The 57,265-nt window shown below is 67.3% G+C and carries 52 protein-coding genes and 1 tRNA gene (2 of these 53 running past the window's edge); 20 read left to right on the forward strand and 33 right to left on the reverse strand.

The genetic code is table 11. From position 1 onward, the window contains the following. Positions 1-701: the 3' portion of an SDR family NAD(P)-dependent oxidoreductase gene (locus A5752_RS17270; protein ID WP_067088094.1), read on the forward strand. 40 nt of this gene lie to the left of the window's left edge; 701 of the gene's 741 nt are visible here — the last part of the coding sequence; its start codon lies off the left edge, out of view; the stop codon is at positions 699-701. A 2-nt stretch (positions 702-703) separates the two neighbouring features. Here the strand turns inward: A5752_RS17270 and A5752_RS17275 are convergent, their stop codons facing one another. The 4 genes from A5752_RS17275 to A5752_RS17290 all read right to left on the reverse strand — a co-directional run bounded on the left by A5752_RS17275 (position 704) and on the right by A5752_RS17290 (position 5,821). Next, entirely contained in the window at positions 704-2,347 is a 1,644-nt protein-coding gene (locus tag A5752_RS17275) for a DUF7800 domain-containing protein (RefSeq protein ID WP_067087929.1), read from the reverse strand. Positions 2,348-2,415: 68 nt separating this feature from the next. Continuing rightward, the gene (locus A5752_RS17280) at positions 2,416-4,107 is read right to left on the reverse strand and encodes a hypothetical protein (protein ID WP_067087930.1); all 1,692 of its coding nucleotides are present in this window, start codon (positions 4,105-4,107) and stop codon (positions 2,416-2,418) included. Positions 4,108-4,324: 217 nt separating this feature from the next. Next, positions 4,325-4,513 carry a hypothetical protein gene (locus A5752_RS17285; protein ID WP_067087932.1) on the reverse strand — a complete coding sequence of 63 codons (189 nt, stop codon included), beginning with the start codon at positions 4,511-4,513 and terminating at the stop codon, positions 4,325-4,327. Positions 4,514-4,540: 27 nt separating this feature from the next. Then, entirely contained in the window at positions 4,541-5,821 is a 1,281-nt protein-coding gene (locus A5752_RS17290) for an acyl-CoA dehydrogenase family protein (RefSeq protein ID WP_067087934.1), read from the reverse strand. A 132-nt stretch (positions 5,822-5,953) separates the two neighbouring features. On the opposite strand from A5752_RS17290, the gene A5752_RS17295 reads away from it, so the two are divergent. From A5752_RS17295 to A5752_RS17305, 3 genes are all read left to right on the forward strand, one after another. Then, positions 5,954-6,253, forward strand: a complete 300-nt coding sequence (locus A5752_RS17295; protein WP_067087936.1) for a DUF732 domain-containing protein — start codon at positions 5,954-5,956, stop codon at positions 6,251-6,253. A gap of 50 nt (positions 6,254-6,303) precedes the next feature. Next, complete coding sequence (locus A5752_RS28235; protein ID WP_067087937.1) at positions 6,304-7,929, forward strand: N-acetylmuramoyl-L-alanine amidase-like domain-containing protein; 1,626 nt, start codon at positions 6,304-6,306, stop codon at positions 7,927-7,929. A 369-nt stretch (positions 7,930-8,298) separates the two neighbouring features. Then, a complete protein-coding gene (locus tag A5752_RS17305) occupies positions 8,299-9,261 on the forward strand; it encodes an AMIN-like domain-containing (lipo)protein (protein ID WP_067087940.1) in 963 nt (320 codons plus the stop codon). A 152-nt stretch (positions 9,262-9,413) separates the two neighbouring features. On the opposite strand, the gene A5752_RS17310 is transcribed toward A5752_RS17305, so the two are convergent. Continuing rightward, positions 9,414-10,712, reverse strand: a complete 1,299-nt coding sequence (locus tag A5752_RS17310) for a cytochrome P450 (RefSeq protein ID WP_067088096.1) — start codon at positions 10,710-10,712, stop codon at positions 9,414-9,416. Between the two features lie 222 nt (positions 10,713-10,934). On the opposite strand from A5752_RS17310, the gene A5752_RS17315 reads away from it, so the two are divergent. Beyond that, entirely contained in the window at positions 10,935-11,162 is a 228-nt protein-coding gene (locus A5752_RS17315; protein ID WP_156613947.1) for a hypothetical protein, read from the forward strand. A 100-nt stretch (positions 11,163-11,262) separates the two neighbouring features. Here A5752_RS17315 and A5752_RS17320 read toward each other — a convergent pair. The 4 genes from A5752_RS17320 to A5752_RS17335 form a co-directional block, all read right to left on the reverse strand. Then, a tRNA-Ile gene (locus tag A5752_RS17320) sits at positions 11,263-11,336 on the reverse strand. Positions 11,337-11,383: 47 nt separating this feature from the next. Further along, positions 11,384-12,190, reverse strand: coding sequence for a carboxymuconolactone decarboxylase family protein (locus A5752_RS17325; protein WP_067088098.1), 807 nt, complete (start codon positions 12,188-12,190; stop codon positions 11,384-11,386). A 52-nt stretch (positions 12,191-12,242) separates the two neighbouring features. Next, positions 12,243-13,616, reverse strand: a complete 1,374-nt coding sequence (locus A5752_RS17330; protein ID WP_067087949.1) for a metallopeptidase TldD-related protein — start codon at positions 13,614-13,616, stop codon at positions 12,243-12,245. After that, on the reverse strand, positions 13,613-15,133 hold the full coding sequence (locus tag A5752_RS17335; RefSeq protein WP_067087951.1) for a TldD/PmbA family protein: 1,521 nt from the start codon (positions 15,131-15,133) through the stop codon (positions 13,613-13,615). The genes A5752_RS17330 and A5752_RS17335 overlap by 4 nt, the downstream gene beginning before the upstream one ends. A gap of 38 nt (positions 15,134-15,171) precedes the next feature. Between A5752_RS17335 and A5752_RS17340 the strand changes: the two genes are divergently transcribed. The 3 genes from A5752_RS17340 to A5752_RS17350 are packed head-to-tail and all read left to right on the forward strand — an operon-like array spanning position 15,172 to position 18,186. Further along, positions 15,172-16,050, forward strand: a complete 879-nt coding sequence (locus tag A5752_RS17340; RefSeq protein ID WP_156613949.1) for a carbohydrate ABC transporter permease — start codon at positions 15,172-15,174, stop codon at positions 16,048-16,050. Then, positions 16,037-16,864, forward strand: coding sequence for a carbohydrate ABC transporter permease (locus A5752_RS17345; RefSeq protein WP_067087956.1), 828 nt, complete (start codon positions 16,037-16,039; stop codon positions 16,862-16,864). The genes A5752_RS17340 and A5752_RS17345 overlap by 14 nt, the downstream gene beginning before the upstream one ends. After that, positions 16,864-18,186 (forward strand): ABC transporter substrate-binding protein, encoded by a 1,323-nt coding sequence (locus tag A5752_RS17350; RefSeq protein WP_067088100.1) that lies wholly within the window; start codon positions 16,864-16,866, stop codon positions 18,184-18,186. Before A5752_RS17345 ends, A5752_RS17350 begins: the two co-directional genes overlap by 1 nt. Here A5752_RS17350 and A5752_RS17355 read toward each other — a convergent pair whose 3' ends face one another. Next, the gene (locus A5752_RS17355; RefSeq protein WP_067087958.1) at positions 18,187-19,032 is read right to left on the reverse strand and encodes a CbiQ family ECF transporter T component; all 846 of its coding nucleotides are present in this window, start codon (positions 19,030-19,032) and stop codon (positions 18,187-18,189) included. Then, the gene (locus A5752_RS17360; protein WP_067087960.1) at positions 19,029-21,068 is read right to left on the reverse strand and encodes an ABC transporter ATP-binding protein; all 2,040 of its coding nucleotides are present in this window, start codon (positions 21,066-21,068) and stop codon (positions 19,029-19,031) included. The genes A5752_RS17355 and A5752_RS17360 overlap by 4 nt, the downstream gene beginning before the upstream one ends. A gap of 94 nt (positions 21,069-21,162) precedes the next feature. Between A5752_RS17360 and A5752_RS17365 the strand changes: the two genes are divergently transcribed. Both A5752_RS17365 and A5752_RS17370 read left to right on the forward strand, forming a co-directional pair. Beyond that, positions 21,163-21,603: a MarR family winged helix-turn-helix transcriptional regulator gene (locus tag A5752_RS17365; RefSeq protein WP_067087962.1), complete on the forward strand. Its 441-nt coding sequence runs from the start codon at positions 21,163-21,165 to the stop codon at positions 21,601-21,603. Positions 21,604-21,626: 23 nt separating this feature from the next. Next, positions 21,627-22,832, forward strand: a complete 1,206-nt coding sequence (locus tag A5752_RS17370) for an MFS transporter (RefSeq protein WP_067087964.1) — start codon at positions 21,627-21,629, stop codon at positions 22,830-22,832. Here A5752_RS17370 and A5752_RS17375 read toward each other — a convergent pair whose 3' ends face one another. Beyond that, on the reverse strand, positions 22,833-23,999 hold the full coding sequence (locus A5752_RS17375; RefSeq protein ID WP_067087966.1) for an amidohydrolase family protein: 1,167 nt from the start codon (positions 23,997-23,999) through the stop codon (positions 22,833-22,835). Positions 24,000-24,034: 35 nt separating this feature from the next. Between A5752_RS17375 and A5752_RS17380 the strand changes: the two genes are divergently transcribed. Then, complete coding sequence (locus tag A5752_RS17380) at positions 24,035-24,337, forward strand: acyl-CoA synthetase (protein ID WP_067087968.1); 303 nt, start codon at positions 24,035-24,037, stop codon at positions 24,335-24,337. 31 nt (positions 24,338-24,368) lie between these two features. Here the strand turns inward: A5752_RS17380 and A5752_RS17385 are convergent, their stop codons facing one another. The 5 genes from A5752_RS17385 to A5752_RS17405 are packed head-to-tail and all read right to left on the reverse strand — an operon-like array spanning position 24,369 to position 30,026. Beyond that, on the reverse strand, positions 24,369-25,394 hold the full coding sequence (locus tag A5752_RS17385; RefSeq protein WP_156613953.1) for a spirocyclase AveC family protein: 1,026 nt from the start codon (positions 25,392-25,394) through the stop codon (positions 24,369-24,371). Continuing rightward, a complete protein-coding gene (locus A5752_RS17390) occupies positions 25,391-26,395 on the reverse strand; it encodes an LLM class flavin-dependent oxidoreductase (protein WP_067088104.1) in 1,005 nt (334 codons plus the stop codon). The genes A5752_RS17385 and A5752_RS17390 overlap by 4 nt, the downstream gene beginning before the upstream one ends. A 12-nt stretch (positions 26,396-26,407) precedes the next feature. Beyond that, entirely contained in the window at positions 26,408-27,262 is an 855-nt protein-coding gene (locus tag A5752_RS17395; RefSeq protein ID WP_067087970.1) for a mycofactocin-coupled SDR family oxidoreductase, read from the reverse strand. 23 nt (positions 27,263-27,285) lie between these two features. Beyond that, a complete protein-coding gene (locus A5752_RS17400) occupies positions 27,286-28,878 on the reverse strand; it encodes a class I adenylate-forming enzyme family protein (RefSeq protein ID WP_082963933.1) in 1,593 nt (530 codons plus the stop codon). Beyond that, positions 28,857-30,026: a thiolase family protein gene (locus A5752_RS17405; protein WP_067087972.1), complete on the reverse strand. Its 1,170-nt coding sequence runs from the start codon at positions 30,024-30,026 to the stop codon at positions 28,857-28,859. Before A5752_RS17405 ends, A5752_RS17400 begins: the two co-directional genes overlap by 22 nt. Positions 30,027-30,072: 46 nt before the next feature. On the opposite strand from A5752_RS17405, the gene A5752_RS17410 reads away from it, so the two are divergent. Continuing rightward, entirely contained in the window at positions 30,073-30,504 is a 432-nt protein-coding gene (locus A5752_RS17410) for a Zn-ribbon domain-containing OB-fold protein (protein ID WP_067087974.1), read from the forward strand. On the opposite strand, the gene A5752_RS17415 is transcribed toward A5752_RS17410, so the two are convergent. From A5752_RS17415 to A5752_RS17435, 5 genes are read right to left on the reverse strand one after another with little or no spacing between them, the layout of a single operon-like run. Next, positions 30,497-32,662, reverse strand: a complete 2,166-nt coding sequence (locus A5752_RS17415; protein WP_067087976.1) for an acyl-CoA dehydrogenase family protein — start codon at positions 32,660-32,662, stop codon at positions 30,497-30,499. The genes A5752_RS17410 and A5752_RS17415 overlap by 8 nt on opposite strands. Next, a complete protein-coding gene (locus A5752_RS17420; RefSeq protein ID WP_067088108.1) occupies positions 32,626-34,059 on the reverse strand; it encodes a phosphotransferase family protein in 1,434 nt (477 codons plus the stop codon). Before A5752_RS17420 ends, A5752_RS17415 begins: the two co-directional genes overlap by 37 nt. Continuing rightward, positions 34,056-34,907: an enoyl-CoA hydratase-related protein gene (locus tag A5752_RS17425; protein WP_067087978.1), complete on the reverse strand. Its 852-nt coding sequence runs from the start codon at positions 34,905-34,907 to the stop codon at positions 34,056-34,058. The genes A5752_RS17420 and A5752_RS17425 overlap by 4 nt, the downstream gene beginning before the upstream one ends. Next, positions 34,904-36,172 (reverse strand): FAS1-like dehydratase domain-containing protein, encoded by a 1,269-nt coding sequence (locus A5752_RS17430; RefSeq protein WP_067087981.1) that lies wholly within the window; start codon positions 36,170-36,172, stop codon positions 34,904-34,906. The genes A5752_RS17425 and A5752_RS17430 overlap by 4 nt, the downstream gene beginning before the upstream one ends. 2 nt (positions 36,173-36,174) lie before the next feature. After that, entirely contained in the window at positions 36,175-37,446 is a 1,272-nt protein-coding gene (locus A5752_RS17435; protein WP_082963945.1) for a cytochrome P450 family protein, read from the reverse strand. 118 nt (positions 37,447-37,564) lie between these two features. On the opposite strand from A5752_RS17435, the gene A5752_RS17440 reads away from it, so the two are divergent. The 6 genes from A5752_RS17440 (at position 37,565) to A5752_RS17465 (ending at position 44,863) form a co-directional block, all read left to right on the forward strand. Beyond that, positions 37,565-38,398, forward strand: coding sequence for an enoyl-CoA hydratase/isomerase family protein (locus A5752_RS17440; protein WP_082963934.1), 834 nt, complete (start codon positions 37,565-37,567; stop codon positions 38,396-38,398). 4 nt (positions 38,399-38,402) lie between these two features. Further along, positions 38,403-39,833 carry a FadR/GntR family transcriptional regulator gene (locus A5752_RS17445; RefSeq protein ID WP_067087983.1) on the forward strand — a complete coding sequence of 477 codons (1,431 nt, stop codon included), beginning with the start codon at positions 38,403-38,405 and terminating at the stop codon, positions 39,831-39,833. 81 nt (positions 39,834-39,914) lie between these two features. Then, a complete protein-coding gene (locus A5752_RS17450; protein ID WP_067087985.1) occupies positions 39,915-41,489 on the forward strand; it encodes an AMP-binding protein in 1,575 nt (524 codons plus the stop codon). A gap of 30 nt (positions 41,490-41,519) precedes the next feature. Further along, entirely contained in the window at positions 41,520-42,377 is an 858-nt protein-coding gene (locus tag A5752_RS17455) for an acyl-CoA thioesterase (RefSeq protein ID WP_067087987.1), read from the forward strand. A gap of 166 nt (positions 42,378-42,543) precedes the next feature. After that, complete coding sequence (locus tag A5752_RS17460; protein ID WP_156613956.1) at positions 42,544-43,608, forward strand: DUF7064 domain-containing protein; 1,065 nt, start codon at positions 42,544-42,546, stop codon at positions 43,606-43,608. Positions 43,609-43,654: 46 nt separating this feature from the next. Further along, complete coding sequence (locus A5752_RS17465) at positions 43,655-44,863, forward strand: CaiB/BaiF CoA transferase family protein (protein WP_067087991.1); 1,209 nt, start codon at positions 43,655-43,657, stop codon at positions 44,861-44,863. A gap of 4 nt (positions 44,864-44,867) precedes the next feature. Here A5752_RS17465 and A5752_RS17470 read toward each other — a convergent pair whose 3' ends face one another. Continuing rightward, complete coding sequence (locus A5752_RS17470) at positions 44,868-45,662, reverse strand: FadR/GntR family transcriptional regulator (RefSeq protein WP_067087993.1); 795 nt, start codon at positions 45,660-45,662, stop codon at positions 44,868-44,870. Positions 45,663-45,744: 82 nt separating this feature from the next. Here A5752_RS17470 and A5752_RS17475 point away from each other — a divergent pair, with 82 nt between their 5' ends. Beyond that, on the forward strand, positions 45,745-47,220 hold the full coding sequence (locus A5752_RS17475; protein ID WP_067087995.1) for an aldehyde dehydrogenase family protein: 1,476 nt from the start codon (positions 45,745-45,747) through the stop codon (positions 47,218-47,220). Positions 47,221-47,229: 9 nt separating this feature from the next. Beyond that, positions 47,230-47,667: a DUF2599 domain-containing protein gene (locus A5752_RS17480; protein WP_082963935.1), complete on the forward strand. Its 438-nt coding sequence runs from the start codon at positions 47,230-47,232 to the stop codon at positions 47,665-47,667. On the opposite strand, the gene A5752_RS17485 is transcribed toward A5752_RS17480, so the two are convergent. The 10 genes in view from A5752_RS17485 to A5752_RS17530 are tightly spaced (at most 45 nt apart) and all read right to left on the reverse strand, a layout consistent with a single transcriptional unit that may run on beyond the window. Continuing rightward, on the reverse strand, positions 47,657-48,394 hold the full coding sequence (locus A5752_RS17485) for a hypothetical protein (RefSeq protein ID WP_067087997.1): 738 nt from the start codon (positions 48,392-48,394) through the stop codon (positions 47,657-47,659). The genes A5752_RS17480 and A5752_RS17485 overlap by 11 nt on opposite strands. Then, complete coding sequence (locus A5752_RS17490; RefSeq protein WP_067087999.1) at positions 48,391-49,044, reverse strand: Rv1363c family protein; 654 nt, start codon at positions 49,042-49,044, stop codon at positions 48,391-48,393. The genes A5752_RS17485 and A5752_RS17490 overlap by 4 nt, the downstream gene beginning before the upstream one ends. Positions 49,045-49,089: 45 nt before the next feature. Continuing rightward, positions 49,090-50,340 (reverse strand): MlaD family protein, encoded by a 1,251-nt coding sequence (locus tag A5752_RS17495; RefSeq protein WP_067088001.1) that lies wholly within the window; start codon positions 50,338-50,340, stop codon positions 49,090-49,092. Beyond that, a complete protein-coding gene (locus A5752_RS17500) occupies positions 50,337-51,602 on the reverse strand; it encodes an MCE family protein (protein WP_231983440.1) in 1,266 nt (421 codons plus the stop codon). Before A5752_RS17500 ends, A5752_RS17495 begins: the two co-directional genes overlap by 4 nt. 32 nt (positions 51,603-51,634) lie before the next feature. Further along, entirely contained in the window at positions 51,635-52,735 is a 1,101-nt protein-coding gene (locus A5752_RS17505; protein WP_067088005.1) for an MCE family protein, read from the reverse strand. Further along, positions 52,732-53,787, reverse strand: coding sequence for an MCE family protein (locus A5752_RS17510; RefSeq protein WP_067088116.1), 1,056 nt, complete (start codon positions 53,785-53,787; stop codon positions 52,732-52,734). The genes A5752_RS17505 and A5752_RS17510 overlap by 4 nt, the downstream gene beginning before the upstream one ends. A 5-nt stretch (positions 53,788-53,792) precedes the next feature. Beyond that, the gene (locus A5752_RS17515; RefSeq protein WP_156613958.1) at positions 53,793-54,866 is read right to left on the reverse strand and encodes an MlaD family protein; all 1,074 of its coding nucleotides are present in this window, start codon (positions 54,864-54,866) and stop codon (positions 53,793-53,795) included. Further along, the gene (locus A5752_RS17520) at positions 54,863-56,242 is read right to left on the reverse strand and encodes an MlaD family protein (RefSeq protein ID WP_067088007.1); all 1,380 of its coding nucleotides are present in this window, start codon (positions 56,240-56,242) and stop codon (positions 54,863-54,865) included. The genes A5752_RS17515 and A5752_RS17520 overlap by 4 nt, the downstream gene beginning before the upstream one ends. 2 nt (positions 56,243-56,244) lie before the next feature. Next, positions 56,245-57,099 carry an ABC transporter permease gene (locus tag A5752_RS17525; RefSeq protein ID WP_067088009.1) on the reverse strand — a complete coding sequence of 285 codons (855 nt, stop codon included), beginning with the start codon at positions 57,097-57,099 and terminating at the stop codon, positions 56,245-56,247. Continuing rightward, on the reverse strand, positions 57,099-57,265 hold the final stretch of the coding sequence (locus tag A5752_RS17530) for an MlaE family ABC transporter permease (RefSeq protein ID WP_067088011.1). Its footprint extends 685 nt past the window's final position; the window shows 167 of its 852 coding nt (coding positions 686-852); its start codon lies off the right edge, out of view — the gene reads right to left on this strand; its stop codon occupies positions 57,099-57,101. The genes A5752_RS17525 and A5752_RS17530 overlap by 1 nt, the downstream gene beginning before the upstream one ends.

Below are 57,265 nucleotides of genomic sequence, written 5' to 3' on the forward strand. Positions count from 1 at the left end.
CCTCGGCGGGACTGGGCGCCGCGGTCGCGCAACTGTTCGCGGAACGGGGTGCCACGGTGTTCGGTATCGCGCGGGACGCCGAACGCATGGCGACGGTGTTCGAGACGGTGCCCGGCGGCCGCTTCGCGTCGGTGGACGTGACGTCGGTGGCGGCGTGTCGCGAGGCCGTCACGCAGTGCGTCGAGGCATTCGGTCGTCTCGACGTCCTCGTGAATGTGGCGGGCTTTCACCAGATGCGGCACACCACCGAGGTGACCGACGACGACTGGGAGCGCGACCTCGCCGTGAACCTGCACGGCCCGTTCTACCTGTGCCGCGCGGCGATTCCGCATCTTCTCGAGAGCGGCGGCAACATCGTCAACGTCTCGTCGATCGCGGGTGTGGAGGGCGAGGTGTACTCGGCCGGATACTGCGCCGCCAAACACGGACTCGTCGGGCTGACCCGGGCGCTGGCCGTCGAGTACACCAAGGAGAAGGTGCGGGTGAACGCGGTGTGCCCCGGCGGCATGCCGACCGCGCAGACCACCGAGTTCTCCGCGCCCGAGAACGCCGACTGGGATCTGATCATGCGGATCGCCTCGCCGCGCGGCTTCATGGACACCGTCGACGTCGCCAAGACCATCGCGTTCCTCGCCAGCGACGACGCGGCGGCGATACACGGTGCGGTGTACCGCGTCGACAACGGCAAGGGTGCGGGCTAGGGCTAGAGCAGTTTGTGCTCGATCACGGTCGTCAGCTGCGGCTTGCGCCAGCCGCCGGTGACCTTCTCGATCCGCACGCCCATCTCGCCGCCGGCGATCTCCAGGGTGCCGATCTGGTTGCGGAAGTGCGGGAGTGAGACGGGTCGCCAACGCAGTCGCGGCTTGGGCACCTTGGTGGTTTTCACCAGCGCCTTGCCGACGGCTTCGACGAAACCGGTGTGGCCGAGCCGCAGGATGACCCGTTCAACGGCGGAGGGTTCCTTGCGCAGCCCCGAGCAGACGACCTGCCACACCTTGGTGCCCAGCCGGGTCGCTTCGTCGGGCATCTCGACCTCCGACACCCAGCAGTGGTGCACGTCGCCGCCGAACAACACCATCGAGTCGGGTGCCGGTCCGCGCTTTCCGCTCGCCACGTCGATCGCGAGATCCTCGAAGCGCCGGTAGCTTTCCTGGAAGCACGCCCAGTGGTCGAGGTTGGCGGTGATGCGGACCTTCTCCCCCAGCCCGGTGAACCATCGCCCCCACGCGCCGTCGCCAACGGCCTCCGACCACGCTTCGATGTGGTGCATCCCGTAGGGCAACAGGATCGGCAGCGAGCTGGCGAACAACAGGTGCTGATAGTTGCCGTCGGCGTTGGCGGTGATCCAGTCCCATTCCTCGTCGGTGGTGATGCGGCGCCGTCCCGGCGCGAGCTGGCGACCGGTGCGGGCGTCGACGACGATCAGCCGCGCCGAGCCGAGATCGCGACACATGCTGAAATGCGATGCGCCATCGTCCTTCTCGGCCATCTGCGCGAGTTCGCGAATCGGTTCGGCGCCCTGCCGCGTCTCGATGACGCGCTGGAACGTCTGGTCCTTGGCCAGCTCGTCGGGTGACATGTTGCCGAGGTGTTGGTAGATCCAGTAGGACATCAGCCCGCCGATGATCCGCGTCTGATACCAGTCGGTCTTGCGCTTCTCGTCGAGCCAGGCCTGCGAGGTGTTCCACTTGTCGTTGATCTCGTGGTCGTCGAACATCATCGACGTCGGAACGGTCGAGAGCATCCACCGTACGACCGGATCGCACCAGGCGTCCCAGTAGCCGATGCAGTACTCCTCGAAATCCTCGAGCACCTCGACGGGACCGTTGGCGTGCACCTCGCGGTCGGCGACCAGATCCTTGATGGTGTCGTTCACCTGATCGGCGTAGAGCTGGTCGCCCATCATCAGCATGGCGTCGGGCCACAGCGCCGACGGCTGACGCAGCATCCGCATCCCGTAGGTGCGCAGCACGTCGATGCCCTTGCCCTTGGGGTGCCACCAGTGCTGGTAGGTGTAGGGCGGATGGTGTGGGGCCGACGCCCGGCAGGACCCGAACAACAGCCGCAGTGAGCCGTCGCGGGGCATCAGCCGGATTCTGGGCGCAGGGAACTCGTAGTTCCTTGGCGGCCAGGCCTTCTCGCCGTCCAGGTGCACCTGGTACGGGTGCTCCCGGTCGGGGTCGAGGTCGGTCACGCAGACGATCGCGAAGTGGTGGCCTTCGACCTCGAAGGTCTCGGCGCGGTGGCCGAGAACCTCGACCTCGCACGCCTTGTCCGTCTCGACCCAGATCGTCGCGTCGGTCTTGCCGACGTGGCGGAGCAGCGGACCCACACGAACCTGGGGCATCGCCCCATCATGCACCTTTATTGACGGCGGTGTGACGGCGGCGGCTTTCCCGGTGCGCCGGCGGCCCCTCAGTGTTCGGGCCGCCGACGTCCGAGGAAGAACGCCAGGCCGATCGCGCCGAACCCGAGGGTGCCGATCACACCCGCCGAGACCATCAGGAAGATGTCCCTGCCGGTGAGCCCGCCGGTCGACGACTCGTCCGACGCCAGCCGCAGCCGGTAGTCACCGGGCAGCGGGGCCTCGGCCGGTTCGCTCAGGCCCGGGAACTGCTGGGTCTTGCGGATCTCGAATTGGCGTTCGCCGCTTGCGGTTTGGGTCCACTCGCCCCAGGCCGGGGTGGCGCCGTCGAGCAGTACCTTGCGTCCGCCGTAGACGCGGTCCTCGCCGACGTCGACGATCTGGCGCACCCGGAACGGCTCGTAGCGAGCGTTCGAGTAGTTCACCAACACCGGCACGTTGTCGTAGCGCAGCACCGGCGGCGGAGGGGGCGGCAACGGCAGGCCGGCCCCCGGGAAGTAACCGCCACCGAGGAAGGTGCCGACCGCGATGTTGGACACCGCCTGCGCGACGTTGGCGGCCGCGACGACCGGGCTCAGCACCGCCGCGGTGAAGCTGTAGGCGGCGAACTGGGCCGCCTCGAGCACCAGCCGCGACAGCGGCGGGATGTAGGCGATGCGCGGGCGCATGTCGTAGACGTAAACGATGCGCACCGGTGCCCGGAACGGGTTCATCAGCACGGGGCGGTAGTAGTCGTCGTACTCGATCCACTCCGGTCGCCACTGGCGCACGTTGCTGATCAACTCGAAGTCACGGTCGCGCTTGGCCGAGAGCTCGACCTTGGCGCTGGCGCTGGCCTCGGCGCCGTTGAGGCCGAGGGTCATGTCGACCGACTGCTTGAACGCGGCCACGTCCTGCTCGGGTGCGGGCGCGGGCTCCGGTTCGAAGACGGGCTTGGCATTGCGTGCGAGCTGAACGTCCTCGGCGGGTGCCTCCAGGGTCTCCGGCGCCAGGGTCTCGATTTCCTTCGAGGCGTTCTGGATCGACACGGTCGGGGTCTCGGACTCGTCGCCGCCCTTCTCGGTGGCCGACGTCTCGGCCTCGGTCTTGTCCGCCTTGTCGCTCGGCGTCGGCGTCGCGGTGTCGGAGGCCGGCGCGAGCGCAGCCGACGAGCTGGCCGTCTTGGACGGATCAGCCGGCTCGCTGGTGTCCGGCTTGGTCGACGGAGCGGCAGCGCTGGTACTCGGCGCGGCCGACCGCGCGGCGGTCGACGGCTCTGCGGTCGGGGTCGCCGGCTCTTCGGCAGCGGCGGACGGCTCGGCCGTCTGAACCGCGGTGCTGGTCTTCGGCGGCGCCACGGTCTGCGGCTCGGGCGCGACGGGCTCGGGCTCGGACGCGGGCTCCGGCTCGGGAGCAACGGGCTCCGGCTCGGCGACCGGCGCCTGCTGCTGAGGCGCCTGCTGCTGCGGAGCCTGCTGCTGCGGTGCCTGCTGCTGGGGAGCTTGCGTCTGCGGCGCCTCCTGGGTCGCCGGGCCTTGCGGCTCCCGCGCCGAGGTCGGCCGCTCGGCAGGTGCCTCCCGCTCTGGGGCGCTGACCTTCGGTTCCGGCGCGACCGTCGTCACGACGTCGTCGGAACCCGGCTTCGCGACCGCGGGCGCGAGCCCGGCCGTCAGCGCGGTCAGCGAGATCACGGCTCCCGTCGCCAGAACGGCGATGCCTTGCCTGCGGAAATGCGTGCGGAAATCATCCAGCGGAGCACCCATCGTGCCTCCACTCCCTTCTCTGCCTGGTTTGGCGCGTTGACGCCGTGCGACAGGGTTCGTCGCCGAGACGGAAGCGAGCACCACCCCAAGCGCTCCCCCGACGCTTCGGCCTCACAGAATTCATCGCTCGGCCGGGCGGGGCGTTACAGATAGTGCGCGCCGCTACAGCGAAGTCCGTCTCGGCAGCTTGATGGTGTTGAGGCTCGACAACCGCGGGTCACGGCCTGCGACGGCGAAGGCCGCCGACGGCCAGCGCGACACCAACCAGGGCGATGATCGGGCCGAGGATCGACCACGTGGTGGTGTTGCTCATCGGACTGCCGCCGACCACGCCGAAGCCCTGAAGCGTGAACAGCAGACCGAACAAGGCGACGATCACTCCGAGCAGGGCAATGGCGAACCGCATGCGTCCACCCTAGGCGAGTGCCCGGCCTCAGCGGCGCCGCGACAGATACTTCTGATACGTCTCGGCGGCGGCCGCCAGTTCGGGTCGGGCATCGAGCACGGGCTGCATCTTCTCGCGCGCCTGCTCGCGCTTGTAGGGCAGGAACTCCGTCGGGAAATCGCCCTCGTGTGGCTGATAGTCACGCAGTACGCGGCGCGCGACGGTGGCCTTGTGCACCTCGTCGACGCCGTCGGCGATGCCCATCGTCGGGGCTGCGGCGTACATCGCCTGGATCGGGGTGAGGTCGGTGGTGCCGAGCGAGCCGAGGATGTGCAGCGCGTTGAACGACACCTCCCGCAGCACCTTGGCCATCGTGAACTTCACCGCGGCGATCTCGGTGCGGGCCTCCTGCGTCGAGGTGTTGTCGATCTTCCACGCCGTCTCGAGGACGAACAGGCGCAGCATCTTGATCATCGCGTAAGACTCGGCGATCTTCTCCTGCACCATCTGGTGTTCGGAGATGACCTTGCCGTGCGACTCGCGGCTGAGCGCCCGCTCGCACATCATGTCGAAGGCCAGGTTGCACTGCGCGATCGTGCGCATGGCGTGATGGATACGCCCACCGCCAAGGCGCCTCTGCGCCAACGCCTTTGCGCCGTTCTCCGGGCCGAGCAGATGGTCGAGCGGCACCCGGACGTCGCGGTACTTGATGTGGTTGTGGTTGCGCGGCTCGGGCATGATCTCCACGCCGGGCGTGTTACGCGGAACGACGAACATCCCGTTGGTGCACATCACGAACAGGATGTCGGCGACGCGACCGGCCGAGGTGAACCACTTCTCGCCGTTGATCACCCATTCGTCGCCGTCGCGCACGGCGTGGGTCTTGAACAGGTTGGGGTCGCTGCCGCCCTGCGGTTCGGTCATGGAATAGGCCGAGAAGATGTCCTGGTTGAGCAGCGGTTTGAGCCACCGCTCCTTCTGTTCCTCGGTGCCGTACGCGGCGAGCATCTCCATGTTGCCGGTGTCGGGCGCCGACGCGCCGAACATGTGTGGGGCGCCGGGGTAGCGGCCGATCACCTCGTTGAGCAGGCCGAGCTTCAGCTGCCCGAAGCCCGGCCCACCGAGTTCTCGGTCGAGGAAGATGGCCCACAATCCCTGGTCCTTGACCTCCTGCTGGAGTTCGCGGACGTAGGCCTTGACCGCCGGATCGGGGATGCGCACCGCATGCGGGAACACGTGGTCGAGTGGTTCGACCTTCTCCTCGCAGAACTGCTTGACCCAGTCGAGCTTCTCTTGGAATTCCGGTTCGGTGCTGAAGTCCCACGCCATGCTCGCAGTCTGTCACCACGTCCGCGGCGCGATACGGCAATCCCGGCCTCGGTAACGCCGTAGTCTCGATATGCATCCGATCCTGCGTGCCCCGGGCCAGAACGGGTAGACGGGCGCTAGGAAGGACGTGACATGACTACGCGTGCGCTCACTGCGCTTTCGATTGCAGCGGTCGGCCTGCTGATGGCCGCGCCCCAGGCTGCCGCTTCGCCCGAGGACGACCTCTGCCGCAGCATCACCTCTGTCGGTTATACGGGCGACTGCACGACACTGACCACCCTTGCCCGCGACGCGTGCACGCAGTTCGCGCGCGGTGCCGATTCGACCTCCGTGGCCGAGAAGCTGGACATCGCGACCAAGGACGAGACGTTGTCGAACTTCATCGTGGCGGGTGCGCGGCTGTACCTGTGTCCGGAGCCCACGAGCACGTAAATCCGCTGGCGGGGTTGACGCGCGCTCGGCGGCGCTAGACTCCGACGGCAATGAACGCCCGTCTCGACGCCGCCAGGATCATTGCCGCCGCAGGCACCGCGGTGATCTTGTTCGCGCCGGTGGGCTGCTCGAGCTCGGACAATCCGGAGGCGTCCCCGTCGACGACGGCGGCGCCGGCTCCCCCGTCGCCGACACCAGCAGCCGACGCACCGCGGCGTGAGTTGGCATCCGATCCGGTGCGCATCGCCGAGGATCTCGTCGCCGACGAACGCGCGCTGCGGGACCCGTCGTCGAGTGAGGCGCTGAAGAACGCGGCGGCGCAGCGGCAGCAGGCGGCGTACCGCGCCATCGGACGACATGTCGAGTGGGACGCGATCGTGCGTCCGCGGATCCCGCCGGAGCTCGTGACGGCCTACGACCACAACGTGCACGCGCGGCGAGAGCTCGGTGTGATGAGCCGACCGAAAGACACGCTGCCCGCGTGGCGGATCGTCGCGCCCACTCCGGCGAACGAACTGATGGAGTACTACCGCCAGGCGGAATCCGAGTTCGGCGTGCCGTGGAACTACCTGGCGGCGATCAACCTCGTCGAGACCGCCTTCGGCCGCGTGGCCGGGGTGAGCACCGCGGGTGCGCAGGGGCCGATGCAGTTCATGCCGTCGACGTTCGCCGCTTACGGCGCGGGCGGCGACATTCACTCACCCCGCGACAGCGTCATGGCGGCGGGACGGTACCTGTCCGCCAACGGGTTTACGCGCGACCCCGACTACGCGCTGTACCGGTACAACAACTCGAACAATTACGTGCGGGCGATCCACGACTACGCGGCGGTGATGGCCGCCGATCCCGCCGGCTTCGACGCATACCACCGGTGGGACGTCTACTACATGACGACGGCCGGGGACGTTCTGCTGCCGGTCGGATACACCGAGGAGACCCCGATCCCGGTCGTGAATTACCTTGCGTCCAACGACAAGCCGGCTCCGGATGTCCAGATCTCCGAGCAGAGTGAGCAGATCCTCGAGCGCATGTTGGCGGCCGGTCACGACCGGTTCGGCGCGAACTTTCTCGGAACTCCTTACGGCGCAAACACTCTGATCGGGTCGGTGAGCGAGCCGGAACAGCTCGTGGTCGAATTGACTCGGGTCGACTGTTTCACGTTCGCGGATTACGTCGAGGCGTTGAAGCGGGCGGGCAACCGTGACGAGTTCATCACCGCGCTGAAGGAGGTGCGCTACAAGGACGGAGTGGTGAACTTCCAGAATCGGAAGCACTTCTTCACCGACTGGGCCGCCGACACCCCCGCGGTCGCGAACGACGTGACCGCGGACCTGAGCCCGAATGTCGTTCGGGTGCAGAAGAATCTGAACCAGAAGGACTCGGGCGGTGTGTACCTGCCGGGCTTGCCCGTCGTTCCCCGGACGGTGTCCCACATTCCGAGCGACCAGTTCGGCGGTGACGTCGTGAGCCGACTGCGCACCGGCGACTATATCGGGGCGTACGCCGACGACGGCGGCCTCGACGTCACGCACGTCGGCATCTTCGTCGACACACCGGGTGGTCCGGTGGTGCGCAACGCGTCGTCGCTGCCGGGCGACAACAAGGTCCTCGACACCCCGTTGTCCGACTACCTGCGGACCGTACCCGGGGCGGTCGTGCTGCGGCCGGTTCGGTAGGGGCGAACAGGGACGCCGCGGGACGGCGGGAACCCTTGCGCAGAGGTTTTCCGTCGCTACCATATGGCTCCATGCGGAAATTGACGGTGATGATGATTAGTTTTGCTGTTGGACTCGCTGTCGCCGCACCCGCGAACGCGAGACCAGCACCCCAGCAGCAAGGTTCGTCCTGCGACCCGAACTACTCGGGTGCCTGCGTTCCGGTTGCTCGAGATGTCGACTGTGCCGGCGGGAGCGGTAATGGCCCGGCTTACGTCGACGGCCCCGTGCGAGTCGTGGGACAAGACATCTATGAGCTGGACAGGGACGGCGACGGTATCGGCTGCGACTCCTGACATACCTAGGGCGCGTCGCGGCTAGCCTCCTCAGATGCGTCGCTACGCGATCCTGATCGTCCTACTGGCGACGGTCCTCACCGGATGCGGGACGAAGCTGCCGGACCCGTCGACCTGGCCGTCGCTGTTGGCCGGGCACGAGCCCCGAACACTCGAGGCGGCGACCGCGGCCGCGCAGGAGTGGGCCGACCGTCAAGCGGCGGGCGACTTCGACGGCGCCTGGCTCATGATGAGTGCCCAGGTTCAAAACGGGATCAGCCAGGCCGATTACGTCATCCTCAGCCGAGAATGTGGCACGGGCGCGGGCGATGTCCCGCTCACGATGGCCGGCGCGCGGATGGATGGCGATGTTCGGGCCATCGTTCGTGCCAAATCGCATGGAGACCCAGTCCAAATCACCGTCGTTTACGAGGGCGGGAAATGGTTGGTGGCGCCGGATGGCTACTTCGCGTTCGACCTGACCAAGCCGGTCGATGAGATCATCGCCTACCGGCGGGCGACCGGCAGATGCAGAAACCAGGCGCCCGCACCCACGTCCAGCCCAACGGCAGTACCCCCTTCCGCACCGGGGTGGTCGGATGTGAAGGAGGAAAGGCCGGGCGCGATGGCGCATCTCAGCGCGGTGAGGATCGCCCGCCGCGAGTTTTCGGATCGACTGGTCTTCGAGTTCACCGACCGGGTGCCCGGATACACAGTCGGATATCGATCGCTGCCTGCGCACATGGATGCGTCCGGCGAGGAGATCACGCTGCCCGGCGCAACCAAGTTGTTGCAGATCAGCCTCAGGCCGGCGACGGCTACCGGATGGGTCGGCGGTAAGCGCACCTACTTCGGTCCGGACACCGTGTCCGGTGACACCGCGACCGTTACGGAGCTCAAGGCGGCGGGCGACTTCGAGGCCGTGCTGACGTGGGTCGCCGGAATGCGGGGAGAGGCGCCATTCGGCGTCGATGTCCTTGCTGATCCACCGCGCCTGGTGGTCGACGTCGAACACTGACACTCTCGCACCGCCGCGAAGTGTCAGACTGAGTCCCTTAGGGCGCCAGGCGTAAGACGCCCGCGCGGACAAGCGGTTGGGTCAGACCGACCTTCTCTTCCGCGGTGAGCCCGCCCGGGAGTTCGCGCACGTGAGACCGACGAAACGATCCGTCACACGGGGGTCAACTGGATCGGAAGATGCGTCGGTCCGCGCAGAGAGGAGCTAGTCGACCAGGTCGTCTCGCCTACTGCCGATATGCGGGAAACCCGGCTCACCAACTCGCGCAGAACCGCATGCGCTTCCATCCTCGCCAGCGGTGCACCAAGACACATGTGCGCGCCGTATCCAAACGCCACATGCATCTTTGGATTTCGGTCAGCGTGATATTCGTCGGGCTCCTCGAATGCGAGAGGGTCGCGATTTGCCGCTCCGAATGACAGCAGCAGCCGCGATCCGGTGGGTATGGTCACGCCTCCGACGACGTAGTCGGCGCGGGTGTAGCGGTATAGGTTCTGAATCGGCGTGGTGATCCGTAGCATCTCCTCAACTGCCATCGGTATGAGGTCTGGGTTTGCGCGGACCATGTCGTACTGGTCGGGGTTGCGCGCGAACGTGTCGAACATTCCCCCCAACAGGTTGGTGGTCGTTTCATTGCCTGCAATCAAGAGGTGGATGGCGATCAAGAACAGCTGTTCGTCGGTGAGGCCGCCACCGGTGTTGTGTGCGAGTAGCCGACCCAATACCGTGCCGGAACCTTTGAGGCTGCCCGTGGCGAACTGCTGTAAAAAATAGCGACGTAACGCCGCCATGGACGCGATGGACTTTGCCGCGTCGACAATCCCCTGTGGGGTCGGGGAGAAATCCATGATGCGTACGCCGTCCTCGGACCAGCGACGAAAATCGCCGACGTCGCACTCGGGTATACCGAGAATCTGCGCGATCATTCGGATCGGCATCGGTATTGCCAACTGCTGCACCACATCACAACCTGGCTCGTAGAGAACTTCTGAGACCAGTTCGGTGGCCAGCTTGTCGACCATGCCCTGCCAGCTGTCCATGGCGCCTTTGCTGAACCCGGGCTGCACCTGCCTGCGCAGCCGAGCGTGCTCTGCACCATCGGTCAGTACGGCCAGCGGCGCGGTGAACTTGAGACGGGTCACCCCCTCTGCACTGGTGACCGTATCCGTATCGCGTAGCGCAGCCCGCACGTCTTCAAGACGACTCAAAATCCACGTCGCCCGCTTCGGGCTGTAGTGCACGCGACCACTGCGATGAAGCGCCCGGTAAGCATCAAAGGGTTGCGCTGCAGTTGCGCGGTCGAGGGGGTCGTAGTCGGTGTTGACTGCACCCGTCCAGCCGCGGTATCCGCGACGACGCGTCCGCACGGCGGCGGACAGATTCAGATGCGCCGCCTTCGCGAACGGCTTGACGGTTTCGACGACGCCTTGAACAGCTCCCCGCACGTCCATCGGCATGCACTCCTGTGGTTTACGTCTGACGCACCCGGCGTAACGCTACCCCTAGCGCAGAACTGACGGGATCATTCGTTCGTATGCCTGTGAAACACTGGCCCGCACGAAAACCACTCGTCGGAGAGATTCCAATACACGATGACAGCGGAGCAACACGACCGTTCCCGCCTGCGCCTTTATCGCGGAGGGCTGGTCACCACGATCGGTGTCGCTCATTTCGTGAAACCATCGCTGTTCGAACCGCTGAACAAAACACTGGGCTTCGACCACGACGCTCGGCGCCACGTCCTCATCAACGGTGCGGTCGAAACCACTATCGGTCTCACCATGATGATCCGCCCACTGCGGAAGGTCATGCCGCTGTTGTCCATCGCCTACTCGACGTATCTGACAGTCGTATACATCCGTTCCCGGAAGCCGCGACGTACTGGCATGGTCCGCAATTGACCCCTACCGTAGCGGCGACAGGCGGGTCATCGGTGGCTGTATGCCAGGTGCGGAACCCGCGACCGAGTTCGTGACCATGGAAAGTGCCCTTTACCTGAAGTGGGGCGGGCGGGGCTCGAACCCGCGACCAACGGATTATGAGTCCGCGGCTCTAACCGACTGAGCTACCGCCCCCGGCGCGATGCGCGGCACCATGTTCCCACATCGCTCGAAACCGGTGGTCAGGCGATATCGGCGTACACCGGTTGCCCGTCGTCGCCGATCGAGTACCGCTCCGTGCCCGACGCCACCCGCGGCGCGTCGGCCCCCAGCGACACCGCGATTTTGTTGCACGCATTGCGCATGACGTCCAGCGTCAGCTCGAACGCCTGTTTCTCCGAGAAATGGCGTCGCACGCCGGCCGCCACCTCCGCATCGATATTCGCCGGCGACCAGATCAGCGCGTCGACGTACCGCAGCGCCGCCTTCTGCGCGTCGGTCAGGCCCTCCGCCGAGTCGTACCGCTCGATCTGGGTGTACATCTCCTCCGACCCGCCCGAGTCCAGCGCGTCACCGTCGCGCAACGACTTGCACAGCCGGCAGTTGTGCTGCGTCGCGCCCCGCAACCGCACGATCTCCGTCGTCACCGGATCCAGCCCCCGCAACCGCGCCACCGCCGGCGCGAAGCCGTTCAGCAGCGCGCCGACCGGATCGGACTCGTGATCCCACTCGACCACCTTCGTGTAGCCCGGCCTGCCCAGGCCCAGCGCCTCACACCCGGCCCACAACCGCGGTATGAAGTCGGCGATGAAAATCGCCACGACGGTCCGAAACGCGTTGTCGCACAATGTCTCGAACAGCCGCTTACGCTGGTTCTCGCCGATCCCCGAGACGTCGGTCGCAAACTGCTCGGCGAACGCCGCCACCACCCGGTCCCCTTCGGTGGATTCGTCGACCAGGTCGACCTCCACCGCGAGCGGCGGCAACGACAACGCCCTGCCGCACGTCAACCGGATCAGCGTGTCCCGTTGGCTGTCACCCGACGACATCGCCACCAAACCCGCGATCCGATCGGCTAGCTCATCAGCGCCCACGCATCGATTATTGCGCTTTACTCACCGACGACATATGGAAGTCGGGAATCCGCAGCGACGGCATCGCCGCGCGCGTCGCCCAATCCCCCCACTCGCGCGGCAACGTCACCTCGCTGACGCCCGCCTCCGTCGTCCGCCGCAGCAGGTCCAGCGGGCTCTCGTTGAACCGGAAATTGTTGACGGCCGCCGTCACCTCGCCGTCTTCGATCAGGTACACGCCGTCGCGCGTCAGCCCGGTCAGCAACAGCACCGTCGGGTCGACCGCGCGGATGTACCACAGCGTGCTCAACAGCAGCCCCCGCTCGGTGCCGGCGATCATGTCCGCCAGCGGCGCTTCCCCGCCGGTCATCAACAGGTTGTCGGCAGGCACCGCCGGAGTCGCGTCGAACTCCGCTGCCGCGGCACGCGAATACGCCAGGGAGTGGATCGCGCCGTCGTGGATCCAGTCGACCCGGTCGATGTCCATCCCGTTGTCGAAGACCGAAATCCGTTCCGACGACGTCGATGTCGCGACGAACGGCGTACACGCCAGTCCCTCGGCATACGGATCGGAATACAGCGTCAGCGGTAGATCCGTGAGCCGCTCCCCCACCCGCGTGCCGCCGCCCGGCGCCGAGAACGCCGTGCGTCCCTCCTGCGCGCCCCGGCCATCCATCGACCACGTCAGGAAGATCATCAGATCGGCCACCGCCGACGGCGGCAGAATCGTCTCGTAGCGCCCGGCCGGCAACTCCACCGTCTTGCGGGCCCACCCGAGCCGTGTCGACAACTCGCCGAGCATGGAATCGATTGGCACATCGGCGAAGTCGGCGGTGCTTACACCCACCCACGCACTCGCGCCGTCCCGCTTCCCGTTGATCTCGACCGAACCCGTCGGCTGCGTGAACCGCCGCCGCAGCCCGCCCGAGGTCGCCACGAACGTCGTCTCCAGGATGTGCCGCGCATACCCGTACAACCGGTCGCCACCGCGGAACCCCTGGGCGAGACCGTCGGCCACAGGCAGGAACACCTCCGCTCCGGTGCTCGGCACTGGGGCATCCCAGTCCCGCGGGGCCTCACCGCCTGCCAGCAGCGGCGCGCTGTCGCGTGCCTCGGGCGCCGACCGCGCGGCCTCCTGCGACGCCGCTACAAGTCCCGCGATCGTCGATGGGTCCACCTCGCTGGACCGCACCGATCCGACATGCGATTCGCTGCCCTTGCGCACCACCGAGATCACCGTTGTGTAGCGCGTTCTCGACTCCCCGTTGGTGGTCATCGAGTTGCCCGCCCACCGCAACGACGCGTCGGCGCGATCGGTCACCAACACGATCGTCTCGTCGGCCCCTCCCCGCCGGGCCGCCTCGGCGAGCGCAATCTCCACGACCTGCTGCGCGCCGATCATGACCGCCCCGCCTCTTCGCGCGTGTTCAGCACGTTGATTCCGCGGAACAACGCCGACGGGCACCCATGGCTCACCGCCGCCACCTGCCCCGGCTGCGCCTTGCCACAGTTGAACGCCCCGCCGAGCCGCCACGTCGACGGCCCACCGACGGCCTCCAGCGACCGCCAGAAGTCCGTCGTCGTCGCCTGATACGCCACGTCGCGCACCTGGCCGTCGAGCCGGCCGTTGCGGATCCGAAAGAAGCGCTGGCCCGTGAACTGGAAGTTGTAGCGCTGCATGTCGATCGACCAACTCTTGTCACCGACGATGTAAATGCCGTCGTCCACGCGGGCGATCAGATCCTCGGTGCTCACGTCGTCGGCGCTGGGCCGCAGCGACACGTTGGCCATCCGCTGGATCGGCACGTGGTGCGGCGAATCGGCGTAGGCGCAGCCGTTGGAGCGCTCCACCCCGAGCCGCGGCGCGAACACCCGGTCCAGCTGATAGCCGACGAAGATGCCGTCGCGCACCAGGTCCCACTTCTGCGCCTGCACCCCCTCGTCGTCGAAACCGACGCTCGCCAAGCCGTATTCGACCGTCCGATCAGCGGTCACGTTCATGACTGGCGACCCGTAGCGCATGGTGCCGAGCTTGTCGGGCGTGGCGAACGACGTGCCCGCGTAGGCGGCCTCGTAGCCGATGGCCCGGTCGTATTCGGTGGCGTGGCCGATCGACTCGTGAATGGTCAGCCACAGGTTCGACGGGTCGATGACGAGGTCCGTTGGCCCAGCAGTCACGCTGGGCGCCTTGCCCTTCTCGGCCAGCCACGTCGGCAGCATCGCGAGTTCCTCGGTCCAGTTCCACACACCGTCGTCGGCGACATACTCCCACCCCCGCGCGGTCGGCGGGGCCAGTGTCCGCATCGTCTCGAACGACCCCGCGGCGGCGTCGACGGCGACCGCCTCGAGCGACGGCTGCACCCGCACCCGCTGCTGGGTGATCGTCGAACCGAACGTGTCGGCGTAAAACGTCTGCTCCTTGGCGGTCTGCAGACCCGCCGAGACGTGATCGACGCCGTCGGCCGCCAACAGCCGACCCGAGTACTCGCCGAGAACCGCGAGCTTGTCGGGTGTGCCGACCGTGAACGGGTCGATCGCATAGTCCGAAACCCAAGTGGCGTCGGTGTACACGGGTTCGGGCGCCAGCTCGATGCGTTCGGCGTTCAGCGCCGCCAACGTCCTGGCCACCCGCACGGCGCGGCGTGCGGTCTCGGCGGCGACATCGGCACTGAGCTCGGCGTGGGAGGCGAAGCCCCACGTTCCGTCGACGATCACGCGGACCGCCAGGCCGATCTCGCGGTCGACGACCGCGGTCTGCAGTTCACCGTCACGCAGTTGCACGTACTCGGAGGTGACCGCGTGGATGCGAAGGTCGGCGTAGCTGGCGCCCGCGGCCACGGCCGCCGAAGTCGCCGCATCGGCCAGCTGGTGGCGCGGCAGGTCCAGGAAGTCGGCGTCGACTCGACGGGTGGCTGTCACGTCCCCAACCGTAGTGGTGGCGCCGCCGGCCCGCTTTAATGACTCGGATGGCACAGCGCCGCCGCACCGCCGCGACCGCGTACGCGCTCCTGGCCCCGAGCCTGTTCGGAGTCGTCGCGTTCATGGTGCTGCCGATGCTCGTCGTGGTCTGGCTGTCGCTGCACCGGTGGGACCTGCTGAGCCCGCTGGAGTTTGTCGGCCTGCGCAATTGGCAGTCGGTATTGACCGATCCGTCCTTCGGCACGTCGCTGCTCGTGACCCTGCTGTTCGTCGCGTTGGTGGTGCCGACGCAGACCCTGTTGGGATTGGCCGCCGCCGCTCTGTTGTCCCGCGGTCTGCCGGGCAGCGGGTTCTTCCGCACGCTGTACGTGCTGCCGTGGATCTGTGCGCCGCTGGCGATCGCGGTGCTGTGGCGCTGGATCCTGGCGCCCACCGACGGGGCGGTCAGCGCGATACTCGGCCGCCAGATCGGGTGGCTCACCGATCCGACGCTGGCGCTGCCGGTGGTGTCGGCGGTGGTCGTGTGGACCGACGTCGGATACGTGACGCTGTTCTTCCTCGCGGGCATCCTCAACATTCCCACCGACATCCACAACGCTGCCCGCACCGACGGGGCGACGACGTGGCAGCGGTTCCGCCACATCACCCTGCCGATGCTGCGGCCGACGCTGTTCTTCGTCCTGGTCACCGGAATCATCAGCGCCGCTCAGGTTTTCGACACCGTGTACGCGTTGACCGGTGGCGGACCGCAGAACCGGACCGACCTGGTCGCGCATCGCATCTACGCCGAGGCGTTCGGCGCAGCTGCGGTGGGGCGGGCCGCGGTGATGGCGGTGGTGTTGTTCGTGCTGCTGGTCGGTGTGACGATCGTCCAGCAGCTCTACTTCCGGCGGCGGATCAGCTATGACCTCACCTAGTCGCGCCACGTCCGCCGCCGTCGTCTATCCCGTCCTGCTGGCGGGGGCGTTGATCACGTTGGCACCGTTCGTCCTCGGCCTGCTGACCTCGCTGCGGGATCCGCGCGCGTTCGACACCGAGTCGCCACTGTCGCTGCCCTTGCCGCCCACCCTGCAGAACTACGCCAACCTGACCGACGCCGGCTTCGGCCGGGCCGTCGTGGTGACCGCGCTGATGACCGCGGTGATCCTGCTCGGCCAGCTGACCTTCTCGGTGCTGGCTGCGTATGCGTTCGCGCGTCTGCAGTTCCCCGGCCGCGACGCGCTGTTCTGGGTCTACCTCGCGACGTTGATGGTGCCGGCGACCGTGACCGTCGTCCCGCTGTATCTGATGATGGCCGAGGCCGGGCTGCGGAACACGTTCTGGGCCTTGGTGCTGCCGTTCATGTTCGGTTCGCCGTATGCGATCTTCCTGCTGCGCGAGTACTTCCGGGGCATCCCGGGCGACCTCATCAACGCCGCACGCATCGACGGCGCCAACACGTTGGACGTGATCGTGCACGTGGTGTTGCCGGCGAGCAGGCCGATCCTGGTGACGCTGTCGCTGATCACCGTTGTCTCGCAGTGGAACAGCTTCATGTGGCCGCTGGTGATCACCAGCGGGAGTCGGTGGCAGGTGCTGACCGTCGCGACGGCGGGGCTGCAGTCGCGCTACAACGCGCAGTGGCCCCTGGTGATGGCGGCGACGACGGTGGCGATCGTGCCCCTGCTGGTGTTGTTCGTCGCGTTGGGGCGCCACATCGTGCGTTCGATCGTCGTGACGGGACTGAAATGATTCCGCGGCCCAGGTTTTCGACACTGTTCGCGACCGGTGTGGCGGTGGCGGGTGTGCTGCTGCTCGTCGCAGCCATGCTGCTCGGACAGCCGAACGATTCGGATGCACACACCGTGGTGACCGTGCGGCTGTGGGACGAGCAGGTCGCCGAGGCCTACCGAAAGTCGTTTGCCGAGTTCGGTCGTGAGCATCCCGGCATCGAGGTGAACCTCAACGTCGTCGCCTACTCCACGTATTTCGACACCTTACGCACCGACGTCGCGGGCGGTGGCGCCGACGACATCTTCTGGATCAGCAACGCCTACTTCGCCGAATACGCCGACGGCGGCCGACTGATGGACATCGGTCAGCCGCAGCGGGCGTGGGAGCCGTCGGTGGTCGACCAGTTCACCCGCGAGGGCAAGCTCTGGGGTGTACCGCAACTGACCGACGCCGGCATCGCGCTGTACTACAACGCCGACCTGCTGGCGGCGGCCGGCGTCGACCCGGGCGAGTTGGCCGCGCTGCGGTGGTCGCCGGACCCGGCCGTCGACACGCTGCGGCCGCTGCTGGCCCACCTGACGCTCGACCGCGACGGCCGCGCCGCCGGCACCGCGGGCTTCGACGCCCGGCGGATCCGGCAATGGGGCTACAACGCCGCCAACGACTTGCAGGGCATCTACCTCAACTACATCGGCTCGGCCGGCGGGGTGTTCTCTGTCGGCGACCGGTTCGCGTTCGACAACCCGCAGGCCGCCCAAGCGTTCAGCTATCTGGTGGGCCTGATCAACACCGACCACGTCGCCCCACCCGCGTCGGCGACCAACGACAACGGCGACTTCTCCCGCAACCAGTTCCTTCAGGGCAGGATGGCGCTGTTCCAGTCGGGCACGTACAACCTTGCGGCGGTCGCGGGCGCCGCCCCGTTCCGCTGGGGTGTCGCGCTACTGCCCGAAGGACCGGCGGGCCGGATCAGCGTGACCAACGGGATTGCCGCCGCGGGTAATTCGGCCACCGCGCACCCGGATGCGGTACGCGAGGTGCTGGCCTGGATGGGCAGCGCGCGCGGCAACGCGTACCTCGGCGCCGGCGGCGCGGCGATCCCCGCGGTGCTCGACGCGCAACGCATCTACCACGATTACTGGCGTTCGCGCGGCGTGGACGTGAGCCCGTTCTTCGATGTGCTCAAGGGCCGGCGCGTCGACGCTCCCGGCGGCGCGGGTTTCGCCGCGGGATTCGACGCGCTCAAGCCGTACTTCGACGAGATGTTCCTCGGCAGGCGCGCTGTGCCGTCGACGCTCGCCGCGGCCCAGCAGGCCGCGAACACCGCCGCGCAGCGGTGATCAACGGGTGACGGCGCTGGTCCCGGCGACCGTCAGCTCGAGCGCAAGAGCCACCCCGCACAGCGTCGCGACGATGAGGAACGCCCACCAGTCGATGGCTTTGGGGCCCGACGGTGCCGCCGAGATCTGGCCGGCCCCACCACGCGCCGTGATCGCATCACCCATCTCGTCGGCGCGCCGCAGTGCGACGGTGATGGCCGCGGCCAGCAGGTCGATCGCCTCCAGCCACCAACGGCGCCACCGTCCGCGGCGTCGCGTGTGCACCTGCTTCGGCCGAAGATTGCGCGCTGCGTAGAGCACACGGAACTCGTCGATCAGCATCGGGAACGCGCGCAGCGCCAACGCCAACGCGACCGCCCACTCGTCGACCGGTATTCGCAGCAGCCGCAGCGGTCGGCCCAGTTTCGCGACGGCCGGGGCGATTTCGGCGACGTTCGTCGTCCACGACACCATCGCCCCGAGCCCGAGCAGCACGATCGACAACGCGGTGATGCGCAGGAAGTTCAGCAGACCGCCCAGCCCGACGTCGACCGAGCCGACCGAGATGATCGGGCTGCCGCCGGCGAACGTCGCCGTCAACCCGCCCAGGAACAACAGCACCCACAGCCAGGGCGGCACCGACGGGAGCACGCCGCGCGGGATGTTGGCCAGCCGCGCCGAGATCAGCACCAGCACCGCAACGGCGCCGATCGGCACCCAGCCCGGGTAGAACGTCATCAACACGCCGATGGCCGCGACCAACAGGAGCTTCGTGCCCGCCCACAGTTGGTGGACCACGCTGTTGCCGGGCACGGGACGCAGCAGCACGACGCCCCGGCGTTGCCGCCGCTTCGTCGGCGCCGTCATGGCAGGCCTCCCGCCGCCGTCGGTGCGGGCACCAGCACGCCGCCTTCCAGATGCAGTGTGCGCGGGCACAACTCCTCCAGCCCGGCGAAGTCGTGGGAGATCACGACGACGGTGAGCCCGGCGCGACGGCGCAGGTCCACCAGCAGTCGCAGCAGTCCGCGCTGGCTCGTGGCGTCCAGGCCCGCGAGTGGTTCGTCGAGGATCAGGGCGCGCGGCGAGCGGGCCAGCAGTCCGGCCAGGACGACGCGCCGCATCTGGCCGCCGCTGAGCTGATCGATGCGCCGTTTGGCCAACGTCGCGTCGAGGCCGACCGTCGACAGCGCCTCGTTGACCCGGGCGCGATCACGCGGGGAAAACCCGGCAGCCGAGGCGATCTCGAGGTCGACGCGGCTACGCATCAGCTGCAATCGTGCCGCCTGGAACGAGATCGCTACCGCGCCAACCTGTTCCGATGCCGGTTTCCCGTCGAGCAGACACGCGCCGGATGTCGGCTCGGTGAGCCCGGCCATGATCCAGGCCAAGGTCGACTTTCCCGACCCGTTCAGGCCGTGGATCAACAGGCCATCGCCCTCGTGCACCGTGAAGGTGATGTCGCGCAGCGCCGTCGCCGCCCACGGTGTTCCGCTGCCGTACTCGTGGCTGACGTCGACGAGTTCCAGGACCGGGGGCGCGTCGGTGCCCGGTTCGACGGTCGCGACCGGGGCCTCGGCCGATTCGACCATGTCCGTGTTGTCGGCGGCGCCGCCGTTGCCCGTCAGGTCGACGGTGCGATCGGCGGCGTCGGCCTCGTCGTTGTAGTGCGTGATGTGCACGAGCGACATCTGATGGTGCCGCGTCAGCCCGGTCAGCACCGACATCAGTCCCTCGCGGCCCTCCTGGTCGACCATGCTGGTGACCTCGTCGGCGATCAGCAGCGACGGCTCACGTGCCAGCGCCGCCGCGACCGCCAGGCGCTGCAACTCGCCGCCGGACAACCCGCCGGTGTCGCGTTCGGCCAGGCCGTCGAGGCCCACCTCGGCCAGCAACTGGCCGACATCGGTGGCCTTACCGGGGGGCAGCCCCCAGACCACATCGTCGGCGACGCGGGTGCCGAGCACCTGGCTCTCGGGGTGCTGCATCACGACCGCGGTGCCGCCGATGCGGCCCAACCCGACCGCGCCCGGCCGTTCGATGGTGCCTGCCGTCGGCTCCCGGCCGGCCAGCATGAGCATCAGCGTCGTCTTGCCCGACCCGTTGGCGCCCGTCACGGCGAGGTGCTCGCCCGGTTCGACACGCAGCGACACCGGACCAAGCGCGTCGTGGTCGGTGTTCGGATAGCGGAACCGGACGTCGCGCAGCCGTGCCGGCACCGGGGCGATGGCGCCGACGTCTTTCGAGGACTCCAGTTTGTGGACGTCTGGGATGCCGGCCAGACGCTCCATCACCCGCGACAAGGCCCACCATCCAACGAGGCTGACGAAGGTGATCGACATCACCCCGGCGCTGAAGAACAGCAGCGGCCAGTAGTCCAGTGCCGTCGCGAAGTCGCGCTTGAGGCGGTCGGCCGCGCCCTCCATGTCGGGGATGCGGGCAATCACCGCGGCCAGGCCATTGATGTTGGCCGTGACGGATTCGAAGATCAGGTGGCGTAGGCGAGACAGGATGGACAGCGCCACCACCACGGCCGCGCCGAACACCGCCCCGGCGACCAACGCCGCGAAGAGCACCGTCGGGGTGCCGCGGCCGCGGCGTTTGACGATGCCGGTCAGTCCGCCGATGTAAGCGCAGTTCACGACGGTCATGAAGCCACCCATGCCGGCGATCAGGAAGGCGATGATGCCCCCCGCGACGGTCGCGCTGAGCAGCACGCGCACCCGGTAGCGATAGGCCAGCAGACCCATCGGCACCGTGCCGAGCAGCGCCAGACCCGCCGCGAACGGAACGACCACGGCGATGATCGCGGTGGCCGCGCACAGCGCCGCAATGATGGAGGCCTGCGCGAGTTCGACGGGACGCAGAGGGCCGGTATGGCGAGTTCGGCCCTCGGTCGCGGTCATTGCACGATTCTGCCAGCCGCGACGGGCCGGCCCCCACGGCGCGGTGCCCGACGGGTGTTTGAAACGCATAGCAAAACTATGTAATCTGGACGGCATGACCCAGACGCTCGGAGCTGATCTGCTGTCCGTTGTCGCCCGGATCAATCGACTGGCCACACAGCGGGTTCGTCTGCCCCTCGGATACGCCCAGGCGCGACTGCTGTCCACGATCGAGGACCAGGGCGAAGCCCGCATCTCCGATCTCGCCGCGCTCGACCACTGCTCGCAGCCCACAATGACGACGCAGGTTCGTCGCCTCGAGGACGCGGGCATGGTGTCGCGAACGGTGGACCCCGAGGACGGCCGCGCCGTGCTGATCCGCATCACCCCGAAGGGGGTGGACACCCTTCGGCAGGTGCGGTTGGACCGCGGTGCGGCGATCGATCCGTACCTCGAACGGCTCGACGCCTCCGACCGGGAGACGCTCGGCGAGGCGGTGCGCGTCTTGCGCCGGCTTCTCGACGATGCGTCGTCGCCGAACACGATCACCAAATAACCACCTAAGGAGAGTTCGCCCGTATGTGGCGTCAACCCAAAGCTGTCTGGGCCGTTGCCTTCGCGTGCGTCGTCGCGTTCATGGGCATCGGCCTCGTCGATCCGATCCTCAAGCCCATCGCCGAAACGCTCGACGCGTCACCGTCCCAGGTGTCGTTGTTGTTCACCAGCTACATGGCGGTCATGGGTGTGGCCATGCTCATCACCGGCGTGGTGTCCAGCCGCATCGGCCCCAAGCGCACGCTGCTGTTGGGGCTCGTCGTCATCATCGTCGGCGCCGGCCTGGCCGGAATGTCCGCCGACGTGATGGAAATCGTTGGCTGGCGCGCACTTTGGGGTCTAGGAAATGCGTTGTTCATCGCCACGGCGCTTGCTACGATCGTGAGCTCGGCGCGCGGGTCAGTGGCCCAGGCGATCATCCTCTACGAGGCGGCGCTGGGGTTGGGCATCGCGGTGGGTCCGCTCGTCGGTGGTCTGCTGGGGTCGATCTCGTGGCGCGGACCGTTCTTCGGGGTGTCGGCGCTGATGGCGTTCGCGGTGGTGGTCACGGCCTTCCTGCTGCCGTCGACGCCGCGCGCCGAACGCGCGACAACGCTGGCCGATCCCTTCCGCGCGCTGCGTCATCGCGGCCTGCTGGGCGTGGCGATCACCGCGCTGCTGTACAACTTCGGCTTCTTCACCCTGCTGGCGTTCACGCCGTTCCCGCTCGACATGAGCGCTTATCAGATCGGCCTGATCTTCTTCGGCTGGGGCGTCGCGCTGGCCTTCACGTCGGTGGTGGTGGCGCCGCGGCTTCAGCACCGGTTCGGCACCGTGCCCGTGCTGCTGGTCAACCTGTTGGCGATGACGGCGACGCTGCTGGTGATGGCCGTCGAGACCAACAACAAGGCCGTGCTCGCGACGTGCGTGGTGGTCGCGGGGTTGTTCATCGGCATCAACAACACGCTGATCACCGAGACCGTGATGAAGGCCGCGCCGGTCGAGCGCGGCGTCGCCTCGGCGGCCTACAGCTTCGTGCGGTTCTCCGGCGCCGCGCTGGCGCCGTGGCTGGCGGGCGTGCTCGGCGAGCAGGTCAACGTCCACATGCCGTATTGGGTCGGCGCAGGCGCCGTACTGCTCGGCGCGGGCGTGCTCGCGCTCACCCGCTCGCACCTCGCGGGCATCGACGTCGAGGAGCGAGAACTCGACGCGCTCAGCGAGGCGACCGCGGTGACCGTCGGCGACAGCTGATCAACTGCGCGGGAACCGCAGCATGCGGCGGGCGTTCTCCTCGACAATCAGCGCACACTCCCCGTCCGGAACGCCGGCCAACACCTCCGCGGCCCGCTTGCGCGAGTTCGGCCAGTTCGAATCCGAGTGCGGGAAGTCGATTTCGAGCGTGATGCGGTCGACGCCGATCGTGTACCGGTTCTCCAGGCCGTGCTCGTCATCGATAAAGCAGCCGTAGAAGTGCGATCGGAACAGATCCGAAGGACGCGAGTCGAAGTCGATCGGCTGGTAGTACCGGTGCCGCTCCCACACGTAGTCGGCGCGTTCCAGGATGTACGGCACCCATCCGATTCCGCCCTCGGACAGCGAGAACTGCAGATCCGGGAACTTCTGCAGCTTGCCTGAGAACAGCAGATCGACGGTGGTCCACATCAGGTTCGTCGAGAACAGCGTGATCGCCACCGCGAACGGCGCGTCCGGTAGGGCCGGCGCCGGCGAGTTGGCCAGCGCCGAATACGAAAATCCCGGAACGAACGAGCCGGAGCCGAAGTGCAGCGACACCGGCATTTTCGCGTCGGAGCACACCTGCCACAGTCCGTCCCAGTGGTCGGAGTGGAACGAGGGCAGGCCCATCGGCACGGGACTGTCGGGGAATGACACGGTGCGCGCACCCTTTTCGGCGACGCGTTCGGCCTCGGCGACGGTTTCGTCGATGTCCCACACCGGCAGGATCGCCAGCGGGATGTAGCGCTCCGGGGCGGTGGCGCACCACTCGTCGATGTAGAAGTCGTTCCACGCCTTGACGCACAGCAGCGCGAGTTCCTTGTCCTGGCCGCGGAAGAACGTGCTGCCGCCGAATCCCGGGAACGACGGAAAGCACAGTGCGGCATGCACGCCGTCGAGGTCCATGTCCGCGATGCGGGCCACCGGGTCGTAACAGCCCGGGATCATGTCCTCGTAGCGGACGGGATCCATCCCCCACTCCTCAGGCGGCTTGCCCGCGACCGCGTTGAGGCCGATTGTCGGCAGGATCTGCCCGTCGTAACTCCACAGATGCCGGCCTTCGATTTCCACGATGCGCGGGCCGTTCTCGTGAAACCTCGCCGGCAGCCGGTCCTGCCAGACGCGCGGATGTTCGATCAGGTGGTCGTCGACCGAGACGATCTGATGGTTGTCCTGCAATGGCATGGTGTGCCTCCTAAGCTCTCGGTAACGTGGGCTGCATGGAAGATGCGGAATCGTCTGGGGGTCCCGACACGACGCGCAAGCGGGTCGACGAGGACGACCACGATCTGCTCACGTTCGGCGAGGTCGGGGAACGGCTCCGCATCGAAATCGCCTCCGCCCGAACCGCTGTCGAGCAATCGGAGTCCAGCGGCGACGCCGCCGCCCTCGAACAGGCCCGCGCCCGCCTGGCCGCGCTCGAGTCCGCCGCCAAGCGCAACAGCGCCGGAGGCATCAACGACGCGAACTTCGAGAAGTTCTTCGGGTATTCGGGCACCGCGAAACGCAATCTGCCCGAGTAGCCGTTCGTCGCGTGCACTGTTGTCACCGTTCTCATGGCCGCGGTGGGCAGGGTGGATTCGGTCCCACACCACACATCCCGTGATGGATGTAGCTGGGCACGTCGACGGCCGGTGGCTGCACCTCGGCGTGCTGGTTGACCAGGTTGAAGCCCAGGTTGAACACCAGCATGATCAGGTTGAACACCGCTGTGAGCGCCAGGATTCGCACCCCGGTGACCGTGCGCTTGTTCTTCAGCTGGTCGATGCCGATGTCGGAGATCATCCGGCCGTTGCGGTCGCGCAGACAGTAGATGGCGATGGACGAGACGCTGACCAGGCCGCCGAAGACGATCCCTTCGTACAACGGGAACTGGTACATGGTGCCTTTGAAGATCGACCAGGTGTCGTCCACGCGCAGGTAGGTCCACAATCCGATGCGGTGGAAATACTGCTCCAACACGATGTCGAGCACGATGAACAGCACCAGCATCGCCGCCAGCACTCCCGCGGTGTTGATGCGCGGCCGCACTTTTCGCATCCGGGCGATCACCTGATCGATGCCCATGATGGCCAGCGGTGTCAGCAGGATGTAGCTGGCGAGAAAGTAGATGATCGGCTGCGGGTTCTCGGCGCCCTTGTCCACCCATCCGGGGATGAATTCACCCCACGTGCCCATGTTGAAGAATCCCGCGTTGTACCCGAACACGGGCCGCACGGCGTTCACCCCGGGGTCCTGCCAGGCGGCGAGCAGCCAGGCCACCACGAAGATGCCGACGGGTGGAAGTTGCCTGTCGCGCCGGGTCTTTCGGATCATCCAGATCAGGAAGACCACGCCGCCGATCATGCATCCGATTTCCCAGAACCGGATCCAGGCGATGCTCGACGCGGGGATCGGGTCGGGCCCGGTGGGCGCCGGCGCGAACTTGCCCGAGAAGACCCAGCGTCCGTAGACGTAGAGCTGGAACACCACGAAGAGCGCCCCCAGCCGGGCCAGCCAGACGATCGGGGGCGAGTCGCGGTAGGTCTTGGTGGGCTCGGGGAGGAACTCGGGGGCGTCGGTGTGGTGGTGGGTGGTCACGTGACTGCTCCTGTCCGCGTGAAGGCCTCGATGACCTTTGTGCCGTACTGCCTGCGCCGCCGCGGGCTGACGAGAAAACCTGGTGGGGAATGGAATCCGAGGTCGGGAAGCGCGCTGCGGGCGGCGAGCATCGCGCGTGCCTGTTCGGCGTCACCGCACGCCGCCATCGCCCAGAGCATGTCGTCGGTGACGTGCCTGCCGATCGCGCGCGCGTCTCCCCCGGCGAAGTCCGCCCGGATCGCGGCCACCTGGTCCTGCCAGCCATGCAGGGCCACCAGCGAGTCGTAGGTCTTGACGGTCAGATAGAACGCGATCTGCAGCTTGGCGTCGTCGATCGCGCGCTGGGGGTCCTCGTCGTCGATCGCGGTGATCACCCAGCCCCATCGCAACAGGCTCGCGGGGTCGCGGCCGGCGCGTTGCGCACCCAGCGCCAGATTCGGCTCAACGATTTCGGTCCACCACCGGTCGGTGAACAACCCGTGTCCGAGGACGCCGTCGACCACACCGCCCACGGTGCGCAGCATGTGGACATTGAACGCACCCAACAGGATCGGCACCTCGATCCGTCCCAGGACAGGCGCGTGGATCCGGGCGTCGATGTGGTAGAAGTCGCCGTCGAAGGCGATCCGCTCACCGTTGTCCGCCTCCAGGAACGCCCGGATGCAGCGCACCAACTCGGCCATCCGCGGCGCCGGATGTGAGGAGTCAACCCCGAACCAGTCGCGGTTCATCCGGCCCGTTCCCGCGCCCAGCCCGAGGAACACCCGGCCGGGCGCGATCTTGTCCAGGTGCCGGGCGGCCGCGGCGTGGACGAACGGCGACCGGGCGAACGCGTATGCGATGCCCGGCCCGATGCGAGCGGTGGTGGTTTCGTGCGCCATCTCCGACGCAGTGACATACGCGCCGGTGTCGGCGAACTCGCCCGCGCAGAATGCCGCTGCTCCAGCGGATTCGGCCTGTCTCGCGAGTTCACCGCCCGGCCACGGCATCGCCCACTGCATCGGCACGTCCGATCAGAACTTCAGGGTGGCGCCGGCGTCGACCTTGAGCTGCAGCCCCGTCACGTAACGGGATTCGTCGGAGGCCAGGTAGCAGATGCCGTGCGAGATGTCCTCGGGTTCCACGTAGGGAATCGGCATGCCCTGCATCATCGGGAAGGTCAGGATCGCGTCGTCGAGCGACGGATGCTCGAGGTCGGGCCGGAACATCTTGTACATCGACTCGTTGTGCAGCATCGGGGTGTTGACGTTGGTCGGGTGCACCACGTTGACCCGGATCGACTTCGGGGCCAACTGGTTGGCCAGCGCCATCGTGTACTTGTCGATGAACTGCTTGGCCAGGTTGTAGCCCGCTCCCCCGGAGCCGTTCGGGCCCATGCTCGCTGCCGGCCCGGCCTTTTCGGCCAGCAGCCCGGCCACCGATCCCACCGTGATGATCGATGCGCCGGCCGAAAGGTACGGCAAGGCAACGTGGATGGTGTTCACCACGCCGAGGAAGTCGACGTCGAAAGCGTTGGCGAAGGCGTCGATGGGCTGGTCGGAACCGAGCGGGCAGATGCCGGCGTTGGCGACGACCACATCGAGCTTGCCGAGTTCTCCCACCGCGGACTTCAGCGCATCGGCGAGCGCGGCGCGGTCACGCACGTCGACGACGGCCGTCACCGCTCGGCGACCGGTCTTTTCAACCTCCCGGCCGGCCTCCTCGAGGTCGTGCTCGGTGGACAGCGCGTATTCGTTGTGTTCGACGTCGCCGCAGATGTCGAAGAGGATGATGTCGGCGCCTTCCTCGGCCAGTCGCACGGCATGCGACCGGCCCTGGCCTCGGGCGCCACCGGTGATGAGGACGACTTTGTCCTGCACTCTGCCCACGTTCGTTTCCTTTCGTCGGATATCTATCGGCCGGTCGTGTCGAGTTGTTCTCTGAGACGGTGCTTTTGCACCTTGCCGCTGATGGTGCGCGGGAGCTCCGGGACCACCACGATGCGTTCGGGGGTCTTCTGGCGGGCCAGCCCGCAGGCCGCGAAGTGCGCTGCGGCGTCGGCGGTGTCGAAGGATCTGCCCTCCTGGAGCACCACGAACACACAGACCCGTTCGCCGTATTTCTCGTCGGGGGCGCCGACCGCGGCGGCTTCGGCGACCGCGGGGTGGCTGCTGACGACGTCCTCGACTTCCTTCGACGAGATGTTCTCGCCGCCGCGCACGATGATGTCCTTCTTGCGGTCGGTGATGGTCAGGAAACCGTCGGCATCCATGCGCCCGACGTCTCCGGTCCGGAACCAGCCGTCGACGAAGCCGGCCTCGGTGAAGCGGGGGTCGGTATAGCCCCGGAACAGTTCCGGTCCCTGCGTGAGGATTTCACCGTCGGCTCCGGTGGGCACGTCGCGACCGTGCTCGTCGACCAGTCGGATCTGGGTGCCCGGAGCGATCCGGCCGTCGGTGTCGGCCCTCTTGTCCAGCGGATCCTCCGGGCGACCGACGCTGATCGTGGGGTGTTCGCTGGACCCGTAGCAGCGGTAGGCACCGATGCCGAACCGATCCGCGCGCTGGATCAGCGTGCCCGCGACGCCGGCGGCTCCGGTGGTGTACTCGCGCAGGCTCGACACATCGAGGCCGTCGCGTTCGGCGACGTCGAGAATGCCGCCGAGGTGGATCGGTGCACCGGCGGAGACGCTCACGCCGTCCTGGGCGATGAGCCGGGCGGCGGCTTCGGGGTTCCACGCGTCCATGGCGATCGTGTTTCCGGCGCGGCACAGCATGCGCAGGATGCCCAGGGTCCCTGCGATGTGTCCGGCCGGGAACACCGCCAGCGTGCTCTGGTCGGCATCGGTGTGGCGCAGCGCATCCATCGCACGCAGCTCCCCGAGCAGCGAGCCGTGGGTGTGCTGGACGCCCTTGGGCTCGGCCGTCGTCCCCGACGTGTAGACCAGCACCGCGCGGCTGTCTGATTCGGGGTGAAACGGCGTGAAATCCGTTGCCCGCGTGGAGGTCAGCTCTTCGATGGGGGTGGTGCCCGCCGCCGCACCGCCCACCACGATGCGGTGTTGCAGCTCGGGCAGGTCGGCCAGTGCCGCCACGGTCGCACCGGTATCGCGGTTGCGGAGCTCGCGCGCCAGCACGATGGCGCGCGCCCCCGACTGTTGGGCGATGAAGGCGACCTCGGCCGGCCCGTAGATCGGCACGATAGGCAGCACCACCGCACCGCACAGCCAGGCCGCGGCGTGGACGGAGAAGCATTCGCGCCAATTCGGCAACTGGACGGCGACGATGTCACCCGGCCGGATCCCCAGCCCCGCCAGACCGGCCGCCAACCGCATGCTCTCGTCGAACAGTTCGGCGGTGGTGAACCGATCGGGACGGTCCGCGCTGTGCACCATGACCGCGGTGTCGGGGTGGTCGCGGATGAACCCGGCGATCTCGTCGGGGATGTTGTCCGCGGCTGCCACCGCCGGGCGGCCGGATTCGGTCAGCACGACAACAGCACGCATCCGGCTATCGGGCCGCCCCCTGCGGAAGCGACGGCGACTTCGGAGCGTTTGGGTATCGCCGTGTCGGTGGCCAACCCGCGCAACTGCTGGCACGCCTCGTACAGCACCCAGTACCCGTGCATCCGACCCGCCGAGAGCTGACCGCCATAGGTGTTCAACGGCAGCTCACCATCGCGCGCGATGCGCGCACCGCCGTCGACGAACGGACCGCCCTCGCCGTCGGCGCAGAAGCCCAGGGCCTCCAGCCATGCCAGCGTGAGATAACTGAACCCGTCGTACAACTCGGCCACATCGACGTCAGCAGGTTTGAGGTCGGTCTGCGACCACATGTCGGCTGCCGCGTCGTGCATCGCCATCTTCGGGTAGTCGGGACGGCCGGTCCATCCGCCGGTGCCCGACGCGCCGCCCGCTGCTTCGATGGTGACCGCCCCGTTGGGCGCGTCGGCGCGGTGTTCGGCATGCGAGAGCACCAGCGCGATCGAACCGTCGACCGGCACGTCACAGTCCAACAGGCCAAGCGGTGTGGAGATGGGCCTGGCATCGAGATACTGCTGAATGGTCATCGGGTCGCGGTACACCGCCAGGGGATTGCGTGCGGCGTTGCGCCGGGCGTTCAGGGCGATCCAGCCGAGTTGCTCTTTGGTGGTGCCGTAGCGGTCCATGTGAGCACGGCAGTGCATGGCGAGCCAGTTTGCGGCCGAATACGCATGTGCGGCAAGCAGATAGCCGACCTCGGTCATGTCCATCCCGGTCGCGGGGCGCTTATTGCCGGATTCCGGCGGCCGGTCGGCAGCACGGCGATCCACGGTGCCGCCGATCATCTGCACGGTCCGGTACACGAGCACATGGCGCGCCCTGCCCTCGGCGATCAGGTCACGAGCCATGACCACCGGGGTCAGCAACCCGTTGCGGCCCATTGCCGGCCCGTATTCACCGATCTGGGCGATGCCCAGCGCGCGGGCCGCCTCCTCTGCGGGAGTGTCACCGAGCGTGAGCACGCCGTCGATGTCGCCTGGCGTCAGACCTGCGTCGGCGATGGCCGCCGAGGCCGCGGAGACGGTGAGATCCAGCGCCGGAATGCCGGTGCGGCGGCCGATCGCGGAGATTCCGGCGCCCGAGATGACCGGCGGGCGCGGCGGGCTGGACATCCGTCCTCCTTCGGATCAATGAACTTAATCAGTGTACTTTTATGTTGTGTCTGACGCCTCGGTTACTCCGGTTTCTTCACACGCCCCGCGCATCCTGCCGCCCCTCGACGACACCTCGCGCCCGTACTGGACCGGCGGCGCCGAGGGCCGGCTGCTCATCGCCCACTGCGCGGCCTGCGCGCGTTACTTTCATCCCCCACGGCCGACCTGCCCGACGTGCGGCGCGGATCCGGAGTTCGTCGCGGTGTCGGGCCGCGGCACCGTGTTCACGTTCACCGTGTGTCATCAGCAGTTCAATCCGAGCGTGCCGACACCGTTCGTAGTGGCCTTGATCGAACTCGCCGAACAACCCGGGCTGCGACTGACCGCCAATGTCGTCGACTGCGATCCCGATGCGGTGCATTCCGGGATGCCGGTCGCGGTCCGGTTCGAACAACACGGCGAGGCATGGGTTCCGGTGTTCGCGCCGGTCACTTGATCAACGGGTCGCGCGGCAATCCCAGGATGCGCTCGGCGATTTGGTTGCGCGTGATCTCCGAAGTGCCGCCCGCGATGGTCATTCCGCGCGACGCCAGCACCATGAAACCGGGATATTTTCCGGGACCGCTCACAAGCGCGACGTCGGGTCCGACGAGCTCTGCCGAGAGGCTCGCCCTCGCGACCACGTGTTCGGCGATCAGGAGCTTGGTGACGTTGCCCTCGGGCCCGGGCTCGGCGCCGACCACGCTACGAACCACCCGGCGCAGGTTCAGCAGTCGCAGCGCGTGGTCGTCGGCGAGGAACCTGCCCGCCCGTTCGGGCGCGGCCGCCACCCGGTCGCCGTAGCGCTGCGTCAGGTCGACCACCATTCCCACGGCACCCTGAGTGCCCGGTAGCCCCCCGCCGATGCTGACCCGCTCGTTGCCGAGCGTCGCCCGGGCCACCCTCCATCCGTCGTTCGGCTCGCCGACCACGTCACCATCGGGCACGAACACGTCGTTGAAGAAAACCTCGTTGAACTCAGAGCCCCCGGTGATCTGGCGCAACGGACGCACTTCGACCCCCGGGGCGTTCATGTCGATGATGACGGTGGTGATGCCCGCGTGCTTGGCCGCGGTGGGATCGGTGCGCACGGTCGCCAAACCGTAACGGCAATACTGCGCGCCGCTGGTCCAGACCTTCTGCCCATTGATGATCCAGCCGCCGTCGGTGCGCGTGGCCTTTGTACTCACCGCCGCCGCGTCTGAACCGGCGCCGGGTTCGGAGAACAGCTGGCACCACACGTGCTCGCCGGTCAGTGCCGGGCGCACCAGCCGCTCGATCTGATCGGCGGTGCCGTGCTGGATCATGGTCAACACCACCCAGCTGGTGATGCCGAACTCCGGTCGCTTGATGCCGGCCTCGGCCATCTCCTGCTCGATGACCAGTTGCTCGACGGCACCGGCCGCCCGACCCCACGGCTTCGGCCAGTGCGGCATGACGTAGCCGGTCTCGATCATCTTCTCCCGCAACTGTTTCGGGTCCAGCCCCGACCAGGAGGAGAACTCCGCGCGAACCTCTTCGCGCAACTGTTCGGCCTCGGGGGGCAGATCGATCGAATTCTCGCGGACGACGCCTTTGGCGGTCAGTTCGTAGACGTCGAGCGGTGCATCCCGCCCCCCGAGCAACCCGCGCACCGTGATGGCCCGCCGCAGGTGCAGGTGCGCGTCGTGCTCCCACGTGTATCCGATGCCGCCGTGTACCTGGATGTTCAGTTCGGCGTTGTGGACGTAGGCGGGGAACGCCAACGTCGCCGCGCAGGCCGCCATCAACGCGAACTCCTGCTCCCCCGCACTGGCCGCCCGCGCCGCGTCCCACACTGTCGCGCCTGCAGATTCGGCCGCCACCAGCATGTTGGCCAGATGATGCTTGACCGCCTGGAAGGTGCCGATGGTGCGCCCGAACTGCTCGCGTACCTTGGCATACTCGACGGCCGCGTCGACGCAATCATGCGCTCCGCCAACGGCTTCGGCAGCGGCGATCGTCCTGGCCATCGCCCGCGCGCTGGCTGCGGCGCCGGGCAACACCTCGGCAGCTCCGACCTCGACGTCGGCGAGCGTCACGCGCGCTGTGCGCCGGGTGGGATCGAGGTTGGTCTTCACGTCGACGGTGACGCCGTCGCCCGCGGCCGGCAGCACCAACACGTCCTCCCCGACGGCCAGTAGCAGCAGGTCAGCCAGTCCCGCGCCGAGGACCACACCCGCGTCGCCCGTGCAGCGTGAGCCGCCGGAGGACAGCGCGGTACTGAATCCCACGCCGGCGGTCGAGGTGCCGTCGACCAGGCCCGGCAGCCAGCGGCCACGTTGCTCCTCGGTGCCCGCGGCCGAGATGATCGCCGACGCGATCACCGTCGGGACGAACGGTCCGGGTGCGACCGCACGACCGAATTCCTCTGTCACCACGACGAGTTCGGGCAGCCCGCATCCCGCGCCGCCGTACTGCTCCGGCACGTGCAGGCCGAGCCATCCCAAGCCGGCCAGTTCGGACCAGAAGTCGGGCCGTTCCTCGGCGTCGGCGTCCAGCAGCGCCCTGGCAGCCGCCCGCGCGCCCCGCGCGCCGAGGAAGGACCGCGCGACCTCGGCTAGCTCACGGTGGTCGTCGGTGATGGCGATGCCCATCGCTGCACTCCTGTTTCGCTCGAATCGTGAAGTTCCGGCCAGGTCCGGTGCCGAAGCGCTCCGGAGGCGGTTCTGGTGAGGTAGTCGTCACGCTTGATGCCGCGCCACACTTGAGTGACATAGTCGCGCTCGTCGAGTTCACCGCGGGCGACCAATTCCGCCAATGCGGCCCGTCCCGACGGCACCGAAGCCGGGGTGTCACCGAGCAATTCGCGGAGCTCGGCGAGTTCGGCGGCGTCGACCTGGGCGCCGACCCGGTCCACCTCGGCGAGGTACTTGACCAGCCGGGCGGCGCCCTTGACGTAGCGGGTGGCCAACGGGTCGGTGGACCGTCCGGCCGCATCGGACAATGCCGCCGCGGTGGCGGCGTACACGGGGGCCCGCTCGGATTGCTGTTCCTCGTCGGGGAATTCGACGTCGACGTCGGGGATGCCGACCACCCGGGCCAGCGCCTCGACCAGCAGGCGACGGTGCAGCATGCCGTAGATCAGGCTGTTGCCGGCGTCCGGCGAATGGGCGGGCACCGACGCCCGCGCGTCGACGCCCCCCGGGTTCATCGACGCCAGCCGGGTCTCGGCGAACAGCCGGTAGTACCAGACCCGGGCTTCGTCGACCGGATGCCCGGACAGCCGCTCGTATTCGGCGATGCGGTCGGGGAAATGGGTGAAGGTGTCCTGCACGGTGCGCAGGGACAACCACGCGATGTCGTCCATCGGGTCACCGAAGTGGGCCAGTTCCCAATCCACGATCGCGGTCACCGTTCCGGCGGCGTACATGAAATTGCCGGGCCCGGTGTCGCCCTGGACCAGCACCGTCGGTCCGTCGTAGTCGGGGATGTTGCGCTCGAGCCAGTCGATGCAGAACGACACCAGCGGGGCCGGTTTCCCGCAGGCCGCAACGCGTTTCCGCATCATTGCCAGTTCGGCCCGTACATGTTCGGGCACCGGGCCCGCCGATCCCAGGCTCGGGATGTTCAGCGCGCCGGCGTCGATGCGGTGCAGGTAGGCCAGTTTGGCGATGAAGTCCTGTGCGATGCGGACCTGGTCGCCGGGATCCTTGATCAGCCGGAACCAGGTGTCGCCGCCGACACGTTCCAGCAGGACCGCCTGTTGGTCCGGATGCGCGGCCAGCACCCGCGGCACCGTCACGCCGTGGCGCCACAACTCCCCCATGATCTCCGCCTCGACCTGCAACGGGTGAAAGGCGCTGCCCGGCTTGGGCGGATGCGGGTCGTAACGCAGAAACAGCTGCTCGTCACCACCCGGACCGTATGCGTCGACGAACCAGGCCTGCCTGCTGGCGCCACCGGGCACCTGCTTGACCTCGACACGTTCGGCGCCGGCGGTCTGCCGGATCCACTGCAGCAGCTCGTCGGAAATCGCTTGGGCGCCGCTCATGAGCGTGCACCCGACTTCGCCGCGGCGGCGGCCAGCCATGCCTTGACCGCTGCACGGTGCTCTGCGGTCATGCCGCTGCGCACCATGCGCTCGCTTTCGGACAACAACGCCTCTTCCAGCGGAAGGCACTGTGCGTCGAGGATGTTGGCCTTGGTTCCGGCGAAGGCGGATGTCGGCCCCGCGGTGATCTGCGCGGCCCAGCGGATCGCCGAGTCCCGCAGGTCGGCGTCGTCGACGACCCGGTTGAACAGGCCGAGGCGCTGTCCGGCCTCCGCGTCGACGGGCTCGTCGGCGATCAACAGTTCGAGCGCCTTGGCCGGTCCGAGCAACCGGGTGAGGAACCAGGCCCCGCCGAAATCACCGGAGAACGCGAGCTTCGACCACCCGGGGATGAGCCGCGCCGATCGTGCCGCGATGCGCAGATCGGCGGCGAGGGCGATGCTCATGCCCGCGCCGACGGCCGCACCGGGCAGCGCGGCGATCGTGACCTTGGGCATGCGATGCAGCAGGGTCACCATTCTGGCGTTGTCGGCCAGCTGCGCGGACTGCGCGCGCACCTTCGCCTCGACGTCAACACCATCGCCCGGCTCACGGGGCGCCTGCTTGCCCGAATTACCGTCCCGCACATCGCCGCCCGCGCAGAACGCGTTGCCCGAGCCCGTGATCAGCACACTGCCGATCGCATCGTCGGCGGCGAACCGTTCGAGCAGGCGCGGCACCGCGACGTACATCTCGGCGTGCAGCGCATTGCGCCGCTCCGGCCGGTTGAGGGTGATGATCCCGACCCCGTCGACGACCTCGGCCAGCACGGTGTCGGTGCCGGTTTCGATCGGGTGAACCGAAGTCACCGCCGCGATTTTCCGATCAGTTCGTTGTGCCGGTCGAGCATCGCGGCGGCCTTGCGGCGCAAGTCCTCATCCGGAGTGGGGAGAACCACCGGGCCGTGCTCGCGGCTGGGCAGCGCGACGGTGGCGGTGGCCGGAGCGGTGACCTCCCCGCGCTGGCTGGTACAGCGGAAATCGAGGTCCACCAAGGCATTTCCGTTCTCCATGCGCTTGCCGACCACCTCACCGGTGATGAACTGCGTGTCCCCGATGAAATTGAACTTGCGCATCTCGTCGTGCTGGCGCACCAGCCAACCGTCGTCACCCATCCAGTCGGTGACGAAGTGGGTGAGCCAGCATTCCCGCATCACGCCGTAGTCGTAGGCCATCGGGTTGCCGATGGACTGCGACCACTCGTTCTCCCAGTGCAGGCGCTGAGCAACGTCGGGGATGCCCGCGGCGTTCTTGATGTAGAACTTGGGCACCCGCTGGCGGTTCTTGTAACCGATCCGTGCGGCGCCGATCCCGTACGGCCCGAAACCGTAACCGCCCGAGTGGAAGCTGATGACGTCGGTGAGTGTCAGCGGGCCCTTGACCATCTTCGGCAGCGGCTCGCCCACCTCGACGTCCTCCCAGTACCGCGGCTCCGCGCCGCGCGGGCCCTCGGCGGCATAGATCTCGTCGATCTCGGCGATCTGCTCGTCGGTGTAGGTCGCGGGCTTGATGTCCATGTACTTGCCGCGCTCACGCGAGCGCTGGCGCTCGGTCGCGATCAGGATGATGCGGGCGACCGCGACCACCTCGGCGCGCTGGTTCACCTTGACCTGGCGCAGAATGCGGATGATCGAGCGGCCCGCGTATTCGCTGTGCTTCTCCTCGATCGACTCCAGGCCACCGAAGCCGTACAGCGAATCCCCCGGCCGCACGGGTTGGTACCACTCGGTGGTCTGACCCGAGACGAAGACGTGGATGCCGGAGAACAGTCCCCTGGTGGCCCTGCGGATGTCTTCGGGGATCGGGTCGCCGAGCATCTTCTTCGACATCGCCGAGAAGATCATCGGCGGTGCGATCACCCCGCCCCACCGGGTGTCGGCGGCATAGTCCGGATCGCAGAACAACGGGTTGTCGTCGCCTGCCCCGCGGGCGAAGTTGCGGATTCCGTCGACGCTGGCCTCCCGGTAGAACTCGTCGATGCTCGTCGGCGCGTCGATGCCGATCAGCAGCTTCGCGCGCTCGATGTCCTCGTCCTTGATGGCGTGGTCGAATTCCTGCTGTTGCGTCTGTGTCATGTTCAGTACATCCGTATCGGTAGGTTGGTCAGTCCACGCAGCGACACCGTCGGCCGGTAATGCAGCCGCTCCGGCGCCGCCTTGAGCTCCCAGTTGGGAAAACGTCGCAGCAGGGTGCTCAACGCGGCGCGGCCCTCCAGCCTCGCGAGTTGATGCCCCAGGCAGTAGTGAATACCGAAGGCAAAGCCGAAGTGCCGGTTGGGTTTCCGGGTCAGATCCAGCGCATCCGGGTCGTCGAACACCGTCTCGTCCCGGTTGGCGGAGATGATCGCTCCCAGCAGCTGCGAGCCGCGCGGAATGTGCACGCCGCGAATCTCCATGTCCTCCTTGGCCAGCCGGGCCGCGCCGTAGGCCACCGGGGCGGTGTAGCGCAACAGCTCCTCGATTGCGGTGGACTCGAGGAGTTCGGGCTGGCTGCGCAGCAGCTCCTGCTGTTCGGGGTGCTGGGTCAGCGCCAGCACGCTGCTGCCGATCAGGCTCGAGGTGGTGTCGTGGCCGGCCAACAGCAACAGAAACACCATGGCGACGGCTTCCTTGTGGCTGAGCTTGTCGCCACCTTCGTTGGCCCGCACGAGTTCTGAGATCAATCCGTCGTCGGGGTTGACGCGGCGATCGGAGATCATCTCCTCGAACAGCCGGGACAGCTGGATCGAGTGATACGCACTGCGGAGCTGGCCGGCGCGGCGCCCCGCGTCGTCACCGAGCTTCTCCACCAGATCGTGGAACGTGTCGCGGTCCTTGTCGGCGATGCCGAGCATGGTGGCGATCACGGCCAGCGGCAGCTTGACGGCGAAGGCCTGGACCAGGTCGACGTCGCGTTCAGCCGCCACCTCGTCGGCGAGCTGTTCGGCGATCTTGTTGATGTCGGGCACCAGCGTGGTGACGAACTTCGGAGTGAAGGCCTTGTGCACCAACGTCCGTAGCCGCTTGTGGTCGGGGTCGTCGCGGAAGACCATCGTCTGGGTCAGCATCCGGATCGACGACGGCAACATCCACGCGAATCGGCGCGCCGACGTGTACTTGATGATGTCGTTGGAGAACCGATCGTCGCCGAACACCAGGCCGACATCCTCGTGCAGCGTCACCAGGTAGCCGCCCTTGCCCCGCAACAGCAGCGGGGCGGTGGCCCACGAGATCGGCGCTTCCGCGCGCAGTTCGGCCATCCGCGCGAACGGATCGTCGAGCATCTGCCGGGTGCCCAGGTCCGTGTACGGCAACCCGGCCGGGCCAGGACTGGCTTTTGCGGACCGGGACGCCCTGGACGGTTTCGTCATGGTCACTCCCATCGGGGCCGACTCGCACCCCGGGCGCATTTCGGTCGCGCACCCAAACTGCCCATCTCATTTCCCCGTGTGTCAGTTGCGAATCCAATTTATTAGTACACTGAATACTATGATTTACGCTAGCCCCCAATCGGACATCGACCCGGGCACCTCCGATGGTGCGCTTCAGGCCATCGATTTCGCGGTCGGTTCGGACCACGTGGCCACGGTGACGTTGAACCGGCCCGACGCGATGAATGCCATCTCCGAACGGATGGCCCACGAGCTGGTCTGGGTCTGGCAGACCGTGCGCGACACCGACGACATCCACGTGGTGGTGCTGCGGGCGGCGGGCGATCGGGCCTTCTGCACCGGTGTGGACGTCAAGGGCGACGGGGGCTGGTTCCTGAAGTCCAACGTGTGGAACAGCTTCGACCCCGGGGTGTGGGTGTCGCCGAAGATCGCGCACCGGTGTTGGAAGCCCGTGATCACCGCGGTTCACGGGCTGGTCGCCGGCGGCGGGCAGTATCTGCTCAACGAGGCCGACATCATCATCTGCTCCGAGGACGCCGCGTTCTTCGACCCACACGCGAACGCGTCGATCGTCTCGGCGTTGGAACCGATCGGGATGCTGCAGCGCGGTGTTCCCCTCGGCGACGTGTTGCGTTGGGCGCTGATGGGGACCGAGGAACGCATCTCCGCCCAAACCGCGCTGCGGCTCGGGCTGGTGACCGAGGTCGTCGAGCGTGAACAGCTCTGGGAGCGCGCCCACCAGATCGCGGCGACCATCGCCGAGCGGAACACCACGGCAATCCAGGGAACCATCCGGGCGATATGGGAATCTCTAGACATGACCAGGTCGACCGCGCTGCAGAACGGCATGGCCTACACGCACATCGGCAACCCGCCGGTCGCCGAGAGACGCGCGACTCCACGGCGCAACGGACCGCCGAGTTACCGGTGACGCGGTGGATCAAGACCTGATCGCGCCGCGCATCGACTCGCGGCAGGCCAAGCTGGCGGGCCGCGCGGCCGAGCAGATCGTCGCCGACGTCATCGAACTGGGCTGGCCGGTGGGCCATGTGCTCGGGTCGGAGGCCGAACTGCTCGAGCGTTACGGGGTGAGCCGCGCGGTGCTGCGGGAGGCGGTACGCCTGGTCGAGCATCAGCGCGTGGCGAGGATGCGACGCGGAACCGGTGGCGGCCTGGTCATCGACGAACCCGACGTCGACGCGGTGATCGGTCCGACGGTGATCTACCTGCTGCGGGCCAACGCCACGCTCGACGAACTCTTCGACACCCGGATCATCCTGGAGGAACTCGTCGCGGAGTTGGCCTCGCAACGCGCAGGCGAGGCCGACATCAGCACCGTGCGCGAGACGTTGGCCGACGAATCGGAGGGCAACTTCACCGAGTACCGGCGGCTGCACACTCAACTGGCCGCGCTGACCGGAAACCCGGTGCTGCAGCTGTTCGTCGAAACCTTCAGCCGCGTCATCGATTTCCACTTCGCCGACGAGGCGATGCTGCCCGCCAGCATGACCAAAGAGGTCCAGCACGCGCACGCCAGCATCGCCAGGGCGATCCTGACCAACAACCCGGGCGTGGCCCGCGAGCGGATGAGCAGACACCTGCGCGCCGAGGCGGACTTCATCCACCGCCAGCCCGCCACGGTGCAGCACCTGGACCCCACCGCCGCGCTCGCGGGCACCGACGGCGACAAACGCGGCGAGGCGCTGGCCCGGCAGATCTTCGCGTGGGTGCTCGACACGGGGGCGACACCCGGCACGTTCATCGGGTCGGAAGCGACACTGATGGCCAAGTACAAGGCCAGCCGGGCGGTACTGCGTGAGGCGATCCGAATCCTCGAGTACCAGCAGATCGCGCTGACCCGCCGCGGCCCCGGCGGTGGCCTCTTCGTCACCGAGCCGGACAGCTTTGCGCTGACCGAGATCATCTCGATCTACCTGCGCCGCCACGGCGTCACCGCACAACACATCGGAGAACTGCGCACCGGGCTGGAACTGGCCGTCGCCGAGCGGGCGGCCGCCGCCGTGCGCTCGGGGACCGTCGACGCCTCGATGATCGAGCGGGCGCTGGCCACCGAATCCGAACAGGGCGTCACCGTCGCGTACGCCAAACGCGAAGACTTCCACTCCGTGCTCGCCCGGCTCTCGGGCAACAAGGCACTCGAACTGGTGCACCGGGTCACCATGCGACTGGGCTGGAACTTCTTCGCCCAGTACGCCGACGACGACCCGCAAGCCCTCGAACGCGCCTCGCGGGCCATCGATCCGGCGCACCGCAGCATTGCCGACGCGCTGCTGGCCGGGGACAGCGAGCTCGCCGTGGTCCGGATGCGCGCACACGTCTCGGCCACCATGCCGCCCGGGCGGTGACCTCTCACTGACTCGGCTCGGGGCCTGTTCAGAGCTCGGTGTTGAGTATACTGTTTAAGCTAATTCAAGAGGGGAGCGCACGTGAAGCATCCGTGGGACCAGCGACTCGGAGTGTGGTGGATCGCCGAAGATCGCCCCCACGCACCGGCGATCGCCGAGTCACCCAGCGGGCGCACCATGAGCTTCGGCGAACTCGCCGCGGCGGCCCACCGGGTGGCCAATGCGCTGCGCGCCCACGGCCTGCGCGACGGTGAAGTGGTCGCCTACGCGCTACCCAATGACGTCGACGCCATCGTGTGGCAGTTGGCGACCACCGAGATCGGCCTGCGCTATCTGACGCTGAACCCGACGTTGTCGACCGACGAATTCGCCTCGATCCTCGAGCACTCCGGCGCCACCGCGCTGGTATCCCATGTCGACTACCTCGATCGCTGCGCCGCCGCCGTGGGCGGCGCCACACTGCGCGTGGTCGCCGGTGCCGCACCCGGAGACGGCGTACCGGCGGGGTTCGTCACCGATGCCGAGTTGGTCGCCGATCAGCCGTCCACCCCGCCCGAGAACCGCAGACAGGGCGACACCATCCGGTATTCGAGCGGCACCACCGGGAAACCCAAGGGCATTGTGCGGGCACTGGACAACCGCGATCCGTCCGAAGCCGCCAACGCCATGGCGGTGTTCGGGCGGGCCTTCGACTTCCGCCCCTTCGACGGTGCGCACCTGGTTTCGACCGGTATGCACCACGCCGGTTGCCAGAGCTTCTATCTCGGGGCGCTCAACGTCGGTCAGGCGCTGGTGATCCTCGGCAAGTTCGACGCGGAGCAGACCCTGGCCGCCATCGACCGGCACCCGGTCACGTCGGCCTACATGGTGCCGACCCAATTCGTGCGCATGCTCAAGTTGCCGCGCGATGTCCGCAGTAAGTACGACGTGTCGAGCCTGCGTTCGGTGGTGCATTCCGCGGCCCCGTGCCCGCTGCAGGTCAAGCAGGACATGATGGATTGGTGGGGTCCGGTGATCTGGGAGACCTACGGCGGAACCGAGGGTGCGGCCACCATCGCCAAGCCCTATCGGTGGCTGCAGAAGCCGGGCACTGTCGGCAGGCCGGTCCGCGGGATGAGCGTCAAGATCCTCGACGACGAGGGAAAGCCCCTGCCCGCCAACGAAATCGGAAACGTCTACATCGAATCTCTGAACGGGCCGAGCTTCGAGTATCGCAACGACGCCGAACTCACCGCATCGGTGTACCGTGGCAACGCTTTCACGTTGGGCGACGTCGGTTATCTCGACGAGGATGGTTATCTGTTCATCTGCGACCGCGCCAAAGACATGATCATCAGCGGCGGCGTCAACATCTATCCGGCCGAGGTCGAGGGCGTCTTGTCGAGCCATCCGGCCGTCGCCGACGTGGCGGTGATCGGGATTCCCGATGCGGAATGGGGTGAACAGGTCAAGGCGGTGGTGGAACTCGTCGCCGAGGCGGAGCCGTCCGGCTCCCTGGCAGACGAACTCATCGCCTTCACCCGCTCGCGGCTCGCGGGTTTCAAGTGTCCACGCTCGGTCGAGTTCACCGCTCGACTGCCGCGCACGGAGACGGGGAAGCTGATGAAACGCTCGATCAGGGACGCCTATTGGGCCGAAGCGGGCAGGCGGGTCTGAGGTGAGCGCGACCACGAGCCGAGGATCGCAATGAGCTTGACCCGCGAGGTCTTCGACGGCGAACAGGTCACCCCGACCACCGTCGCTGAAGTGCTCCACATCAAAGCGCTGCCCCACGACCGCTTTCGGGCCGACCCCGTGAGCGTGACCGGTAGGCGCACGATCTACGGCGGGCAGGTGGCCGCGCAGGCGCTGCGCGCCGCGAGCTTGACCGTCCCCGACGATCGCGTCGCGCATTCCATGCACGGCTATTTTCTGCTCGCCGGCGACGCCAGCGCTCCGATCGAACTGCGGGTGCAACGCGACCGTGACGGCGGGCGCTACTCGGGACGACGCGTCACCGCGGTACAGAACGACGACGTGATCTTCTCGATGTCCTGCTCGTTCAGCCGCCCGAAGCCCGATGCGCCCGAGTATCAGGCCGGTGAGCCACCGCGGGCGCAGCCGCCGGAGCAGCTGGACACCCACCAGCTCAGCGCCTCACGCACCTTCGACGTGGAGGCGCGCGTTCCCGAGGACACCCGGCCGTGGTACCGCTGGCCGGCACGGATGTGGTTGCGCATTCGCGAGCCGTTGGCCGACGACCCCAACGTGCGGGCCTGCGGCGTGGTGTTCCTCTCCGACCTGTGCACCGGGTTGTCCCGGGCACCGCAGATCGAGCAGGTCGGCCTGCTGCCCAGCGTTGACCACGCGGTGTGGCTGCACCGGAGTGCGGATCCGAACGACTGGCTGTTGATCGATCTCGATCCCGTCGCGACCGCGGGCGGACGCGGCATGTATTCGGGCCACCTCTACGACACGGACGGCACGCTCGTGGCCACCCTCGCCCAGGAGTCGCTGTTCGACATCCGCCGCCCTCGCGGCGAGAAGCGTTCGGACACACGATGATTCGCGCGGGTCAGGACGCCCGTCGGAGCATTCGCATCGATCTGGGAAGTATCGCCTAAATTAGTATCCTTTACGTTAGGATGACGCCATGCCACGGGCCAGCAGTCCGGACGCAACGACGCGCACGGATCGCACGGACACGACAGACCAGGCGGATCGAACCTCGATGATCACCGCCGATACGCCGATGCTGCCCGCCGACGACAATTTCCATCCGGCCCCGGAGGGCGACCCGTATTGGGCCGAGACCACCTGGTGGTCTTTCAACATCCCGGAACGCAAGATCGGCTGCTGGCTGCACGCCACCTTCCACACCACGCGGCGCACCGTCACCTGGCGCGTCTACGTGTGGGACCCGCGCGGTGCCCACCCGGACCAGCTGCGCTACTTCCGGATGCAGACCGAGGTCCCGGTGACGGATCCGGACCCGGACCTGCGCGACATCGCCATCCCCGGCGGCGGCTTCTCGGTGCGCATGCTGCGACCCCTGCGCGAGTACCAGATCGAGTTCGCCGATGCGACAGCGGACTTCGCCATCCGCCTGCACTTCGAGGGCCTGCACGATCCGCGCCGGTTCACCCCCGGCGAGCCGCCCTTCATGAACCACACCCACTTCGACCAGGTGGGTCACGTGACCGGCGTGCTGACGTTGGACGGCGAGCACATCCCGATCGACTGCTACTCGGTGCGCGACCGGTCCTGGGCGCCGCGGGGCGCGCCTCGCCCTCCGCGGAAGCCGGGCAGCGACAAACCAGCGCACGACAACGGGCGGGTCCTGCACCCCGGCGGGCCACAGTGGCGGCAGATCGAGCGTGAACGCGGACGTGGACGCATCCAGTACGTGTTCGCCCACACCGGGCCCGAGGCCGGGTTTCTCGCGTTCGTGCGGGTGGCCGAGGGCGGCCCCGACGGCTGGTCACCGCTCAACCACGGCTGGCTGCTGCGCGACGGCGAATTCGCCTCGCTCGTCAAATCGGCCAGTGTCATGAAGAACTACCGCGACCCGGTCACGGGATGGAGTTCGCACATGGAGCTCCGGCTGACCGACACGCTGGGCAGGCAGATGGCCACGGAGGGCTTCACCGTCAGCCACATCAGCGAATACGGCGGCGGCAGTACGGCATTGATGCGGTTCGACATGGACGGGCGGATCGGATGGGGTGAGGACCAGGACATCTGGGAGCCCAAGCATTTTGCTCGGATGCGTGACGCGCTTCAGGCGGTTCGGTGACGCCCGCATCGGACTTCGACCCTTCGCAGGCAGCAGGAGGATGAGTATGGCTGGACCGTTTGAGGGTGTACGCGTCGTCGAAGTGGCGGCGTGGACCTTCGTACCCGGCGCCGGCGCCATCATGGCCGATCTCGGTGCCGACGTCATCAAGGTGGAGCCCCCGACCGGTGATCCCCAGCGTGCGCTGCGCAATGCGCTCAACGCCGACGACAGCGCACCCAACCCCTTTCTGCACGTGCCCAATCGGGGTAAGCGCAGCATCACCCTCGACCTGACCACCCCGGCCGGTATCGACGCGCTGCACCGGCTCGTCAAGACCGCGGACGTGTTCCTCACCAGCTACCTGCCGAAGGTCCGGGCCAAACTGGGCATCGACCCCGACGATCTTCGCGCGGACAATCCTCGGCTGATCTACGTGCGGGGGTCCGGTTGGGGAAGCACCGGGCCCAACGCGTCGACCGGTGGTTTCGATTCCGCCGCAGCGTGGTCGGCGGCGGGCGTGCAGAACAAGCTCACCGCACCGGGGGCGACGGAACCCGCCGCGCAACCCGCCGCGTTCTTCGACCTGCAGGGTTCCAGTGCGATCGCCGGTGCGGTGGCAATGGCACTGTTCCGGCGGGAACGGTCGGGTGAGGGCGCGCTGATCGACGTCTCGCTGCTGAACACGGGGATGTGGACCATGGGCCCCGACATCGCCGCGGCGGCGACCGGTTCGAAAGAACTGCCGCGCATGGAACGCAAGGCGGCACCGAACCCGATCGTCAACTACTACCGCACCTCCGACGACCGCTGGTTGAACCTGGTGTGCCTGCAGGCCGACCGCTTCTGGGCTGAACTCTGCACACTGATCGGGCGCGACGACCTGATCGACGACGAGCGGTTTCGCGACGCGTTTTCGCGGTTCGTCAACAGTGCCGAGTGCGTCGCGGAACTCGACGCGACGTTCGGTAGCCGCACGCTCGAGGAGTGGCGCAGCGCGTTGGCCGGTTTCTCCGGCGTCTGGTCCGCGGCCGCGACGTTCGAGGAGGTCTGCGCCAGCCCGCAGGTCGCCGAGAACGGCTATCTGCCCGAAGTCGTCGGCACCGACGGCAAACCGTTCCGTCTGGTGGCCCCGCCCTACCAATTCGACGGCGTGCCAACCGCTCCGGTCGGCCCCGCACCCGAACTCGGCCAGCACACCGAGGAGATCCTGCTGGACTGCGGCATGGACTGGGACACGATCGCGGGTCTGCGCGAACAGGGAGTGCTGGGCTGACGTGTCAGGAGTACAGGTCGAGGACCGTTTCGTTGGCGAGGTCGCCCCAGAGCATCTGGCGGCCCGCACGATTCATGTGGGTGGTCCAGAGTTCCCTGGCTGCCCCCGCATCCCCGTCCTCGATCAGCGCGATGAACTTCTCGAAGGTGCGCAGCGTCTGCTTGAACTGCTTTTCGATCATCTCGGGACCGGCGGCGGTGGTGACCGCGCGATCCATGTGCTTGGTGATGACATCGCGCAGCACCGCCCCGACCAGGGCCATGGTGTTGTTTCCGGAACGTTCGAGGATGACGTCGTGGAACCGGAAGACGACCGCCGACCACTCGCCGAGGTCGGCGCCCTCGGCGCCTTCGGCGATCAGGGCAGCCAAAGCCGAACACGTGGACCGCAATTCGGCGATGTCGTCGGGTCTGGCCCGTTTGGCCAGCAGCTCGACGGCCGCCGGCTCGAACACCTTTCGCGCCTCGTACACATCGGCCAGCGTGGTTTTCGACATCTGCAGCAGCAGGCCGAAATCTCGTGCGGCCACCGCGGTTTCAGGCGAGGACACCAGCACGCCGCCCCGCGACCCGCGGCGCACCACGATCAGCGACTCGCTCTCCAGGATCCGGAATGCCTCGCGCAGTGTGGGTCGGGAAACCCCGAACTGCCGCACCAGCTCCACCTCGGTCGGCAGTGCGTCGCCCTTCTTGAGCACCCCGCGGACAATGCTGCTGCGCAGGTGCTCAGCGATCAGCTCGGCGGTCTTGGGGGCACGGACGAGCTTGGACGAGCGGTCGCCACGGCCGTTCAGTTCCATCGCCCTCCTACCCCACTCCCCGAAGATGCCAACGAAATAGCTAATTCAGCTTACTCAATGACGCCCACCTAGGAGGAATTCAGTGACAGCGACGACCGTCTCCACGCAGAAGGGCTTGTTCATCGACGGCGCTTGGACGTCGGGTGCCGGCAACGACACCGTCACGGTGGTGAACCCGGCGACCGAAGAATCCATCGCCGAGGTGCCGCAGGCGACCGTCGCCGACGTCGACGCCGCTGTCACCGCCGCGCGCACCGCGTTCGACGAGGGACCGTGGCCGACGATGCGCCCGGCCGAGCGTGGCCGCGTCCTGGCCGCGATGGCCGACGAACTCACCCGCCGCCGAGACGAACTCATCGAGTTGAACATCGCCGAGGCCGGTTCGACCCGCATGCTCGCCGAGATGCTTCAGGTCGGTACCCCGATCGATCACTTCCGTGACCTGACCGATCGGGTACTGCCGCAGTTCGACTTCGAGCCGCCGGTGCGCCCCGTGATGGGCCACGGCATCGGCCAGGGCATGATGATGCGCGAAGCCTACGGCGTCGCCGCCCTGATCACCCCGTTCAACTTCCCGTTCCTGCTGAACCTGGCCAAGATCGGACCCGCGTTGGCCGCCGGGTGCACCGCGGTGCTCAAACCGTCGCCGTACACGCCGCTGGAGGCGCTGGTGCTCGGTGAGGTCGCCGAGGCCGCCGGTCTGCCGCCGGGCGTGCTCAACGTGGTCACCGGCGACATCCCCGAAGGGGAGGCGTTGACGACACATCCCGGGGTGGACCTGGTCAGCTTCACCGGCTCGGATGCGGTGGGCCGCAGGGTCTATACGCAGGCGGCGGACTCGTTGAAGAAGGTCGTTCTCGAACTGGGCGGCAAGTCGGCGAACATCATCCTCGACGACGCCGATCTCGACAAGGTGATGGAGAGTGTGCTCGCGGGCATCGTCACTCACGCCGGCCAGGGTTGCGCGCTGTTGACCCGGATCCTCGTGCACCAGTCGCTGCACGACGAGCTGGTCGCCCGCATCGCCGGAGTGCTCGGCTTCATCAGCGTGGGCGACCCGTCGGATCCGGCGACGATGATGGGCCCGTTGATCCGCGATGTGCAACGCCAGCGGGTCGAGTCGCTGATCGCCGCCGGAGTCGAGGAGGGTGCGCAGATCGCCTTCGGCGGAAAGCGTCCCGCGCAGTTGGAACGTGGCTATTTCGTGGAGCCGACATTGTTCGTCGGGGTGGACAACTCGATGCGCATCGCCCAGGACGAGTTCTTCGGCCCGGTCGGTGTGGTCATCCCGTTCAGCGACGACGACGAGGCGGTGCGGCTGTCCAACGACAGCCGTTACGGCTTGGCGGGCGGTGTCTGGTCGGCCGACCCACTGCGGGCGGTGGCGGTGGGACGCCGGTTGCGCGCCGGTACGGTCATCATCAACGGTGGTGGCGGCGGACTGAATCCGAGCGCGCCCTTCGGCGGGTACAAGCACAGCGGCATCGGGCGTGAGTTCGGTGAGCACGGGCTTTCGGAGTACTTGCAGCACAAGGCGCTTCAGTGGCCGGTGGGTTGAGGTGAGGTTGTGAGACTGGGTCGAACGCTCGCCGCTGCGGCGGGTGTCGCCGTGCTCTTATCCGGTGCGGTGGTGGCACATGCGCAACCACCGCCGCCGCGGCCACCGGGCTCGCCCGACTACATCGACCACACCGTCTGGGAGTACCACGGCGACCGCGCGACTCTGCGGATCTACCCAACGCCGTGGGGCTGGGCGGGGTCAGGCCCGTTCAGCAACGGCGCACAGAGCTACGACGCGTGGGCCGAGTTGCTCGAGCATGCGCCCGACGCCAACACACTGTCCATGCAGAACCAGTTCATGTGCTACTGGCAGCTGTCCACCTTCACCAATCCGGGCAAGGTCGGCACGTGGAACCTCGAGCCGTGGCGACCGGTCGTGTCGAGCATCATCATGCAGAATTCGGGATGCAATCCGGGCGGACCGGATGACGTCCTCAACTGGTGATCGGCGCGAACACCGGATCGATCAGATCGGCCACCCCGGCCCACGGGATCGTGATCGAACGCACCTCCCTGCCGAATTGCCCCTCGGGGAAATACATCTGGATGCCGGCATCGGTCGGAATCCAAAATCGGAAGTTGCGTTCCACCGGAGCCCACCCCGCGTAGTACTCGCCCCATCCGCCCAGCGGCGGTTCCGGGTAGGTAGCGGGCAGGATCTTCTTCGTCAGCTCGCCCAATCTGTTCAGCCCGGCCTGCTCGTCGACGAACAGGTTCTTCCAGACGATCTGAATCCCGCTGCGGGAGTCGAAAACCCGTGTGGCGACGGTATCGACGGGCATGTTCGGCAGGTCGAAGGCGTTGTACTGGCCTTGCCACAATTCCGAGATGGTCATCGGCCGGAACAACAGCCTGCCCTGGGTGTTGAACACCCATCGCGAGCTCTTGCTGGCGCTGGCGGCGAAGAGCCACACCAGACCGTCGGCCTCGTCGTCGAGGATCCTGTTGATCGCATCGGTGACCGCCGGGTCCCCGCCCGCGAGCTTCTCGTAGTTCACTGTCCACTCACCGGGGCCCTGCGGGCTGGTCCCGCCGCGCACGTCGGGCACGACGGTGTAGGTGACCCCGTTGGATGTGGTGTCAGCGGCGGCCGTCGGCGACGTCGCGATGAACGCCCCGACCAGCGCCACGCCGAGGACGACGCCCGCCCACCGCGCGAAAAGCCGGCTCACGGCAGCACGACATCACTGGCCAGCCAGCGGCCGTCGACCTTTTCCATGGTGATGATGATGCGGTTGCGATCAAGGCGCGGTTCGGGATTCAGCGCGTTGGTGACCGACTGGTCGAGAAAGAGCATGACCTCGACCTTGTCCTTGGTCGCCGATTTGATGCCGGCCGCGATGACTTTGCCGTCGGCCCTGGCCTTATTGTCGATCAGCGCCTGTTTGAGCTGATTGCTGGACTCGCTGTACATCTGCTTGAAGTCGCCGGTCGCACCGTCCAGCACCGCCGTGAAATTCTCGTCGAGCTTGGAGGCGTCGACGCTGGTGAGGACGACCGCGTACTGTTGCGCCGCGGCGAGGGCCTGCTGACCGGCGTCGGTCACCTCCCGCTCCCGCTTCAAGTCGAGGGCCAGCACCACGCTGGTGGCCAGCGATCCGATCACGAGCAGGGCACCAAGCCCCAGCGCGACGTCCTTCCTACTGGGCCGACGCAGCCACCGTCGCCGCGGTGAATCAGGATCGGGCTCATCTGCTTTCGCCTCCGGCTCCGATTCGGGCTCGCCGGCGGTGGCCTCCTCGCCGGCTTCCTCCGGCCGGGTCTCGTCGGCGTCGTCGTCCTCGGTGGCGTCCAGTGTCAGCACCTGTTCGCGGTTAGTCATCTATTGCTCCTTTCAGGGTAATCGAGCCGGTCCGTTTGCTTCGCCTCACGGCCCACTCGGCGGTGGCGGAAGCGGGAGGGCGGGACCGCCGTACGGCGTCGGGATGGTGAGCGGACCGGTGGGAACCGGATCGGCACGTTGCAACGGATGTGCACCGGGCGGCGGTCCCGCGGTGTCGTCACCGGGTGGACGCGGTGCGTTACGGGCGCCGCGAACAAGGTATTTCGGGTCGGGGTTCGGACAGTAGGTGTACAGGAAGGGCTCCGGGAAGTCGGTCAGCGTCGGCGGCGCCTTGGGCAGGTTGTAGTCACAGCCGTATCGCGAGTACAGGCTCACCGCTCCCCACACCCCGCCGTCGCGGAAGGTGCTGCCGACCGCTTCGAGCGCCGACCCGGTCCGGTATTGCGGGAAGAAGAACTCTTGCAGGGCGGGCACCCGCAGATACGCCAACTGGGACACGGTGGTCAGGTTCCCGAGCAACTGCACCATCGTCGGCGAGTTGTCGGCGATCACGGCGTCGATGCCCGAGAACGCCTCGGGTGCACGGTCGAGCAGGGTCCGGTATCCGCCGTCCATGCGTTCGACACCGCTGAGGATCGTCGACAAGTCCGACGACGTCGCGGCCATGCCCGGGCCGACGTCCCGCACGGTCGACAGCACCACCTTGCTGTTGCGGATCAGACTGACCGTCTGGGGCAGAACCGAATCCAGCGTCGACACCAGAAATGCGCCACCGTCGAGAATCGCGGCGAGTTTGTCCGCCCCCTCTGGGCCGACCCGCAGTTCGTCGAGGACCGCCGACAACCGCGCGCTGTCGACCTGTTCGAGTGTGCCGTCGAGATCGCCGAGCAGTTTGGCCAGCGTCACCGGTGTTCGCGTTCGATCGCTGGCGATCTCGGCGCCGTCGGCGAGGTAGGGACCGTCGTTGCGGTCCGCGCGAAAGTCGAGATACTGCTCACCGGCCGGCGACAGCGCGGAGACCCTGACCTCGGTGTCGGTGGGAATCCGGGTGCCCGGATGCAGCGCCGCCACCGCGACGGCGCCGGTGTCGGACAATTCGATGGAGCGCACCCGGCCCACGGGTACGCCCCGCAGCGTCACGTCCTGCCCCGGCAGCAGGCCACCGGTCTGAGCGAGATGGACGCGAACCAGGGACTCGGTGCTCACCGGATCGAGGCGCAGCGTTCCGAACATCAGATACGTCACGCCGACAACGAACATCATCGCCAGCGCGAACGCCGACAGCCCGAGACGGCGCACCTTGGCCCACCGCAGCGCGTTCAACAGCAGTCTCATGGCGGTCCCTCCAGAGACGCACCCGGCGGGGCAGTCGGCGGGGGTGGCGGCAGGCCTGGCGGCGGCGGAGCGGGCGTGAGGTTGGCCGGGTTGGGCCCGATCAGGTTCGGTGGAGGCACCACACCGGGCGGCGCCGTGGGCTTGCCCCAGAACCGGTTGCGAATCATCAACAGCTCGTAGGAGATGCTGCCGACGAGGTTGCGGAAGTCCTCGCGGCCCGGCCCCCGGCTCCCCGGATCGGCCGGGTGGAACCGATCGGCGAATGCGCCGACGGCCAAGTCCGCGAGATCGATCTCGACGTTGGACGCGGTCGAGTTGGTGGTCTTGAGTATCGGGCCGAACATCAGGTTGAAGTTGGCCAACGACGCGCCGGGAGCCGTCGACGCCTCGTTGAGCCCCTCCGAGAGCCTGTTGAGGTCGGCCATCATGCTGCGCGACTCTTCCCCGCGCACCGACGGGAACTTGGCCAGCTGCAGGGTGATCCGGTTGACCTGGGCGATGAGATCGACGATGCGGTCGGTGTTCTCGGCGACGGCGCCCAGCGCGGGACCCGCCGCCTCGACGGCCGCATCGATGGACTGCTGGCGGGCCGCCATCGTCGCGGAGAGGTCGTCGGTCTGCGCCAGCGCGCGCTTGATCGAATCCGAGCGGGCCGAGAGGCTTTGGATCAGCCGGGTGGATTCGTCGACGAACTTGTTGAGGTCCTCACCCTTGCCGCCCACGGCGCGGCCCATACCGTTGATCACCCGGGTCAGGTTGCGGATCGCTCCCCCGTTGACGAGCATCGCCGCGGTGCTCAGCACGTCCTCCACAGACGCCGCCGACGCGGTGGAATCCAACGGCAGCACCGCGCCGGGCGGCAGCGGTTCGGTCGCTGCGGAAGCGCCAGGCGGCGGGGTCAGCGCGACGAAGATGTCGCCGAGCGGAGTGGCCGAACGCAGCTCGGCCTTTGTGCCGGAGGGTATCTGGACGTCGGAAGAGATCCGCATCGTCACCACCGCCGTGTAGTCGCGGGCGGTCATCGACTGGACCTCACCCACATCGGCGCCGGACAACCGAACCTTCGCCTTGGCGGGCAGGTTCAGCGCGTTGGCGAACGTCGCGCTGATCTCGTAGGAGTTCTGACCGACGGACGGCGCGGGCAACGGAACCCGGTCCAGGCCAATCGAACACCCCCCGAGCGCACCCACCAGGAGCGCCGACGCGGCGAGTGCGCCGAGCGCGCGGGCGCTTGCGCGTACCAGTGTCATGGGCTTCGTCATGGGCTTCGTCATGGGCCCTTTCACGGGCTCCGTCACGGTCCGAGGCCTGCCAGTCCCTCGAGCATGCTCGTCACCCCGAAATCGGGACCGAAGTCCTGAATAGTGCCCGTCGTGCAGCCCAACTGCTTCATGCCCAGCAGGTTGCAGACCTCCTTCGTGAACTGACCGTTGAGTTCGACCTTGTCGAGCACGGGGTGCGCACGGATGGCGTCCTTCTCGTGGTCGATCATGTTGTAGACGTTGTCGAGCAGCATCGGCGCCACGTCCAGCGACTCGGCGAGTTCGCGGCGGTACTCGGCGATCGCCTTCGTGGTCGTCTCCATACCCGCGGTCGACGTCTTCAGGGCCTCCCGGTTGTCCTCGATCAGATCGGCTGTCTCAGTGAGAATCTGATTGATCTGCGCGCCGGTCGATCCGCTGCCGAGCTGTTCGGCCGCCAGTACGTCGCTGAGTTGACGCATCGAGGAGCCGAAGTCGCGGATGGTCTGGTCGTTCTCGGCGGCCGCGGTGGTCAGGCTCTCGAGGTTGGTGACGATCTTGGTGATCGCGTCGCCGGTCGGCGCACCGCGTTCCTTGCTCATCTTCAAAGCCGTCGACAGCTCGCCCAACGCCGAGCGGATCTTCGTGCCGTTGCCCTCGGTCATCGCGGCGCTCACCGAGAGTAGGTCGGCCACCGGGCCGGAACCATGACCGTCGCCCTGCAACTGCACCGCCAGCTTGTCGATCATCGCCAGCACTCCGTCGAATTCGACGGGTGTCCGGGTGCGATCGAGCCCGAGCGTCTGACCGTCAGTGAGCGCCGGGCCACCCTCGTAGACCGGCGTGAACTCCACGTGCCTGTCGGTGAGGATGGAGGTGGACACGGTCACCGCCTGTGCATCGGCCGGGATCTTGACTCCCGGCTCGACGCGCATCGTCACCTCGACGTAGGCGCCTTTCGCCTCGATCTTCTCGACGGAGCCGACCGGCATGCCCAGGATCGACACCGCGTTACCCTCGTAAAGCCCACTGGCACTGTCGAACAGGCCGATGATCGTCATCGCCCGCTCACCGAACGGATTGCTCGAACAGCCGCACGCGCCGCACACCATCGCGACGATCGCGATGAGCTTCAGCAGTGTCCGTGAACTCATTTACAGTCCCCGAAGTACGGCGGCAGGTTGAACTGCTTGGCGCGCCCGCTGATCGCACACACGAACGTGTCGATCATCGTGCCGCCGGTAGAGGTGAAGTCGAACTCGTTGCCGTTGCCGGTGGCGTTGGCGAAGTTGCGGACCGTGACAGGCATCAACTGCAGCGTGCTGCGCAGCAGCGCGTCGTTGCGGCCCACCGCGCCCAGCATGCCCTCGAGGTTGTGCAGCAGTTCGTCGATGCGCTGCCGGTCCCCGATCAACACGGGCCGCAGCTGATTCACCAGCTTCGTCGTGGCATCGATCAACCGGACCACCAAGTCCTTGCGCGCCGCCAGATCGCCGAGGACCTCGCGGCCCTGGGTCATCAACAGGCCCAGGCTGCGCTGCTGGTTGCCGAGCAGTTCGGCCACCTGTTCGGTGCTGCGCAACAGGTCGTAGATCTGATCCCGGCGCGATGCGATGACCGATGACAGGTGCTCGATGTTCTGCAGCGCCTGCGGGAGCACCTCGGGTGCGCCCTGCAACTGGGTCGACAGCGTCGTCATCGACTGTGCGATCTTTTCGGCGTCGACCGCCTCGAAGGTTGTGGTGGCATCCTGCAGGGCGGACTGCAGGTCGTAGGGAACCTCGGTGTTGGCCAACGGGATCCGTTTGTCCGACAACGGCTTCGAGCCAGCCGGTTGAACGTCGACGTACCGGGCGCCGAGCAGCGTGGTCAGCTTGATCGACGCGCGGGTGGCCGAGCCGAGCGGTATGTCGTCGTCGATCTCGAGGCCGACGGCCACCCGGTCGCGCGAGAGTCTCATGCTGGTTACGCGACCGACACGCACACCGGCGACCGTCACCTGATCGCCCACGCTCAAGCCCGCCGCCTGCGCGAACTCGGCGGTGTAAACGTCCTTGCCCAACCCCAGCCTGCTGAGACCCAGTGCCCCACCGAGGGCCAGCGCGATGACCAGGACCGAGATCACGCCGAGCTGAAACTTGCTGTAAGACCCTACGGACCGGAGCCACACGCGTTTTCCCGCCGTCTTGTCCAGCACCTCTGTCATCGTCCTCACCGACACTTCTGGCTGTAGGTCAACCGGTCTTCGGGCGTGCCTTCCCGCACGATCGCGTTGATCAGGCTGTCGATCCGCGGGAACTGGCTGACGGTCAGGTTGCACGCGTAGACGTCGAGGTAGGCACCGCCCTGGCTGAACCGGGCCATGCCCTTGAGCATCAGCGGCGTGTTGAAAGCCATGTAGGCGAAGCCCTGTTTGTCCTCCATGAAGTGTTTGGCGAAGCCCGGTTCGCGGGCCAGCCATTCCCTCATGTCCGGTTGGACGTCGGTGATGACGTTGGCCAACCGTTCGCCCACGATCGACACCTGGTCCATCGAGTCGACGAATTCGGCACGGCGTGCGGCGAATCCGTTGAATGTCGTCTCCGCTGAATCGATGGTGTCGTTCAACGCACCGCCGTGGTCGGCCAGCGAGGCCACCACCTTGTTCAGATGGACGAGCACGCCGTCGAGGATCGCGTCGGTGCCCGAGTAGGACTCGGCGAGGCGGGTCGTCTCGGAGATCATCGTCGCGATCGCGCCGGTGTCGCCCTGCAGCGACCTCACGATGGCGGTCGTGAGATTGTCGACCTGGTCGGGGTTGAGCAGCGCGAACAGCGGCTCGAACCCGTTGAGCAACCGGGAGATGTCGAACGACGGTTCGGTGTGCTCGACGGGAATCACCGCGCCGGCGGGCAGCACGCGTGAATCGCCGTAGTCGGCGAGGGACAGGCCGAGGTAACGCTGGCCGATGATGTTCTGGTAAACGATGGCGGCCTTGGTGTTTCCGTACAGCACCTGTTCGGACTGCACCTGGAACTGCACCCGCGCCTCGGTCCCGTCGAGCGCGATGTCGTCGACCCGACCCACCTTGACACCGGCCATCCGCACCTCGTCACCGACCTTCAGCCCGGACACGTCGGTGAAGATCGCGTTGTACGAATGGGTTTGGCCGTCCACCTCGCGCTTGAGGGTGACGAACACCGTCCAGATCAGGGCCAGGCAGACGACGAGGAATATGCACAGCCCGGTCAGGGGGCGGAGATGCCTTCTCAGCGGTGTCCTGACGGGTGGGCCGGTCGACGTCACGGGCCGTTCCTCCCTTCCGGAGCGGTGGGCCCGGGAAGCGCGGCCTCCGCGGGCAGGGGCAATCCCGGCGGCGGTACCGCCGCTGCGTGCGCCGAGGGATCCGGGACGATCTGCACGGTGTTCCCCCGGGCGACCGGACCGAACAACAACTCCGTGGCGGCATTCGGCTCCGGTCCGAGCAGTTCGCTCAGCTGCGCACGCTCTTCGGGGCTGCCGACCGGGCCCACGTTGCCGCCGGGTGGCTGGTAGTTGCGCGGGTCGAGTTGTCGCGGCAGCACCGGCGGGTCCGCAGTCAGCGGGGCGGTGCGACAGCTCGGCCCCTCCAGGGCGCCATAGCGCGGACAGTCCTGACGGGTGTACATCCGGTTCGGGGTGAGGACCAACATGAACTTGCCGACCGCCATCTTCTTGTCCTCATGCCACACGTGGTCGAAGAAGCGGTTCGTGACGTCGTTGATCCGGGTGACGATCGGCGCGAAAGCGCCTGCACCGTCGGCCATCACGCCCATCACCGGCGACAACTGGGTGGTGATCACGATCATCCGGTCGGTGTTGTTCTCGAAGGCCGTGCCCACTTCGCCGAAAGTGGCGTGTCCTGCCGACAGGAAGTGGGCAAGGTCCTGACGCTTCTCAGCGAAGGTCTGCATGGGCACGACCGCACTGTGCACCGCGTCCAGCAGGTCCGGTGAGCTGGTCTGCAGACCCTGCAGCGTCTCGGACAGCACCGAGAGCGTGGCCTCGGTGCCGTCGTCGGCCATCACGCGGTTGAGCTGGTCGACGATGCGGTTGGCCCCGCTGCCGGCACGTTCGAGTTCGTCACCCCGACCGCTGGTCGCCTCGGCGACGGCGGACAGTACGCCGACCGAGTCGGTGGACCCGGGCCGTCCCGCGGCGGCGAGCACCTCACGCAGTTTCGACAGCGCGGTCTGGAACTGGACGGTGGCCAGGCTGTCGTCCTGGTGGATCTGCGCGCCCGACCTCAATGCGGGGCCGGAACCGTTGTCCACCAATTGGATCGACGACACCGCAAAGACGTTGCCGGGAACGACACGTGCGGTGACCGTGGCCGGGATCGCGTGCGCGAAATGCGGGTCCAGGCTGAGGTCGACCTCGTTGTCGCCACCGTCGATGCTCGGGGTGACGCCTTCGACGGTGCCGACCAGGGCACCGCGAAACTTGACATCGGACCCCTTCGGCAGGCCGTCTCCGACATTGGCGAGCAGGGCAACCACTTCGACCCGGTTCGAGAACACCCCTTCGGATTTGGCGATCGCCGCGGCCGCCAACAGCACGGTGCCGAGCAACAGTGCGAGTCCACGCAGCAGCAGCCGCGAGTCCGATACGGGTTTGGCCGCGGATTCGAAACTCTGCGCCATCGTCAGCCTCCGAGCCTTGCGCCCGAGCCGATTCCCCACAACCCGATGGTGAGAAGGAGGTTGGCGATGATCATGACCGAGATGCTGGCGCGCATCGCGCGGCCTGCGGCGATGCCGACGCCTTGCGGTCCACCGGCGGCGAAGTAACCGTAGTAGCACTGGATGGTGGAGGTGATGATCACGAAGGCGATCGCCTTGATGACCGAGTACACGATGTCCTGGCCGGTGAGCACCAGCCGGAAGTAATGCTCGAAGGATCCGGCCGACAGACCGCCCGCGAACGTCACGATGCTCTGCACCGCCGCGTAGTTGACGACCAGGCACAGGATGTAGAGCGGAATGATCGCCACCACGGAGGCAAGAAGGCGGGTGCTGACGAGGTACGGCAGCGGACGGATCGCCAGCGACTCGATCGCGTCGATCTCCTCGGAGATCCGCATCGAGCCGAGCTGCGCGGTGAATCTGCAGCCGGCCTGCGCTGCGAACGCCAGCGCCGCCATCACCGGTGCGAGCTCCCGGGTCGACACCGTCGAAGACAGCAGTCCCGCAGCGGGTTCCATGCCCAGCAGGTGCAACGCCTGGTAGCCCTCGATGCCCACGATCGCACCCGCTGTCGCACCGAGAAGGATGATCACCCATGCGGTGCCGCCGCCGACGACGATCGATCCGTTACCCCATGTGACGTCGGACAGAATGGTCAGGAAGGCCTTGCGGTACCGGGTCACCGCCAACGGGAACCCGGCGACCGCGCGGCTGAAGAAGGTCAGCATGTGGCCCAGTCGCACGCCGAGGCCGGCAACCGACGTGGACGCGGTGAGGATCGGCCGAACGCCCTTCGGGTAGTACGGCGCCGCCATCAGAGCGCTGCCTTGGGGAAGAGCAGCACATACATCTGGGTGAACACCACGTTGGTGATCATCAGCAGGAGGATGGACGCGACGACGGTGGCGTTCACCGAGTTCGCCACGCCCGCGGGCCCGCCCTTGGTGGTCAATCCCTTGTCGCAGGCAACGATCGCGACGA

Origin of the sequence: Mycobacterium sp. 852002-51961_SCH5331710 (assembly GCF_001665535.1) — a bacterium.
In the GTDB taxonomy this organism is placed as follows: Bacteria; Actinomycetota; Actinomycetes; order Mycobacteriales; family Mycobacteriaceae; genus Mycobacterium.

Coding starts and splice junctions, on each gene's coding strand:
- A5752_RS17505 (WP_067088005.1), bottom strand. CDS start 52,735: ATGAGTTCACGGACACTGCTGAAGCTCATCGCGATCGTCGCGATGGTG.
- A5752_RS17340 (WP_156613949.1), top strand. CDS start 15,172: ATGACTCGGATGGCACAGCGCCGCCGCACCGCCGCGACCGCGTACGCG.
- A5752_RS17500 (WP_231983440.1), bottom strand. CDS start 51,602: ATGACGAAGCCCATGACACTGGTACGCGCAAGCGCCCGCGCGCTCGGC.
- A5752_RS17510 (WP_067088116.1), bottom strand. CDS start 53,787: ATGACAGAGGTGCTGGACAAGACGGCGGGAAAACGCGTGTGGCTCCGG.
- A5752_RS17455 (WP_067087987.1), top strand. CDS start 41,520: ATGAGCTTGACCCGCGAGGTCTTCGACGGCGAACAGGTCACCCCGACC.
- A5752_RS17430 (WP_067087981.1), bottom strand. CDS start 36,172: ATGACACAGACGCAACAGCAGGAATTCGACCACGCCATCAAGGACGAG.
- A5752_RS17525 (WP_067088009.1), bottom strand. CDS start 57,099: ATGGCGGCGCCGTACTACCCGAAGGGCGTTCGGCCGATCCTCACCGCG.
- A5752_RS17405 (WP_067087972.1), bottom strand. CDS start 30,026: ATGTCCAGCCCGCCGCGCCCGCCGGTCATCTCGGGCGCCGGAATCTCC.
- A5752_RS17275 (WP_067087929.1), bottom strand. CDS start 2,347: ATGCCCCAGGTTCGTGTGGGTCCGCTGCTCCGCCACGTCGGCAAGACC.
- A5752_RS17285 (WP_067087932.1), bottom strand. CDS start 4,513: ATGCGGTTCGCCATTGCCCTGCTCGGAGTGATCGTCGCCTTGTTCGGT.
- A5752_RS17465 (WP_067087991.1), top strand. CDS start 43,655: ATGGCTGGACCGTTTGAGGGTGTACGCGTCGTCGAAGTGGCGGCGTGG.
- A5752_RS17325 (WP_067088098.1), bottom strand. CDS start 12,190: ATGTCGTCGGGTGACAGCCAACGGGACACGCTGATCCGGTTGACGTGC.
- A5752_RS17380 (WP_067087968.1), top strand. CDS start 24,035: ATGGAAGATGCGGAATCGTCTGGGGGTCCCGACACGACGCGCAAGCGG.
- A5752_RS17305 (WP_067087940.1), top strand. CDS start 8,299: ATGCGTCGCTACGCGATCCTGATCGTCCTACTGGCGACGGTCCTCACC.
- A5752_RS17330 (WP_067087949.1), bottom strand. CDS start 13,616: ATGATCGGCGCGCAGCAGGTCGTGGAGATTGCGCTCGCCGAGGCGGCC.
- A5752_RS17355 (WP_067087958.1), bottom strand. CDS start 19,032: ATGACGGCGCCGACGAAGCGGCGGCAACGCCGGGGCGTCGTGCTGCTG.
- A5752_RS17415 (WP_067087976.1), bottom strand. CDS start 32,662: ATGGGCATCGCCATCACCGACGACCACCGTGAGCTAGCCGAGGTCGCG.
- A5752_RS17440 (WP_082963934.1), top strand. CDS start 37,565: ATGATTTACGCTAGCCCCCAATCGGACATCGACCCGGGCACCTCCGAT.
- A5752_RS17345 (WP_067087956.1), top strand. CDS start 16,037: ATGACCTCACCTAGTCGCGCCACGTCCGCCGCCGTCGTCTATCCCGTC.
- A5752_RS17435 (WP_082963945.1), bottom strand. CDS start 37,446: ATGACGAAACCGTCCAGGGCGTCCCGGTCCGCAAAAGCCAGTCCTGGC.
- A5752_RS17295 (WP_067087936.1), top strand. CDS start 5,954: ATGACTACGCGTGCGCTCACTGCGCTTTCGATTGCAGCGGTCGGCCTG.
- A5752_RS17360 (WP_067087960.1), bottom strand. CDS start 21,068: ATGACCGCGACCGAGGGCCGAACTCGCCATACCGGCCCTCTGCGTCCC.
- A5752_RS17520 (WP_067088007.1), bottom strand. CDS start 56,242: ATGGCGCAGAGTTTCGAATCCGCGGCCAAACCCGTATCGGACTCGCGG.
- A5752_RS17370 (WP_067087964.1), top strand. CDS start 21,627: ATGTGGCGTCAACCCAAAGCTGTCTGGGCCGTTGCCTTCGCGTGCGTC.
- A5752_RS17420 (WP_067088108.1), bottom strand. CDS start 34,059: ATGAGCGGCGCCCAAGCGATTTCCGACGAGCTGCTGCAGTGGATCCGG.
- A5752_RS17290 (WP_067087934.1), bottom strand. CDS start 5,821: ATGGCGTGGGACTTCAGCACCGAACCGGAATTCCAAGAGAAGCTCGAC.
- A5752_RS17280 (WP_067087930.1), bottom strand. CDS start 4,107: ATGGGTGCTCCGCTGGATGATTTCCGCACGCATTTCCGCAGGCAAGGC.
- A5752_RS17490 (WP_067087999.1), bottom strand. CDS start 49,044: ATGACTAACCGCGAACAGGTGCTGACACTGGACGCCACCGAGGACGAC.
- A5752_RS17365 (WP_067087962.1), top strand. CDS start 21,163: ATGACCCAGACGCTCGGAGCTGATCTGCTGTCCGTTGTCGCCCGGATC.
- A5752_RS17390 (WP_067088104.1), bottom strand. CDS start 26,395: ATGCAGTGGGCGATGCCGTGGCCGGGCGGTGAACTCGCGAGACAGGCC.
- A5752_RS17460 (WP_156613956.1), top strand. CDS start 42,544: ATGATCACCGCCGATACGCCGATGCTGCCCGCCGACGACAATTTCCAT.
- A5752_RS17470 (WP_067087993.1), bottom strand. CDS start 45,662: ATGGAACTGAACGGCCGTGGCGACCGCTCGTCCAAGCTCGTCCGTGCC.
- A5752_RS17375 (WP_067087966.1), bottom strand. CDS start 23,999: ATGCCATTGCAGGACAACCATCAGATCGTCTCGGTCGACGACCACCTG.
- A5752_RS28235 (WP_067087937.1), top strand. CDS start 6,304: ATGAACGCCCGTCTCGACGCCGCCAGGATCATTGCCGCCGCAGGCACC.
- A5752_RS17310 (WP_067088096.1), bottom strand. CDS start 10,712: ATGGACGTGCGGGGAGCTGTTCAAGGCGTCGTCGAAACCGTCAAGCCG.
- A5752_RS17495 (WP_067088001.1), bottom strand. CDS start 50,340: ATGAGACTGCTGTTGAACGCGCTGCGGTGGGCCAAGGTGCGCCGTCTC.
- A5752_RS17400 (WP_082963933.1), bottom strand. CDS start 28,878: ATGCGTGCTGTTGTCGTGCTGACCGAATCCGGCCGCCCGGCGGTGGCA.